Annotated in this window: 54 protein-coding genes and 1 pseudogene (1 of these 55 running past the window's edge); 26 read left to right on the forward strand and 29 right to left on the reverse strand. The window is 73.4% G+C overall.

Annotation, left to right across the window (positions count from 1 at the left end; genetic code table 11):
* Positions 1 to 93 precede the first annotated feature (93 nt).
* Positions 94 to 1,128 (reverse strand): NUDIX hydrolase, encoded by a 1,035-nt coding sequence (locus tag IO30_RS0110665; RefSeq protein ID WP_031141639.1) that lies wholly within the window; start codon positions 1,126 to 1,128, stop codon positions 94 to 96.
* Between the two features lie 189 nt (positions 1,129 to 1,317).
* Here IO30_RS0110665 and IO30_RS0110670 point away from each other — a divergent pair, with 189 nt between their 5' ends.
* Together IO30_RS0110670 and IO30_RS0110675 are read left to right on the forward strand one after the other, a co-directional pair.
* Entirely contained in the window at positions 1,318 to 2,304 is a 987-nt protein-coding gene (locus tag IO30_RS0110670) for a LacI family DNA-binding transcriptional regulator (protein ID WP_051859092.1), read from the forward strand.
* Positions 2,305 to 2,511: 207 nt separating this feature from the next.
* Positions 2,512 to 3,162, forward strand: coding sequence for a DUF4360 domain-containing protein (locus IO30_RS0110675; protein WP_031141643.1), 651 nt, complete (start codon positions 2,512 to 2,514; stop codon positions 3,160 to 3,162).
* 89 nt (positions 3,163 to 3,251) lie between these two features.
* Here IO30_RS0110675 and IO30_RS0110680 read toward each other — a convergent pair whose 3' ends face one another.
* The 5 genes from IO30_RS0110680 to IO30_RS0110700 all read right to left on the reverse strand — a co-directional run bounded on the left by IO30_RS0110680 (position 3,252) and on the right by IO30_RS0110700 (position 7,906).
* Positions 3,252 to 4,550 (reverse strand): DUF6986 family protein, encoded by a 1,299-nt coding sequence (locus IO30_RS0110680; protein ID WP_031141645.1) that lies wholly within the window; start codon positions 4,548 to 4,550, stop codon positions 3,252 to 3,254.
* A gap of 209 nt (positions 4,551 to 4,759) precedes the next feature.
* Positions 4,760 to 5,722, reverse strand: coding sequence for an electron transfer flavoprotein subunit alpha/FixB family protein (locus IO30_RS0110685; protein WP_031141647.1), 963 nt, complete (start codon positions 5,720 to 5,722; stop codon positions 4,760 to 4,762).
* A 59-nt stretch (positions 5,723 to 5,781) separates the two neighbouring features.
* Positions 5,782 to 6,567, reverse strand: coding sequence for an electron transfer flavoprotein subunit beta/FixA family protein (locus tag IO30_RS0110690; protein WP_031141649.1), 786 nt, complete (start codon positions 6,565 to 6,567; stop codon positions 5,782 to 5,784).
* 201 nt (positions 6,568 to 6,768) lie between these two features.
* The gene (locus tag IO30_RS0110695) at positions 6,769 to 7,290 is read right to left on the reverse strand and encodes a flavin reductase family protein (RefSeq protein ID WP_031141651.1); all 522 of its coding nucleotides are present in this window, start codon (positions 7,288 to 7,290) and stop codon (positions 6,769 to 6,771) included.
* Positions 7,291 to 7,552: 262 nt separating this feature from the next.
* Positions 7,553 to 7,906, reverse strand: coding sequence for a TlpA family protein disulfide reductase (locus IO30_RS0110700; RefSeq protein ID WP_051902111.1), 354 nt, complete (start codon positions 7,904 to 7,906; stop codon positions 7,553 to 7,555).
* 235 nt (positions 7,907 to 8,141) lie between these two features.
* Between IO30_RS0110700 and IO30_RS0110705 the strand changes: the two genes are divergently transcribed.
* Positions 8,142 to 8,864 (forward strand): lysophospholipid acyltransferase family protein, encoded by a 723-nt coding sequence (locus IO30_RS0110705; RefSeq protein ID WP_031141656.1) that lies wholly within the window; start codon positions 8,142 to 8,144, stop codon positions 8,862 to 8,864.
* Between the two features lie 90 nt (positions 8,865 to 8,954).
* Here IO30_RS0110705 and IO30_RS0110710 read toward each other — a convergent pair whose 3' ends face one another.
* Together IO30_RS0110710 and IO30_RS0110715 are read right to left on the reverse strand one after the other, a co-directional pair.
* Entirely contained in the window at positions 8,955 to 10,157 is a 1,203-nt protein-coding gene (locus IO30_RS0110710; RefSeq protein ID WP_031141658.1) for an alginate lyase family protein, read from the reverse strand.
* Positions 10,158 to 10,327: 170 nt separating this feature from the next.
* Positions 10,328 to 10,891, reverse strand: a complete 564-nt coding sequence (locus tag IO30_RS0110715; RefSeq protein WP_031141659.1) for a CGNR zinc finger domain-containing protein — start codon at positions 10,889 to 10,891, stop codon at positions 10,328 to 10,330.
* A gap of 80 nt (positions 10,892 to 10,971) precedes the next feature.
* Here IO30_RS0110715 and IO30_RS0110720 point away from each other — a divergent pair, with 80 nt between their 5' ends.
* Positions 10,972 to 12,213: an MFS transporter gene (locus tag IO30_RS0110720; protein WP_037893693.1), complete on the forward strand. Its 1,242-nt coding sequence runs from the start codon at positions 10,972 to 10,974 to the stop codon at positions 12,211 to 12,213.
* On the opposite strand, the gene IO30_RS0110725 is transcribed toward IO30_RS0110720, so the two are convergent.
* From IO30_RS0110725 to IO30_RS0110750, 6 genes and pseudogenes are all read right to left on the reverse strand, one after another.
* Positions 12,149 to 12,751 carry a transglutaminase-like domain-containing protein gene (locus tag IO30_RS0110725; RefSeq protein ID WP_031141663.1) on the reverse strand — a complete coding sequence of 201 codons (603 nt, stop codon included), beginning with the start codon at positions 12,749 to 12,751 and terminating at the stop codon, positions 12,149 to 12,151. The genes IO30_RS0110720 and IO30_RS0110725 overlap by 65 nt on opposite strands.
* A gap of 47 nt (positions 12,752 to 12,798) precedes the next feature.
* Positions 12,799 to 13,860: a threonine aldolase family protein gene (locus tag IO30_RS0110730; protein WP_031141665.1), complete on the reverse strand. Its 1,062-nt coding sequence runs from the start codon at positions 13,858 to 13,860 to the stop codon at positions 12,799 to 12,801.
* Complete coding sequence (locus IO30_RS0110735; protein WP_031141666.1) at positions 13,857 to 14,618, reverse strand: SDR family oxidoreductase; 762 nt, start codon at positions 14,616 to 14,618, stop codon at positions 13,857 to 13,859. The genes IO30_RS0110730 and IO30_RS0110735 overlap by 4 nt, the downstream gene beginning before the upstream one ends.
* A 26-nt stretch (positions 14,619 to 14,644) precedes the next feature.
* Positions 14,645 to 16,051, reverse strand: coding sequence for a DUF6421 family protein (locus IO30_RS0110740; protein WP_051859075.1), 1,407 nt, complete (start codon positions 16,049 to 16,051; stop codon positions 14,645 to 14,647).
* Positions 16,052 to 16,132: 81 nt separating this feature from the next.
* Complete coding sequence (locus IO30_RS0110745; RefSeq protein ID WP_237403300.1) at positions 16,133 to 17,512, reverse strand: alpha/beta hydrolase; 1,380 nt, start codon at positions 17,510 to 17,512, stop codon at positions 16,133 to 16,135.
* 218 nt (positions 17,513 to 17,730) lie between these two features.
* Positions 17,731 to 18,840, reverse strand: a pseudogene (locus tag IO30_RS0110750) (LLM class flavin-dependent oxidoreductase); the annotation flags it as partial.
* Between the two features lie 49 nt (positions 18,841 to 18,889).
* On the opposite strand from IO30_RS0110750, the gene IO30_RS0110755 reads away from it, so the two are divergent.
* On the forward strand, positions 18,890 to 19,525 hold the full coding sequence (locus tag IO30_RS0110755) for a PadR family transcriptional regulator (RefSeq protein ID WP_037893697.1): 636 nt from the start codon (positions 18,890 to 18,892) through the stop codon (positions 19,523 to 19,525).
* A gap of 191 nt (positions 19,526 to 19,716) precedes the next feature.
* The gene (locus IO30_RS0110760) at positions 19,717 to 20,400 is read left to right on the forward strand and encodes a glycerophosphodiester phosphodiesterase (protein ID WP_031141675.1); all 684 of its coding nucleotides are present in this window, start codon (positions 19,717 to 19,719) and stop codon (positions 20,398 to 20,400) included.
* Positions 20,401 to 20,409: 9 nt separating this feature from the next.
* On the opposite strand, the gene IO30_RS0110765 is transcribed toward IO30_RS0110760, so the two are convergent.
* Positions 20,410 to 20,949, reverse strand: a complete 540-nt coding sequence (locus IO30_RS0110765; protein WP_031141677.1) for a GNAT family N-acetyltransferase — start codon at positions 20,947 to 20,949, stop codon at positions 20,410 to 20,412.
* Positions 20,950 to 21,094: 145 nt separating this feature from the next.
* Between IO30_RS0110765 and IO30_RS0110770 the strand changes: the two genes are divergently transcribed.
* The 4 genes from IO30_RS0110770 to IO30_RS0110785 all read left to right on the forward strand — a co-directional run bounded on the left by IO30_RS0110770 (position 21,095) and on the right by IO30_RS0110785 (position 24,173).
* Positions 21,095 to 21,658 carry a DUF5134 domain-containing protein gene (locus IO30_RS0110770; protein ID WP_031141679.1) on the forward strand — a complete coding sequence of 188 codons (564 nt, stop codon included), beginning with the start codon at positions 21,095 to 21,097 and terminating at the stop codon, positions 21,656 to 21,658.
* A 100-nt stretch (positions 21,659 to 21,758) separates the two neighbouring features.
* Positions 21,759 to 22,697, forward strand: a complete 939-nt coding sequence (locus tag IO30_RS0110775) for a M56 family metallopeptidase (RefSeq protein ID WP_031141681.1) — start codon at positions 21,759 to 21,761, stop codon at positions 22,695 to 22,697.
* A 58-nt stretch (positions 22,698 to 22,755) separates the two neighbouring features.
* Positions 22,756 to 23,388, forward strand: a complete 633-nt coding sequence (locus tag IO30_RS0110780) for a phosphatase PAP2 family protein (protein ID WP_051859073.1) — start codon at positions 22,756 to 22,758, stop codon at positions 23,386 to 23,388.
* Between the two features lie 149 nt (positions 23,389 to 23,537).
* Positions 23,538 to 24,173: a TetR/AcrR family transcriptional regulator gene (locus IO30_RS0110785; protein WP_031141685.1), complete on the forward strand. Its 636-nt coding sequence runs from the start codon at positions 23,538 to 23,540 to the stop codon at positions 24,171 to 24,173.
* 27 nt (positions 24,174 to 24,200) lie between these two features.
* On the opposite strand, the gene IO30_RS0110790 is transcribed toward IO30_RS0110785, so the two are convergent.
* Positions 24,201 to 25,697 carry an LVIVD repeat-containing protein gene (locus tag IO30_RS0110790; protein ID WP_078903861.1) on the reverse strand — a complete coding sequence of 499 codons (1,497 nt, stop codon included), beginning with the start codon at positions 25,695 to 25,697 and terminating at the stop codon, positions 24,201 to 24,203.
* Positions 25,698 to 25,761: 64 nt separating this feature from the next.
* Here IO30_RS0110790 and IO30_RS0110795 point away from each other — a divergent pair, with 64 nt between their 5' ends.
* Positions 25,762 to 26,442 carry a DUF305 domain-containing protein gene (locus tag IO30_RS0110795; protein ID WP_031141689.1) on the forward strand — a complete coding sequence of 227 codons (681 nt, stop codon included), beginning with the start codon at positions 25,762 to 25,764 and terminating at the stop codon, positions 26,440 to 26,442.
* Positions 26,443 to 26,494: 52 nt separating this feature from the next.
* Complete coding sequence (locus IO30_RS0110800; RefSeq protein ID WP_031141691.1) at positions 26,495 to 27,859, forward strand: FAD-dependent oxidoreductase; 1,365 nt, start codon at positions 26,495 to 26,497, stop codon at positions 27,857 to 27,859.
* Here the strand turns inward: IO30_RS0110800 and IO30_RS0110805 are convergent.
* The 3 genes from IO30_RS0110805 to IO30_RS0110815 form a co-directional block, all read right to left on the reverse strand.
* Entirely contained in the window at positions 27,856 to 28,206 is a 351-nt protein-coding gene (locus tag IO30_RS0110805; protein ID WP_031141692.1) for an ArsR/SmtB family transcription factor, read from the reverse strand. The two genes, IO30_RS0110800 and IO30_RS0110805, sit on opposite strands and share 4 nt — an antisense overlap.
* Before the next feature lie 117 nt (positions 28,207 to 28,323).
* Positions 28,324 to 29,424 carry an NADH:flavin oxidoreductase/NADH oxidase gene (locus IO30_RS0110810; RefSeq protein WP_031141694.1) on the reverse strand — a complete coding sequence of 367 codons (1,101 nt, stop codon included), beginning with the start codon at positions 29,422 to 29,424 and terminating at the stop codon, positions 28,324 to 28,326.
* An 80-nt stretch (positions 29,425 to 29,504) separates the two neighbouring features.
* Positions 29,505 to 30,839: a wax ester/triacylglycerol synthase family O-acyltransferase gene (locus IO30_RS0110815; RefSeq protein WP_031141696.1), complete on the reverse strand. Its 1,335-nt coding sequence runs from the start codon at positions 30,837 to 30,839 to the stop codon at positions 29,505 to 29,507.
* A gap of 228 nt (positions 30,840 to 31,067) precedes the next feature.
* Between IO30_RS0110815 and IO30_RS0110820 the strand changes: the two genes are divergently transcribed.
* The 3 genes from IO30_RS0110820 to IO30_RS0110830 all read left to right on the forward strand — a co-directional run bounded on the left by IO30_RS0110820 (position 31,068) and on the right by IO30_RS0110830 (position 33,908).
* Positions 31,068 to 32,159, forward strand: a complete 1,092-nt coding sequence (locus tag IO30_RS0110820; RefSeq protein WP_031141697.1) for a WD40/YVTN/BNR-like repeat-containing protein — start codon at positions 31,068 to 31,070, stop codon at positions 32,157 to 32,159.
* Between the two features lie 52 nt (positions 32,160 to 32,211).
* On the forward strand, positions 32,212 to 32,898 hold the full coding sequence (locus IO30_RS0110825) for a uracil-DNA glycosylase (protein WP_031141699.1): 687 nt from the start codon (positions 32,212 to 32,214) through the stop codon (positions 32,896 to 32,898).
* 95 nt (positions 32,899 to 32,993) lie between these two features.
* Positions 32,994 to 33,908, forward strand: a complete 915-nt coding sequence (locus IO30_RS0110830) for a sirohydrochlorin chelatase (protein WP_078903860.1) — start codon at positions 32,994 to 32,996, stop codon at positions 33,906 to 33,908.
* 108 nt (positions 33,909 to 34,016) lie between these two features.
* Here the strand turns inward: IO30_RS0110830 and IO30_RS0110835 are convergent, their stop codons facing one another.
* The 3 genes from IO30_RS0110835 to IO30_RS0110845 form a co-directional block, all read right to left on the reverse strand.
* Complete coding sequence (locus tag IO30_RS0110835) at positions 34,017 to 35,084, reverse strand: lactonase family protein (protein ID WP_051902113.1); 1,068 nt, start codon at positions 35,082 to 35,084, stop codon at positions 34,017 to 34,019.
* 55 nt (positions 35,085 to 35,139) lie between these two features.
* On the reverse strand, positions 35,140 to 36,276 hold the full coding sequence (locus IO30_RS0110840; protein ID WP_031141705.1) for a nitric oxide synthase oxygenase: 1,137 nt from the start codon (positions 36,274 to 36,276) through the stop codon (positions 35,140 to 35,142).
* Between the two features lie 208 nt (positions 36,277 to 36,484).
* Positions 36,485 to 37,060 (reverse strand): GNAT family N-acetyltransferase, encoded by a 576-nt coding sequence (locus tag IO30_RS0110845; RefSeq protein ID WP_031141707.1) that lies wholly within the window; start codon positions 37,058 to 37,060, stop codon positions 36,485 to 36,487.
* Positions 37,061 to 37,213: 153 nt separating this feature from the next.
* On the opposite strand from IO30_RS0110845, the gene IO30_RS0110850 reads away from it, so the two are divergent.
* Entirely contained in the window at positions 37,214 to 39,511 is a 2,298-nt protein-coding gene (locus IO30_RS0110850) for a HelD family protein (protein WP_037893700.1), read from the forward strand.
* Between the two features lie 66 nt (positions 39,512 to 39,577).
* On the opposite strand, the gene IO30_RS0110855 is transcribed toward IO30_RS0110850, so the two are convergent.
* The 4 genes from IO30_RS0110855 to IO30_RS0110870 form a co-directional block, all read right to left on the reverse strand.
* Positions 39,578 to 41,080, reverse strand: a complete 1,503-nt coding sequence (locus tag IO30_RS0110855) for an FUSC family protein (protein WP_031141711.1) — start codon at positions 41,078 to 41,080, stop codon at positions 39,578 to 39,580.
* Between the two features lie 266 nt (positions 41,081 to 41,346).
* Positions 41,347 to 41,775, reverse strand: coding sequence for a universal stress protein (locus IO30_RS0110860; RefSeq protein ID WP_031141713.1), 429 nt, complete (start codon positions 41,773 to 41,775; stop codon positions 41,347 to 41,349).
* Positions 41,776 to 41,822: 47 nt separating this feature from the next.
* Positions 41,823 to 43,358: an APC family permease gene (locus IO30_RS0110865; RefSeq protein WP_078903870.1), complete on the reverse strand. Its 1,536-nt coding sequence runs from the start codon at positions 43,356 to 43,358 to the stop codon at positions 41,823 to 41,825.
* A gap of 65 nt (positions 43,359 to 43,423) precedes the next feature.
* Positions 43,424 to 44,017 (reverse strand): histidine phosphatase family protein, encoded by a 594-nt coding sequence (locus IO30_RS0110870; protein ID WP_031141717.1) that lies wholly within the window; start codon positions 44,015 to 44,017, stop codon positions 43,424 to 43,426.
* Positions 44,018 to 44,214: 197 nt separating this feature from the next.
* On the opposite strand from IO30_RS0110870, the gene IO30_RS0110875 reads away from it, so the two are divergent.
* Both IO30_RS0110875 and IO30_RS0110880 read left to right on the forward strand, forming a co-directional pair.
* Complete coding sequence (locus IO30_RS0110875) at positions 44,215 to 44,847, forward strand: hypothetical protein (protein ID WP_031141719.1); 633 nt, start codon at positions 44,215 to 44,217, stop codon at positions 44,845 to 44,847.
* A gap of 119 nt (positions 44,848 to 44,966) precedes the next feature.
* Positions 44,967 to 45,539, forward strand: coding sequence for an RNA polymerase sigma factor (locus tag IO30_RS0110880; RefSeq protein WP_051902115.1), 573 nt, complete (start codon positions 44,967 to 44,969; stop codon positions 45,537 to 45,539).
* Here the strand turns inward: IO30_RS0110880 and IO30_RS0110885 are convergent.
* From IO30_RS0110885 to IO30_RS0110895, 3 genes are read right to left on the reverse strand one after another with little or no spacing between them, the layout of a single operon-like run.
* Positions 45,466 to 46,479, reverse strand: coding sequence for a MerR family transcriptional regulator (locus tag IO30_RS0110885; RefSeq protein ID WP_063768434.1), 1,014 nt, complete (start codon positions 46,477 to 46,479; stop codon positions 45,466 to 45,468). The two genes, IO30_RS0110880 and IO30_RS0110885, sit on opposite strands and share 74 nt — an antisense overlap.
* Before the next feature lie 9 nt (positions 46,480 to 46,488).
* Positions 46,489 to 47,889 (reverse strand): cryptochrome/photolyase family protein, encoded by a 1,401-nt coding sequence (locus tag IO30_RS0110890; RefSeq protein ID WP_031141725.1) that lies wholly within the window; start codon positions 47,887 to 47,889, stop codon positions 46,489 to 46,491.
* The gene (locus IO30_RS0110895) at positions 47,886 to 49,544 is read right to left on the reverse strand and encodes an SDR family oxidoreductase (RefSeq protein ID WP_031141726.1); all 1,659 of its coding nucleotides are present in this window, start codon (positions 49,542 to 49,544) and stop codon (positions 47,886 to 47,888) included. The genes IO30_RS0110890 and IO30_RS0110895 overlap by 4 nt, the downstream gene beginning before the upstream one ends.
* 180 nt (positions 49,545 to 49,724) lie before the next feature.
* On the opposite strand from IO30_RS0110895, the gene IO30_RS0110900 reads away from it, so the two are divergent.
* The 8 genes from IO30_RS0110900 to IO30_RS0110930 all read left to right on the forward strand — a co-directional run.
* Positions 49,725 to 50,204, forward strand: coding sequence for an Lrp/AsnC family transcriptional regulator (locus tag IO30_RS0110900; RefSeq protein ID WP_031141728.1), 480 nt, complete (start codon positions 49,725 to 49,727; stop codon positions 50,202 to 50,204).
* 45 nt (positions 50,205 to 50,249) lie between these two features.
* Positions 50,250 to 50,927 (forward strand): HAD family hydrolase, encoded by a 678-nt coding sequence (locus tag IO30_RS0110905; protein WP_031141730.1) that lies wholly within the window; start codon positions 50,250 to 50,252, stop codon positions 50,925 to 50,927.
* Between the two features lie 109 nt (positions 50,928 to 51,036).
* Positions 51,037 to 51,285 (forward strand): hypothetical protein, encoded by a 249-nt coding sequence (locus tag IO30_RS0110910; protein ID WP_031141731.1) that lies wholly within the window; start codon positions 51,037 to 51,039, stop codon positions 51,283 to 51,285.
* A 16-nt stretch (positions 51,286 to 51,301) separates the two neighbouring features.
* Entirely contained in the window at positions 51,302 to 51,802 is a 501-nt protein-coding gene (locus IO30_RS0110915; RefSeq protein ID WP_237403301.1) for a hypothetical protein, read from the forward strand.
* Positions 51,803 to 51,963: 161 nt separating this feature from the next.
* Positions 51,964 to 52,032 carry a putative leader peptide gene (locus IO30_RS48090; RefSeq protein WP_351286961.1) on the forward strand — a complete coding sequence of 23 codons (69 nt, stop codon included), beginning with the start codon at positions 51,964 to 51,966 and terminating at the stop codon, positions 52,030 to 52,032.
* A 237-nt stretch (positions 52,033 to 52,269) separates the two neighbouring features.
* Positions 52,270 to 53,139: an ABC transporter permease gene (locus tag IO30_RS0110920; RefSeq protein WP_031141735.1), complete on the forward strand. Its 870-nt coding sequence runs from the start codon at positions 52,270 to 52,272 to the stop codon at positions 53,137 to 53,139.
* Positions 53,112 to 53,849, forward strand: coding sequence for an ABC transporter ATP-binding protein (locus tag IO30_RS0110925; protein ID WP_031141737.1), 738 nt, complete (start codon positions 53,112 to 53,114; stop codon positions 53,847 to 53,849). The genes IO30_RS0110920 and IO30_RS0110925 overlap by 28 nt, the downstream gene beginning before the upstream one ends.
* Before the next feature lie 93 nt (positions 53,850 to 53,942).
* Positions 53,943 to 54,815 carry the 5' portion of an ABC transporter substrate-binding protein gene (locus IO30_RS0110930; RefSeq protein ID WP_031141739.1) on the forward strand. It continues 168 nt past the right edge of the window, so the window shows 873 of its 1,041 coding nt (coding positions 1-873); it begins with the start codon at positions 53,943 to 53,945; its stop codon lies off the right edge, out of view.

Here is a 54,815-nt window from a genome sequence, read left to right on the forward strand (position 1 = left end):
CGGTGGAGATGTCGCAATCCACACCGAACCCGGAGGCCCTCACCCATTTCAAGAACCCAGCACGCGTGTCACCAACGTCCCGGGACAACACACCTAGAGCGGGACGCCCGCCTCCAGGTACAGGGGGCAGCCGCGTTCGCGGGCGCGCAGGGCCCAGCGCAGGCGTTCGTAGCGGTGGTGCGGGAGGAGGGTGGCGGCCTCGGCCTCCGTGACGAACCGCCAGGCGCGCAGTTCGGGGCCGGGGAGGCGGAGCCGGGCCGCGGCCGCCTCGGGGAGGAGGCCGCCGTCGAAGAGCAGGCGCAGTCCCCCGTAGCCGGGCGGCTGGGGCGCTTCCCAGTCGACGACCAGCAGTCCGGGCGTCCGGTCCAGTACGAGGCCCAGTTCCTCGGCCACTTCGCGGACGCCCGCACGCGCCGGGGCCTCGCCCGCTTCGACGACCCCGCCCGGGAACTCCCAGTCCGGCTTGTACGTCGGGTCCACCAGCAGGACCCGGTCCTGCTCGTCGAAGAGCAGCACCCCGGCCGCCACGGTCTCGCGCGTCGGTTCGGGCGTCTGCACGATGTCGCAGACCCCGGCGGTCTCGGTGCGGACGGCTTCGGCGATCCGCTCCGCCGTCTCGCGGGGGGTGAGGGTGCTGGTGTCGACGACGTGCGCGTCCGCGGTGAGCCAGCCGAGCGCCTGCTGGTAGGCGGGGATGTGGTCGTAGGCCCATTGCCGGACGCGGAGGTCCACGTCCTGCGGGGCTCCCGGTTCCGTACGGGTCGCGATCCGCTGGCGCAGGATCGTTTCCGCAGGGGCCAGCAGCACGTGCCGCACCGGTATCCGACGGGCCGCCAGAGCGCCGAAGATCTCGTCCCGGTACTCCTGCCTGAGCAAGGTCATCGGTACGACGAGCACCCCGCCCAGTTCGGCGAGCATCGCCGCCGCGGTCTCCACGACCAGGCGCCGCCAGCTCGGCAGGTCCTGGTAGTCGTCCACCTCCGCCAGCCGCTTGCCCGGAAGCAGCACCCGCAGCGCGTCGCCGATGAACTCCGGGTCGAACAGGGTGCTGTCCGGAATGACTCCGACCAGTTCGCGGGCCGTGCTGGTCTTCCCGGCGCTGAATGTGCCGTTGATCCAGACAATCACGTCTACCCCTCTCCCCATGGCTCGTCCGGAGCCCCCAATGGCTTGCCCGCACCACCCTGCCACGGAAACCCAACTATCGGCCGAGTGCTTATCCTCAAGGTCAGAGCCGTGCCCGATACCTCCGGAGGTTTCCCCACCGTGCCCCACAGCCGCCGCCCGTCCGAGCCCCGCTACGGCAACCGGCCGACCATGAAGGACGTGGCGGCCCGGGCCGGCGTGGGCCTGAAGACGGTGTCGCGGGTGGTCAACGGCGAGCCGGGGGTCACCCCCGACACGGAGAAGCGGGTCCAGGAGGCCATCGACGCCCTCGGGTTCCGCCGCAACGACAGTGCGCGCGTGCTGCGCAAGGGCCGTACCGCCACGGTGGGTCTGGTCCTCGAAGACCTCGCCGACCCCTTCTACGGTCCGCTGAACCGGGCGGTCGAGGAGGTCGCGCGGGCGCACGGGGCGCTGCTCATCAACGGTTCCAGCGCCGAGGACCCGGACCGGGAGCGGGAGTTGGCCCTCGCACTGTGCGCCCGCCGGGTGGACGGGCTGATCGTGATCCCGGCGGGGGACGACCACCGGTACCTGGAGCCGGAGATGCGGGCGGGCGTGGCCACGGTGTTCGTGGACCGTCCCGCGGGCCGGATCGATGCGGACGTGGTGCTGTCGGACAGCTTCGGCGGTGCCCGTGACGGGGTCGCCCACCTGATCGCCGGCGGGCACCGCCGGATCGGTTTCATCGGTGACCACCCCCGCATCCACACGGCGACGGAACGGCTGCGCGGCTACCGGGCGGCGATGGCGGACGCGGGCCTGCCGGTGGCCGATTCCTGGGTGTCCCTGGGATCGACGGAGCCCGGGCGGGTCTCGGCGGCGGCCGGGGCGATGCTCTCGGGCCCGGAGGCGGTGACGGCCGTCTTCGCGGGCAACAACCGGGTGACGGTCACGGTGGTGCGGGTGCTGGCCGCCCTGGACCGGCCTGTGGCGCTGGTGGGCTTCGACGACTTCGAGCTGGCGGACCTGCTGCGGCCCGGTGTCACGGTGGTCGCCCAGGACGCGGCGGCGCTGGGCCGGGTGGCGACCGACCGGCTCTTCCAGCGGCTCGCGGGAGCCGATCTGCCGCCGTCGCGCATCGAGCTGCCGACCCGGCTGGTGCCGCGCGGCTCGGGAGAGTTCCCGCCCGCGGCCTGAGCCCGGCCGCCGCCCTCCCCGCTCCGCCCCGCTCCGCCCCGCTCCGCTCCGCTGCGCGTGCTGCGCCAGACGGCCCACCTTCGGGTGCGCGGGCGGCGCCGCGCTCACAGGCTGGATCCCGCCCCTCCGGTGCGCGTCCCACGCACGGCCGGGGACGGCACGGGCCCCCCATCACCCGGGGCCCGCCAGTACGAGAAGGGATCCCCCATGTTCAAGCCGGTGCTCCTCACCGGATCGGCGACGGTCCTGCTGTTCACCGCGTTCGCCCCGCCCGCCGGAGCTGCCGCTCCGGCGCCCGCGCCCTCCGGGCAGATCACGGTGGACGTCGCCACCGTCAACGGATCGGGCTGCCGTCCCGGCAGCGCGGCCGTCGCCGTCGCACCGGACAACACGGCCTTCACGGTGACCTACAGCGAGTACATCGCCCAGGCGGGAGGCGCGGCGCTGCCCGTCGACGCCCGCAAGAACTGCCTGCTCTCCCTGGTCGTCAACGTCCCCCAGGGCTACACGTACGCGGTCAGCAAGGTCGACTACCGGGGCTTCGGCAGCCTCCAGCCGGGAGCCGTCGGTACGCAGAAGGCCAGCTACTACTTCCAGGGCATGAGCCAGACCGCCTACCGGACGCACAAGTTCCAGGGGGCGCTCGACGACAACTGGCAGGCGACCGACGAGACGGGCATCGAGGCCCTGGTCTTCGCGCCCTGCGGGGAGAAGCGGAACTTCAACATCAACACGGAGCTGCGCGCGGAGACGGGCACCTCCGACGCCACGAAGACGAGTTTCATGGCGCTCGACTCCACGGACGGCAGCTTCAACAGCAAGTACCACTTCTCCTGGAAGGAGTGCCCGGCACGCTGACGCGCCTGCCGCAGCTCCTCCGGACGACCGTAGGGCGTACCCCCGCCGCGTGGCGGGGCGTACGCCCTACGGGTGTGGAACGGGGCCGGTTACGACGTGGCCGTCAGCGTGGCCGAGCGGCGCGGGATCGCGAAGGCGTCCAGCTCGGCGCGGGTCAGGCCGGTCAGGGCGGTGACCTCCTCGGTGCCCACCGCGCCGCAGTCCAGGCCGCGGACCAGGTAGCCGGCCAGGGCCTTGGCGGTGGCGGGCTCGTCCATCACGTCGCCCTCGATCTTGGCGACGTAGGCCTTCAGGCGCGCGGCGGCGGCTTCGAGGCCCTCGCGGTAGAAGACGAAGACGGCGGCGTAGCGGGTCGGCAGGTGCGCCGGGTGCATGTCCCAGCCCTGGTAGTAGGCGCGGGCCAGGGCGCGGCGGGTGAGGCCGTAGTGCAGCTTCCAGGCCTCGTGGACCTGCTCGGTGGTGCCGACGGGCTTCACGTTGGTGGAGCCGTCGGAGACGCGTACGCCGGTGCCGGCGGCCGCGACCTGCATGATCGCCTTGGCGTGGTCGGCGGCGGGGTGGTCGCTCGACTGGTAGGCGGCCGAGACGCCGACGCAGGCGCTGTAGTCGAAGGTGCCGTAGTGCAGGCCGGTGGCGCGGCCCTTCGAGGCCTCGATCATGCGGGCGACGGTGGCGGTGCCGTCGGAGGCGACGATGGACTGGCTGGTCTCGATCTGGATCTCGAAGCCGATCCGGCCGGGACGCAGGCCGCGGGCCGACTCGAAGGCCTCCAGCAGCTTGACGAAGGCGCTGACCTGCTCGGCGTAGGTGACCTTGGGCAGGGTGAGGACGAGGCCCTCGGGGAGTCCGCCGTTGGCCAGCAGGCCGGAGAGGAAGATGTCCGTGGTGCGGATGCCGCGGTCGCGGACGTTGGACTCCATGCACTTCATGCGGATGCCCATGTACGGGGCGTTCGTGCCGTTGGAGAAGGCCTCGGAGACGAGACGGGCGGCGCGGGCCGCGGCCTGGTCCTCCTCCTCGTCGGAGCGGACGCCGAAGCCGTCCTCGAAGTCGACGCGGAGGTCCTCGATGGGCTCGTTGAGCAGCTTGGCGCGTACCCGGTCGTAGACCGGTACGGCGAGTTCGTCGGAGATGCCGAGCACCTTGGCGAAGGTGGCGGCGTCCGGGGCGTGCTCGTCGAGGGCCGCGAGGGCCTGGTCGCCCCAGGAGCGGATGGTGTCGGCCGCGAAGACGTCACCGGGCACGTAGACCGTGTGGATGGGCTGGCGGGTGCCGGGGTCGCCCGGGTAGTGGCGCGCGAGTTCCGCGTCCACCGGCGCCAGGGAGGCACTGATGCCCTCGCTGACCGCGCCTGCGAGGCTCGTCGCCACCTTCTCCTGCTGACCCATCGTGCACTCTCCTCTTTTCCGCTTCACGGAAGCTTAGATCCGCATTGCAGAATTTAGTCACGGGGGTTCCGCTCAGTCAATGGTCCCTCCGCCATCGTGGGCAAACGACTCGGGGCCGCGTGGTGAGAATCACCACACGGCCCCGGAGGCACAGATGCGCAGGTCAGACCAATCCGGTGGATCCGCGGGGATCCACCGGACGGCGGAGACTAGCCCTTGCGGGCCTTGATCTCCTCGGTCAGCTGCGGGACGACCGCGAAGAGGTCGCCGACCACGCCGTAGTCGACCAGGTCGAAGATCGGGGCCTCGGCGTCCTTGTTGACGGCCACGATGGTCTTCGAGGTCTGCATGCCGGCCCGGTGCTGGATGGCGCCCGAGATGCCCGAGGCGATGTACAGCTGCGGGGAGACCGACTTGCCGGTCTGGCCGACCTGGTTGGAGTGCGGGTACCAGCCGGCGTCGACGGCGGCGCGCGAGGCACCGACGGCCGCACCGAGGGAGTCCGCGAGGTCCTCGATGATGTGGAAGTTCTCGGCGCCGTTCACGCCGCGGCCGCCGGAGACCACGATCGCGGCCTCGGTCAGCTCGGGACGGCCGGTCGACTCGCGCGGGGTGCGGGAGACGACCTTGGTGCCGGTGGCCAGGGCGCCGAAGGTGACGGCGAGGGCCTCGACCGCACCCGCGGCCGGAGCGGCCTCGACCGGGGCCGAGTTCGGCTTGACGGTGATGACCGGGGTGCCCTTGGAGACACGGGACTTGGTGGTGAACGACGCGGCGAAGGCGGCCTGCGTCGCGACCGGGCCCTCGTCACCGGCCTCCAGGTCGGTGGCGTCGGTGATGATGCCGGAGCCGATGCGCAGCGCCAGGCGGGCGGCGATCTCCTTGCCCTCGGCGGAGGAGGGGACGAGCACGGCGGCCGGCGACACGATGTCGTACGCGGCCTGGAGCGCGTCCACCTTCGGTACGACGAGGTACTCGGTGAACTCGGGGGCGTCGGCGGTCAGGACCTTGACCGCACCGTGCTCGGCGAGCACGGCCGCGGTGTCGGCCGCACCGGCGCCCAGGGCGACGGCGACGGGCTCGCCGATGCGGCGGGCCAGCGTCAGCAGCTCGAGGGTGGGCTTGCGGACGGCGCCGTCCACGTGGTCGACGTAGACGAGAACTTCAGCCATGGGACTGCTCTCCTGCGATTGCGAAGTGTCTGGGGGCTATGGAGGATCGGCGGAAGTTCTTAGATGAACTTCTGGCCGGCCAGGAACTCGGCCAGCTGCTTGCCGCCCTCGCCCTCGTCCTTGACGATCGTGCCGGCGGTGCGGGCCGGGCGCTGCGCCGCGGAGTCGACCGCGGTCCAGGAGCCTTCCAGGCCGACCTCGTCGGACTCGATCTCCAGCTCCTCCAGGTCCCAGGACTGAACCGGCTTCTTCTTGGCGGCCATGATGCCCTTGAAGGACGGGTAGCGGGCCTCGCCCGACTGGTCCGTCACCGAGACGAGCGCGGGGAGGGAGGCCTCGAGCTGCTCGCTCGCGGTGTCGCCGTCGCGGCGGCCGGTGACGGTCCCGTCCTCGACCTTGACCTCGGAGAGCAGGGTGACCTGCGGGACGCCCAGGCGCTCGGCCAGGATCGCCGGGAGCACGCCCATGGTGCCGTCGGTCGACGCCATGCCCGTGATGACCAGGTCGTAGCCGGCCTTCTCGATGGCCTTGGCGAGCACCAGCGAGGTGCCCATGACGTCGGTGCCGTGCAGGTCGTCGTCCTCGACGTGGATGGCCTTGTCGGCGCCCATCGAAAGCGCCTTGCGCAGCGCGTCCTTGGCGTCCTCGGGGCCGACCGTCAGGACGGTGATCTCGGCGTCATCGGCCTCTTCGGCGATCTGCAGCGCCTGCTCGACGGCGTACTCGTCGAGCTCCGACAGCAGACCGTCGACGTCGTCGCGGTTGACGGTCAAGTCCTCGGTGAACTGCCGGTCGCCGGTGGCGTCGGGCACGTACTTCACACAGACAACGATCCTCAGGCTCACGCCGGCTCTCCTACCGCATCGTCATTTCTGGTACCGCCTTGTGAAGGCAGCATAGGCGCCATGTTGGGCGGATCCCGGTCGGGGCGGCCCGCGCTCCGATGGGAATGTTACTCGTCAGTACACATTGGGTCCCACCCAGGTGCAAGGCCGCTCAACTGTGACCTTGCCAACGCCGGACGGACCCGCTCCAGCAGGCACGATTCAGTCGCGCAAGGCGTTGAAGCGGCCTTGGTGGTACAGCAGCGGACGGCCCGCCCCGGAGGGATCCCCCGCGACGACCTCCCCAATGATCACCCGGTGCTCGCCCGCGGGCACCCGCGTCACCACGCGGCACACCAGCCACGCCAGTACGCCGTCCAGGACCGGGACCCCGTACGGGCCTGCCGTCCAGCCCGTCGCCTCGCCGAAGCGGTCCGCTCCGCTACGGGCGAACAGACCCGCCAGCTCCTGCTGGTGCTCACCGAGTATGTGCACGCCTATGTACGCGGAATCCCGGATCGCGGGCCAGCTCGATGCGCCGGTACCGATGGTGAAGGACAGCAGGGGAGGGTCGGCCGAGACCGAATTGAGGGAGGTCGCGGTGAAGCCCACGGGCCGCCCCTGCTCCTGGGCCGTGATCACCGCGACCCCGGCGGCATGCCGGCGGAACACGGAACGCAGGAGTTCGGGCGAGCCGGGCTGACCGGCACTGGGCGGGGAGAACTGGGCGGTCGGGGCCGTCATGAGGGTCTTCCTTCTGCCACGGGGGACACGGGCGCCTGCGGGGGTGGGATCGGAGTCGTTCAGCGACCCGGACAGCGCGCGCTCGCGTGCCGGACGAGGTCCACGTGGACCCGTCCGTAGAGCAGGAGTTCATACCGCATGCCGCCAGCCTGGCGATTTCCCGTGTACACAGTCAAGCGAGAAGCGACAGATGTCGGGTGCGTCACGCTGCGTGCGGGGGTGCGCACGGGCGTGCGCGACCCCGTACGAGTGGTCGCTCCGGTCACACTGCCGCGCCCAGGGCGGCGATCACGTCCGCCTTGCGCGGCATGCCGGCGGCCCGGCGCACGATCCGGCCCTCGGCGTCCAGGACGAGCACCGTCGGGGTCTTCTCGATCCCGAGGGCCCGGACGAGTCCGAGGCTCTCCTCGGCGTCGATCTCGATGTGCGCGACCCCCTCCACCATCGCGGCGACCTCGGCGAGGATCCGCCGCGTGGCCCGGCAGGGCTGGCAGAAGGCGCTGGAGAACTGCACCAGACTGGCCCGCTCGCCCGGCTCCGCGCCCAGCTCGGCGGCGCCCAGCCGGATCCGCCCGTCGCCTCGCCCCGGCACCCGCACTCCCGTCTCAGCCGTCATCCGGTCCCTCTCCCCCGTACTGGTCAGGTGCCCCGCCGTCGCCCGGGGGCACCTCTGTTCGCAGCGCGGCGTGGTTGCCCCGCATTCCCTGCGTGACGAGAATCTCCCTGGGCGCGGGCGTCTGGGCTGGCCAGCAGCCCGCGTATGGGGCACGATCCCCATGGTCGCGTACCTACGCTGCCGTAACTTCCGGCCGGGAGCACCTCCCCAGGCAGAAAGCGGGGTCTCCCCCAGCATGGCTGAGCTCGTCTACCCTCCGGTGATCGGCGCCGCGCACGGTCTTTTCCGCGCGCTCGACATCCGCATCGACATGAAGGGCACCGAGAACATCCCGCTCACCGGCGGTGCTGTCCTGGTGTCGAACCACATCGGTTACCTCGACTTCATCTTCGCCGGACTGACGGCACGGCCGCAGAAGCGGCTGGTGCGGTTCATGGCGAAGGAGTCCGTGTTCCGGCACAAGGTCTCCGGGCCGCTGATGCGCGCGATGAAGCACATCCCGGTGGACCGCAAGCAGGGCGAGACCGCATATCAGCACGCGCTGGACTCGCTGCGCTCCGGTGAGATCATCGGGGTGTTCCCGGAGGCCACGATCTCGCAGTCCTTCACGCTCAAGAGCTTCAAGTCGGGTGCGGCGCGGATGGCCCAGGAGGCCGGCGTCCCGCTGATCCCGGTGGCGCTGTGGGGCACCCAGCGGCTGTGGACCAAGGGCCGTCCGAAGAACCTCAAGCGCAGCCACATCCCCGTGACGATGCGCGTGGGCGAGCCCATGGACGCCCCGTCCGACCAGTACGCGGGCGCCATCACGCGCCGCCTGCGCGAGCGCGTGCAGGAGCTGCTGGACGCGGCGCAGCGGGCCTACCCGGAGAAGCCGCGCGGCGCGGACGACTCGTGGTGGCTGCCGGCCCACCTCGGCGGCACCGCGCCGACGGCGGCGGAGGTGCGTGAGGCGGGCTGACCCGCCCGGTACGACGACGGCCCGTGGCCGCCCTCCCGGGGGCGGCTACGGGCCGTCCTGCCGTCCCGGGGGCCCGGGCCCCGGACGCCGTCAGTGGGGGTTCTGGGCGTGGGTCAGGGTCTCCCAGGCCTCGAAGTGGTTCTCGGTGCCTGCCGGACGCCGTTCCTCGGTGAGCCTGCGGGTGTTCTCCATGGTGACGCCGAGTCGGGTGTTCAGGGCGTTGTAGCCGACCTCGGTGGCCGGGCCGATGCCCCGGGTGAGGTTCCCGCCGCACAGCCAGGACGGCACTGCCTCGCCGAGCTCGTACCGGGCGTGGAAGCCCAGGGCGTGCCGGAAGCGGTCCTTGAACTGCGGGTACAGGTCGCGGCCCTGGATCCGCGAGGTCTCGGCGACGTGCATCGTCGCGGCGATCCCCATGCCGGTGTGCCCGAAGTCCCGGCAGGTCTCCTGGGCGAGTCCGTCCACGAAGGTGCTCTGGCCGTGCCAGTACTCGATCAGCTCGCCGCGGGTGTCGATGCCCGAGCGGGGCGGGTACGCGGGCTGCGGGCCGTCGGAGGCCAGGTAGAAGTAGGCGGGCACCCGGCCTAGGTAGACGGCCATCGCCTTGTCGTAGCTCGCGCGGTCGTCGAGGTGGACGGATATGCCGACCGCGGCGTCCATCATGATCAGTTCCCAGTTGCCGTTGCTGTTCGGCCTCCCGCCGATCACCTCGGGCAGGTACACGTCCCGGAGCATGGTGGCGAACCGCCCCTGGTTCGGCCAGCCTCCGGTGTAGGTGTGCTTGATGATCTCCGCAGCCCGCGGCCAGGTGGAGCCGGCCCAGCCGCTCTGCAGCGGGGCGTTGCTGTTGGTGTGGTCGGTGATCTTCGCCGACCAAGCGTCCATCAGCTCGATGGACTTCCGGGCGTACTTGGCGTCGCGGGTGACCGACCAGGCCAGGGCGTGGGTGTAGGCGGCGATCGCGTCCTCGCGTTCGTCGGTGCAGCCGATGTTCGGGTTGGAGTACGAACCGCACTCGACGACGGCCCGGGGCCCCGGCGTGCGCGTCAGCGAGCCGTACCGGCTGGCGAGCATGGCGTCGAAGGCGCCCTTCCAGGGCTGTTCGCCCGCCTGCACCTTGGTGCGTACGAAGTCCAGCTGGGCGCGGCTGTTCAGGACTCCGGGGTGGGCGAACGCGGCGGGGGCGGCGGCCTGCTGCTGTGGGGGGCGGGCCTGCGCGGAGGGTGCGGGGACGGCCCAGGCGGCGAGGGCCAGGGCGAGGGCGGCAAGCCCGGCGGGGACTCCGTAACGCATGAAGCGCCTTCCGGTCGGAGGTGGGGGACTTCCTGCGGCCGAAGATACTCATGCTCATGACAGATTGACAACGTTATCAGGAAGGAAACTTTCCTGTCCTTCGGGAGCAAGATCGGGACAGAGCGGGTCGTAGCGGTCTCCTCGGCTCCCCCGTTGCCGCTCCCCCGCGGTCACTCCGCGGCGGCCGCCCGCCTACGGCGACGGTGGGCGGCCACCCGGGCCCGCGTGGCGCAGGTGGCGGAGCAGTAACGACGCGCGCTGCCCGGCCCGTTGGCCAGGAAGAGCCGTCCGCACCCCTCGGCGGCGCAGGCTCCCCACGCGATCCGCCCGTGCGCGGTGAGCAACTGGGCCAGCGCGAGGGCTCCGGAGGCCAGGAACCAGTCGCCCCAGCCCGCCCCGTCACCCCGGTCCACGTGCAGGTGCCAGGGGTGGCCGTCGTGCCGCGTCAGCCGGGGGCGGGTGGCGCACTCGGCGAAGAGCGCGTTGAGGGCGTCCGCGGCGCGGTCCTCGTCCGGTTCGGCGAGCAGCTGCGCCATCCGCCGGGCGGCGGCGCGCAGTTGCGCGGCGTCGGCCTCGTCGAAGGCCTCCTCGGCGAGGTCGGCCGGACGCTCCCCGTGCCGGGCCAGCAGGGCCGCGAGCGCGGCGCGCGGCAGGCCGGGGTCCGTGCGCACCGCCTCGGCGAGGTCGATCAGCCGCTGGGGGGCCGAGAAGCCCGGTCCGGGGACCGCCGCCATGCCTGGATCCTTTCGCACTGCATCCACTTCACGTAACGTCTTGTCCGGCTATCACGTTACACAATCGCGGGGGGTCCCGGATGGGCGGGTTCTGGCGGTACCTGGCGGCGGCACTGGCCGCGCGGTTCGCCTCGGAGGGCATGGGCATGGCGGTGGTCCTGCTCGCCCTGGAGCGCACCGGGAGCGCGGCGTACGGCGCGTTCGTGCTGACGGCCTGGCTGGCCCCGCACGTGCTGGCGGCGCCACTGGCGGGGGCGGCCGCGACGCGGGCCCGCCGGCCGCGGCTGTTCTACGCGGGCGCCCTGACCGGGTTCACGGCGGCCGTGGCCGCGCTGTCGCTGCTCCTGGGGCGGGCCCCGGCCTGGGCGGTGATCGCGGTGGCGGTGCTCGGCGGCGCGTGCGGGCCGATCGTCACCGGCGGACTGTCCAGTCTGGTCTCCGGCCTGGTCCCGGCCGGGGCCGCGCGCGACCGCGCGTACGGCTGGGACGCCTCCACCTACAACGCCGCGGCGGTCACGGCGCCGGCGGCGGTCAGCCTGGTCGCGGCGCTGGCCTCGGCCGCACCGGCGATGATGGCGCTGGCGGCCTCCGGCGCTCTCGCGGTGGCCCTGGCCGCCTGCCTGCCGTACGGGGCCCCGGCCGCGGCCCCGCTGCGCGGCTCACCGGAGGCCGGGCTGGGCGCCGGGCTCAAGGCCCTGTGGCGCGTCCGCGAGCTGCGGGCCGTCACCTCGGCCACGACCTTGGCGTTCGTCGGGATCGGCTCGCTGACCACCACCTCGGTGCTGCTGGCCGCCGGGCTCGGCAGTCCGGGCGCCGGGGGCGTCCTGATGACGGCCTTCGCGGTGGGCGCGCTGGCCGGTTCCCTGACACTGGGCCGCATGACGTCCGTGGAGCCGGGCCGTCTCGCGCAGTGGGCCCTGGCCGGGACCGGGGCCGCCCTGGCCGCGGCGGCCCTCGCCCCGCCCTCCGTCGCCGTCGTGGCGGTGCTGTTCGCGGTGGCTGGGGTGTGCGACGGGCCGCTGCTGACGGCCACGCTGCGGATCCGTTCGGAGCACGCCCCGGCCGGTGCGCGCGCCCAGGTGTTCACGCTGGGCGCCGGCCTCAAGCTGACGGCTGCCTCGGCGGGTGCGGCGCTCGTGGGGCTCGCGGCCGATGCGCCCGCACGGGTCCTGCTGGCCGGGATCGCCGTGCTCCAGCTCGCCGCCGCCCTGCTGCACGTCCTGGTGACGGCGCGGGGCGGATCCGTACCCGAGGGGGCTACAGCCCCGTCGGAAGACTGCGCCACAGCTCCTGCCGGTCGGCGGAGCCCTGGAGGGCCTTGAGCGTGGCCGGGTGCGGGGCGGCGTACAGCTCGGGGTAGTCGATCTCGCCGAGCTCCGGGCGCACGGGGAAGGCCAGCCGTTCGCCGTCGAGGCTGAACTGCGCGTCCACTCCGGGCTTGTTGCCCCGCGGGTCCTGACGGGCCCACCGGTCACTGCCGGGCAGCCGGACCGCGACCAGGCCGTGGATGACGGGGTTCGCACCGTCGTCGTCGGCCAGCAGCTGGTAGCACAGGGCCGTCGGTATGCCCTGGGCGCGCAGCAGGGCGGCGAGGGCGTGGGACTTGGCGTAGCAGATGCCGTTGCGGGTGGCGAGCACGTCGGAGGCGCGCCAGGCGACGCGCGGATCCCCGGAATCCGCCGAGTGCGGGACGGTGTCACGGACGAACTCGAAGGCCACCTTCGCGTAGGCGCGGGGCTCGGCGTCGGTGGCCGTCCAGAGGGCGTCGGCGGTTTCGCGGACGAGGGGGTGGCCATGGTCGATCGCCTCGTCGGCCGCCAGGTAGGCGGCGAGGTCGGGCTGCTCCTGGATCAGTTCCATGATCCAGGAGCATACCTATGCACCTTTGCGCATGACTATTGGATTAATCAGCGCGCGAGCTCTTCCTTCAGCGCCTGGAGGAAGCCGTCCACGTCCTCTTCCTGGGTGTCGAAGCCGCACATCCAGCGGACGTCTCCGGCGATCTCGTCCCAGAAGTAGAAGCGGAAACGCTTCTGCAGCCGACGCGACACCTCGTGCGGCAGCCGCGCGAACACCGCGTTGGCCTGCACCGGGTAGAGGATCTCCACCCCGTCCGTCTCGCGCACGCCCGCGGCCAGCCGCTGCGCCATGGCATTGGAGTGCCGGGCGTTGCGCAGCCACAGGTCCTTGGCGAGCAGCGCCTCCAGCTGCACGGAGACGAACCGCATCTTCGAGGCGAGCTGCATCGACATCTTGCGGATGTGCTTCATCTGCCGGACCGCGTCCGGGTTGAGCACCACCACGGCTTCGCCGAACATCATGCCGTTCTTGGTGCCGCCGTACGACAGCACGTCCACACCGGCCGTGTTGGTGAAGGTGCGCATCGGCACGTCCAGCGAGGCCGCGGCATTGGCTATGCGGGCCCCGTCCAGGTGGACCTTCATGCCCAGGGCGTGCGCGTGCTCGCAGATCGCCCGGACCTCGTCCGGGGTGTAGACCGTGCCCAGCTCGGTGTTCTGGGTGATCGAGACGACCTGGGGCATCGCCCGGTGCTCGTCCTCCCAGCCCCAGGCCTGCCGGTCGATGAGCTCGGGGGTGAGCTTGCCGTCCGGGGTCGGGACCGTGAGCAGCTTCAGGCCCGCCATCCGCTCGGGCGCGCCGCCCTCGTCGACGTTGATGTGCGCCGATTCGGCGCAGACCACGGCGCCCCAGCGGTCGGTCATGGCCTGGAGGGCCGTGACGTTGGCGCCGGTGCCGTTGAAGACCGGGAAGGCCTGCGCGTACGGGCCGAAATGGCTGCGGATGACCTTCTGCAGGTGCTCGGTGTACTCGTCGTCACCGTAGGCGACCTGGTGGCCGCCGTTGGCGAGCGCGATGGCCTCCAGGATCTCCGGATGCACCCCCGCGTAGTTGTCGCTCGCGAAACCGCGTACCGCCGGGTCGTGGTGGCGGCGGGCATCGGTCCTCACGGTTGCGGAGTGAGCCACAGACGCTGTCCGTTCACATCGGTGGCGGGCCGCTCCCAGACGCCGGCGATGGCCTCGGCCAGCTCCTTGACGTCGGTGAAGCCCGCGAACTTCGCATTGGGTCGCTCGGCGCGCATCGCGTCGTGCACCAGTGCCTTGATGACCAGGATCGCAGCCGCGGCGCCCGGGCCGTCCTCGCCCCCCACCTTGCGGAAGGAGTCGGCGAGGGAGAGCGTCCAGGCCTCGGCCGCCGCCTTGCCCGCGTTGTACGCGGCGTTGTTGGCGACGGGCTTGTGCGCTCCGGACTGGCTGACCAGGACGTAGCGGCCGCGGCCGCTGCGCAGCAGGCCGTCATGGAAGGCGAGCGAAGTGTGCTGGACGGTGCGGATGAGGAGCTTCTCCAGGAAGTCCCAGTCCGCGAGGTCGGTGTCGGTGAAGCCGGTGCTCCCGCGCCAGCCTCCGACGAGGTGGACGAGCCCGTCCACGTGCCCGAACTCCTTCTCGGTCTGCTCGGCCCAGGCCTTGGTGGCGGCCAGGTCGAGCAGGTCCACGGTGTCACCGGTGATGGTGGCGCCGCCGTGGGCGTAGCGGGCCGCGTCCACGGCTTCCGCGAGCCGCGCGGGATCGGCGTCGGAGGCCACGACGACCGCACCCGCCTCCGCGAGGCGGAGCAGGGTGGCGCGGCCCGCGGGCCCGCCGGCCCCGGCCACCGCGACCACCGCTCCCTGGAGCTTCCCGTTGCCGTTCCCGGAGCCGTTCATCTGTGCAGCCTCCTGAGGGCGAGTGCTCACGCGGCGACCCGCTCGGCACGCTCCGCGTTCAGGGCGGTGATGCCCTTGGTCGAGGCGATCACGCCCTTGAGCTTCTTGGCGAGGGCCTCATAGAACATGCTGAGCGGAAACTCGTCCGGAAGCACGTCGTCCACGAGCTTGCGCGGAGGCTGCGTCATGTCGAGGGCGTCGGGGCCCTTCGCCCACTTGGAGCCCGGGTGCGGGGCCAGGTAGGTGGAGACGAGCTCGTACGCCTTGAACCAGTGGACGAGCTTCGGGCGGTCGATGCCGGCCCGGTAGAGGTCCTCGATGTCGGCGCAGAGCTGGTTGGTGACCTGCGGGGCGCGCATCCAGTCGATCTTCAGCTTGTTGTCCGTCCAGCGCACCACGTCGTGCTTGTGGAGGTACGCGAAGAGGAGCTGGCCGCCGAGACCGTCGTAGTTGCGGTTGCGGTCGCCGGAGACCGGGAAGCGGAACATCCGGTCGAAGAGGACGGCGTACTGCACGTCGCGGCCGTGCTCGTTGCCCTCGGACTCCAGCTTCACGGCCTCCTTGAAGGCGGTGAGGTCGCAGCGCAGCTCCTCCAGGCCGTACATCCAGAACGGCTGGCGCTGCTTGATCATGAAGGGGTCGAACGGCAGGTCACCGTGGCTGTGGGTGCGGTCGTGGACCATGTCCCACAGGACGAAGGCCTTCTCGCAGCGCTCCTGGTCCTCGACCATGGCGGCGATGTCCTCGGGCAGCTCGATGCCGAGGATGTCCACGGCGGCGGCGGTCACCTTGCGGTAGCGCGCGGCCTCGCGGTCGCAGAAGATGCCGCCCCAGGTGAAGCGCTCGGGGGCCTCGCGCACGGCGATGGTCTCCGGGAAGAGGACGGCGGAGTTGGTGTCGTAGCCCGGGGTGAAGTCCTCGAAGGTGATGCCGAGGAAGAGCGGGTTGTCGTACCGGGTGCGCTCCAGCTCGGCGAGCCACTCGGGCCACACCATCTTGAGCGCGACGGCCTCCAGATTGCGGTCCGGGTTGCCGTTCTGCGTGTACATGGGGAAGACGACGAGGTGCTGGAGGCCGTCGGCGCGCTCGGCGGCCGGGTGGAAGGCCATCAGCGAGTCGAGGAAGTCCGGCACGCCGAAGCCCTCGGCGGCCCACTTGCGCAGGTCCGCGACGAGCGCCTGGTGGTAGGCCGTGGCGTGCGGCAGCAGCGGAGACAGGGTCTCGACGGCGCTGATCACGCGCTCGACGGCGGCCAGGACGGTGGCCCGCCCGTGGGCACCCTCGGCCTCGAAGTCGATCGATCCGTCCTTGCTCTGCCAGGGGCGGATCTCCTCCACGGCGGCCTTGAGCTCGGGCCACGCCGGGTGGTCGACCACCCGCGCCCCAGCGGTTATCACGGCACCGCCGGCACCCGGCACAAGAGTTTCCGTCATGTCACTTCCTCCACAGGAGAACCTCACGTTCGCACAGGGTAGGCATGGGAGGCTCTCCTGCTCAAGAGGTAACTCGGGAAATTATCCTGCGTCACCCCCTGGTTCGCCGAAATTCTTCCCGTCCTTCAGCGTGGAAGCGATTACTCCGCTCAGTCGCTCCATGGCCTCCCGGGCCTCCGGCAGGACTTCGGACAGTGCGAGGAAGCCGTGGAACATCCCCGGACGGCTGTCCAGTGCCGCGGGGATGCCGCTCCCGGCCAGCAGGCGGTGGTACGCCACCCCGTCGTCGTGCAGCGGATCGCACCCGGCGACCACCACGTGGGCGGGCGGCAGCCCCGCCGGGTCCGCGCGCAGCGGCGAGGCCAGCGGGTCGGCGGGGTCCGCCGGGCCCAGGTACTGCTCCCAGAACCAGCGCAGGTGGGCGGCGGTCAGGAAGTAGCCGTGCGCGTTGCTCCGGTAGGACGGGCTGTCCTGCGCTGCGTCCAGAGCGGGGTAGACCAGCACCTGGAGGGCGACGGCCGGCCCCCCGCGCTCCCGGGCCAGCAGCAGGGAGGCGACGCAGAGGTTGGCTCCGGCGCTGTCCCCGGCGACGACGAGGGCCCCCGGGGCGCCGCCGAGCTCGTCCAGGTGGGCGCCGGCCCAGCGCAGGGCGGCGTACGCGTCGAGGGCGGCGGCGGGGAAGCGGGCCTCCGGCGCGCGCCGGTAGTCCACGGAGACGCACACGGCGCCGGAGGCCCGGCAGATCGCCCGGACGGTGGCGTCGTGGCTGTCGAGACCGCACAGGACCCAGCCGCCGCCGTGACAGAACACCACGGTCGGACGGGGTCCGGGCCACTGCCCGGGGTCGGGGTGATAGACGCGGACGGCCAGCGGCGGCGCCCCGTCCGGGCCCGGGATCTCCCGGTCCTCGACCGAACCGACGACGGGGGGCGGGGCCGGGGGCGCCTGCGCGGAGGCGGCGGCGAGGATCCGGCGGGCCTCGGCGGCGTCGGTGACGGCGCCGCCCAGGTCGGGAAATGCGGCGGCGAGCGCGTCCGCGAACGGCCGCGCCGCGGGGTCGAGCCGGTCGGCGGGGCCGAGCCGGGCCGCGGGACCGGGCTGGTCGGCGGGACCGGGCCGGCCGGTGGGGCCGGGCCGGCCGGTGGGGCCGGGCCCGTCGGCCGGGCCGGGCAGACCGGTGGGGCCGGGCGGGTCGGCCGGGCCGGGCAGACCGGTGGGGCCGGGCGGGTCGGTGGGGCCGGGCGGGTCGGCCGGGCCAGGCAGACCGGTGGGGCCGGGCGGGTCAGCAGGACCGAGCCGGTCCGCGGGGCCGAGCGGGTCGGTGGGGCCGGGCCGTCCGGTGGGGCCGGGCCCGTCGGCCGGGCCGGGCAGACCGGTGGAGCCGGGCGGGTCAGCAGGACCGCGCCGGTCCGCGGGGCCGAGCGGGTCGGCAGGACCGCGCCGGCCGGTGGGGCCGGTCACAGCCGCGGGCCTCGGCCGCTGCGGCCGGACGGGGCGCTGCGGGACCCGTCGGCACCGGACGCCGCGCTGCGGGGCTCATCGGCACCGGACGCGGCCCTGCCGGGGCCGTCGGCGCCCAACGCGGCCCTGGGCGGCGCATCGCTGTCCGCCGCGGCGGCGCCGGACCTCTCGGCGCCGGGCCCCGCCGTCCCCGACCCCGCCGCCCCGGGCCCCTCGGTGAAGTGCGGGATGACCTTTTCGCCCCACTGCCGCAGGGTCTCCAGGCAGGCCTCCTGCTCCACCGTGCCCATCTGGATCAGGCACATGATCTCGTCGGCCCCCGCCTCCTTGAGCCGCTGCACGTAGGCGATGGCGTCGTCGGCGCTGCCGTAGGCGTGGTCGGCGTTGAAGGTGGCCGTGGAGGTCGGCCGGACCGGGATGTCCTGCTCGTGCAGCCGCGCCACCACCTGCTCGGCGGCCCGGCGCATCTCCGCAGCCTCGTCGTTGCCCGCCACCACCGCCTCGTCCGGGACGCCGGCCCCGCCGTACCAGTGGCCGATCGACTGGGCGAAGAACCGCTGGCCCCGGATGCCGATCCGGCGGGCCTCCTGCGGGTCGTCGAGCACGATCGTCGGGCACAGCACCGAGAAGTGGTCGTTGACGACGGAGGAGACGAACCGGCCGCCGTCCCGCTCCGCCCGCGCGGCGTCGTACACCGACCGCATCCGCGCGATCGATACCGGACCGGCGAAGCCCATCACCAGGGCCCCGATCCCCAGCTCGGCGGCCTGCACCAGGGTCTCCTCCCGGCTGCAGGCCAGGAACAGCGGCGGGTGCGGGGTCTGCGCGGGGCGCGGCAGGATCGGGTGCGGGGAGATGTCGAGCAGCTCCCCGTGGTACTCCAGCTCCTCCTCCTGCCAGGCCCTGCCGATGATCCGCAGCGCCTCCTCCACCTCCGCGGTGGTGCGCTCCTTGTCCACCCCGCACAGCGAGGTCTCCTGCTCGGTGCCGCCCCGTCCGGCGCCCAGGTCGAGCCGCCCGCCCGAGAGCAGGTCGAGCATGGCCGCGCGCTCGGCGACCCGCACCGGGTGGTTGAAGTTGAAGGGCATGCACACGACGCCGTGCCCGATGCGTATGGTGTTCGTCCTGGCCGCGACCCAGGTCAGGAATATCTCGGGGGCGGACATGTGTGCGTACCACTTCAGCGAGTGGTGCTCCACCGCCCAGATCCGGTCGAATCCCATGCGTTCGGCCAGTACCGCCTGTTCGACACAGTCACGGATGACCTGATGCTCCCGCTCCACGGTCGGGTCGGCCAGTTGAGCCTCGAAGATGACGGAGAATTTCACGGTGCCTCCAGGGTTGCGTCCTGTGCCCGGCCTTACTTCAATTCGGAATATGACTAGTAGTCATACGTCGAAGAAGCAAGAGCTTGCGCCGACCGGATGGGCCGTTCTCGGCCTGCTCTCCTTCCCCGGCGAGCGGACCGGGTACGAGCTGAAGAAGTGGGCGGACTCCTCCCTGCGCTTCTTCTACTGGTCGCCCGCGATCAGCCAGATCTACGCCGAACTGCGCCGCCTGGAGGAACTGGGCTACGCGGCCTCCGTGCGCTCGGGCCCCGAGGAGGCGCGGGCCAAGCGCCGCTACGCCATCACCGACGCCGGCCGCGCGGCCCTGTCCGGCTGGGCCGCGGACACCGCGGAGGCCGGACCGCCCGTACTCAAGCACGGGCTGCTCCTGCGGATCTGGCTCGGGCACCTGGCCGACCCGGAGCGGCTAAGCGCGATGGTCGGCGAGCACCTGGAGCGGACCCGGGGCGAGCTGGCCGCCGTACGCGAAGCGGCGGAGCAGGCGGCCGACGTGGCGGAATGGGCCTTCCCGGTCCTCGCCCTGCGCTGGAGCGAGCGGCAGCACCTGGCCGAACTGGAGCTCGGCCAGGCCCTGTTGGCGGACCTGGCCCAGCTCCAGGCGACTCCGGCCGGGGCCCCGGCAGCGGACCGTCAAGCCGACGGGGACGCGCCCACCCGCGGGTGACGCGGCAAGACCGGCGGCGGGGCCCGCGGCAGTTACCGGCCCTGACGGGATGCGGCCGTACGGCCCTGGGAGGGCGCTGCACGGGCGGTCCCATCGCAACCGCGGCGCACTAGCATGCGACCTCATCGCGCGCGGCCGGTCGGGACACCGCGACCGCGCGGAGAGCCGCCGTCGACGGAAGCGAGAGAACCTTGACTTTCCTCACCATCGGTCACCGCGGGGTCATGGGTGTCGAACCGGAGAACACCCTGCGGTCGTTCGTCCGCGCGGAACGCTCCGGCATGGACGTCATCGCACTGGATCTCCAGTTGAGCAAGGACGGCTCCCTCGTCGTCCTGCACGACCCCGAGGTCGACCGGACCACCGACGGCTCGGGGGCCGTCGCCGATCTGACCCTGGCCGCCCTGCGCGAACTCGACGCCGGTCAGGGCGAGCACGTACCGCTCTTCGAGGAGGTGCTGGAAGCCGTCCGGACCCCCTTGCAGGCGTCGGTTGCGGATCCGGCCGCCGCCGGGGTGCTGGCGGAACTCGTACGGCGCCGCGACCTGACCGGGCGGGTGGAGGTGGCCTCCTTCCACGACGCGGTGCTCACCGAGACGGCCCGGCTCGCACCGGGCGTCCGGACCACCCTGTACGCGGACCCGCACGGACCCGACATCGTCGACCGCGCCCTGGCCGCCGGCGCCTCCACGGTCGCGCTGGACATCCGGCGGCTCACGCTGGAGACCGTCGAGGCGGCCCACGAGGCCGGGATCCGGGTGACCGGCTGGACGGTCAACACCCTGGACCAGCTGCGGCTCGCCCGCGCCCTCGGGCTCGACGGTGCGGCCACCGACTTCCCCGAGATCCGCAGCACGGGCCGCTTCACCGCGTGACGGCAGCCCTCAGAGCGGCTTGACCAGCAGTTCGAAGGCGAGGTCGGTGCGGAGCGGGATGCCGAAACGCTCGTCGCCGTAGGGGAAGGGGCTCAGCTCGCCGGTGCGCCGGTAACCGCGGCGCTCGTAGTAGGCGATGAGCTCCTCCCGTACGTTCACCACCGTCATCCGCATCTCCTTGGCGCCCCACACCTCGCCCGCGCGGCGCTCGGCCTCGGCCAGGATCTGCTTGCCGAGGCCGCCGCCCTGAAGGCCGGGGCGGACGGCGAACATCCCGAAGTACACGTGGTCGCCCCGGTGTTCGAGCTGGCAGCAGGCGACGATCCCGCCGTCGCGCTCGACGACGAGCAGGGTGCTGTCCGGGGTGCTGATGACCTGGCGGACCCCGTCCGCGTCGGTGCGCTGGCCCTCCAGGTAGTCCGCCTCCGTGGTCCAGCCGTCGCGGCTGGCGTCTCCCCGGTACGCCGACTCGACGAGTGCCACCAACTCCGGCACGTCCGCTTCCTCGGCGCTGCGGAAGTTCAGGGGGGCGGGGCCGGGCGTCGGCATGAGGACTCCATTCTGCGCAATGGCATATGACATGCCTGGTACGGCAAGGAGAGCCTAACGCGGAGCGGCGTGCGGACCCCCGCGGGCGGGCATCCCTTCCCGTGACGCCGACGAACCGGGAGGTTCCGCCGTGCACGGTCCCGCCATGTCCCTTCCCGCCTCCGTCTCCGCCTGGCTGCTGGTCCTGCTGTGCGCGGCGAGCGGAGGCTACTGCCTGGTGCGGGCGGGCAGAGCCGGCCGGGGCAGCGGCCGGGGCGCTGCGGCGGGCGAGGCGCTGATGGGCTTCGGCATGGCCGCGATGGCCGCGCCCGTGGGGCTCGGCGCTTGGGGGCCGCCCGTCCTGCTGGCCGTCTTCTGCGGGGCGGCCCTGCACGCCCTGTGGCTGCTGCGCGAGGGGGTGCACCACGCACACCACCTGGTGGGCTCGCTGGCCATGGCGTACATGGCGCTCACGATGACCACGGCCGCCGGGTACGGGGGCACGGGCGGGCACGGCGCCGCCGCCGGGCTGCCCCTCCTCACGGGGGCGCTGCTGCTCTACTTCGCTGGATACGTGCTGCTGGGCGGGGCCCGGCTGGTGGCTGCGGGCGGCCCCCCGGCGCTCGCCGGGCCGGCCGGCGGGGAGGCGCCGCTGAAGTCGGCCGAACTGACCCGGGCCTGCCGACTGGCCATGGGAATCGGCATGTTGGCGATGCTGCTCACGATGTGAGGGCCGCGCGCGGGGGTGGAGGGCCGCGCGGACGTGTCCTGCGTCACCAAACGCCCGAGGCCGTACCCGCAGGTAGGTCCGCGCTCATAGGCTGGCGGACATGATGGTCCCCGCCGCTCTCCTGCTGCTCGGCGCCCTGACCGCGGTGCTCGCCCCCCGTCTGCTGGCCCGGGCCGACTGGCCCGAGCGTGAACCCGTCGTGGCCCTGTGGGCGTGGCAGTGCGTGGTCGGCGCCGTGCTCCTGTGTTTCGCGCTGTCGATGCTGCTCAGCGCGGCGGCCGCCTGGCTGGCGGTCCGGGGCGGGCTCTTCGCCGCCGCCCCGCACGGGGTGGTCGACGCCTACGGGCTCGGCGCGTCGGGCGGCCCGTGGGCCACCGGCACTGCTCTGGCGCTGGCGGGCGGCGCCCTGTGGACCGGGGCGAAGCTGACGGGCGAGGTGCTGCGGGCCCGAGCCCGACGGCGTGCGCAGGGCAGCGAACTGCTGGTGCGGGCCCCGCTGATGCCCGGGGAGGACCCGGCCGCCGCACGGCTCGTGGTCCTGGAGGGGGCGCGGCCCGACGCCTGGTGGCTGCCGGGGGCGGCCCCGCAGCTGGTGGTCACGACGGCGGCCCTGGGACGCCTCAAGGGGAGCCAGCTGGACGCCGTGCTGGCGCACGAGCAGGGGCACGCGGCGGCCCGTCACGACTGGCTGCTGAACTGCGCACGGGCGCTGGCCGGGGGTTTCCCGCGGGTGCCGGTCTTCGCGGCGTTCGAGGCGGAGATGCACCGGCTGGTGGAGCTGGCCGCCGATGACGTGGCCTCGCGCCGCTTCGGCCGGCTGACGACCGCACTGGCCCTGGTCGGGCTGAACGAGGACCGCGGGGTGTTCGGCCCCGGCCCGGCCCCGCACGCGCACGTCCCGCACCGGGTGCGGCGGCTGCTGTCGGCTTCGCCCCGGCTGTCGGCGGGCCGCCGGCTGCGGCTGACCGCGCTGGCCACCCTGGTGCCGGTGGTGCCGCTGCTGGTGGCCTTCGTACCGGGGCTGAGCGCGCTGACGTAGGGACGGCCAGGGGGTGTCCTGACCGGCCCCGCGCCCCGCTGCTGCGAGGATCAGCTGCATGCGGAGCGAACGACTGCGATGGACGGGCGTCGGCTGCGCGCTGCTGGCTGCCCTGCTGACCGCGCTGGTGGTGGCGGGGTGGCAGCCGCTGCTCTCGTACGACGCCCGGGTCGCCGGGGACCTGCACGGCTACGCCGTGGTGCACCCGGGGGTCACCCAGGCCATGCGGGTGCTGAGCGACTGGGTGTGGGACCCGTGGACCATGCGCGCGCTGGCCGCGCTCGCCTGCGTCTGGCTGTGGCGGGGCGGGGACCGGGAGCGGGCGCTGCGGGTGGCGCTGGCCACCCTGATCGCCTCGGTGGTGCAGCAGGGGCTGAAGGCGCTTGTGGGGCGGGAGCGCCCGGTGTGGACCGATCCCGTGGACTCGGCGCAGTACGCGGCCTACCCGTCCGGGCACGCGATGACGGCGACGGTGGTGTGCGGAATGCTGCTCTGGCTGCTCCCCCGCAAGACCCCGGGCCGACGGGTGGCGGCGGCGTGGGCGCTGGCCTGCGTCTCGGTGCTCGGCGTCGGCTTCACCCGGGTCTACCTCGGGGTGCACTGGCCTTCCGACGTCCTGGCGGGCTGGCTGCTGGGGGTGGCCCTGGTGGTGCTCGTGACGGGTGTCGCGCGCGGCAGGCTCCGGCGGTGAACCTGCCCGGCGGCCGTCCACGCCCCTGCCCGTGAACTCGTGCGACGCGGTGTGGTGTGCCTGCTCTGGGCGATCCCCCGTGTCACCCAGAGCAGGCGACCCCGCGCGCTGAGTATATTGGCTCCGAGCCAGTCAACGCAGGAGTAAGCATGTCCCCGCGCAGCGCATCGGTCAATGAAGAATTGCGCAGACGTTCCCGGGAGCGGCTGCTCCACGCCACGGTCGAACTCGTCTCCGAACGCGGGTACGAGGCCACGACCCTCGGCGACATCGCCGACCGGGCGGGCGCGGCGCGCGGCCTGGTCTCGTACTACTTCCCGGGCAAGCGGCAGCTGCTCCAGTCGGCGGTGCACCGGCTGATGCACCTGACCCTGCAGCAGGCGCTGGAGCGCGAGCCGCGGCCCGCCGGCGCGTCCGAGGGCCCCGAGCTCCTGGCCCGGGCCATCGACGCGGTCCTCGGGCTGGCGCAGGACCATCCGCTGCTGATGCGGACCCACATGGCGGGCATCCTGACGGCGGACGGGTTCGTGCAGTGCCCCGAGCAGCAGCGGCTGGCGGAGCTGCTGCGCCACGCCGTCACCCGGTACGGCTCGCAGGACGTGGACACCGACTACCCGCTGCTGCGGGCGCTGCTGATGGGCGCGGTGGTGGCGGTCCTGCTGCCGGGGGCGCCGATGCCGCTCGCCCGGCTGCGGGCGGAGCTCTTCCAGCGCTACGGGCTGGACTGGGAGCTCGGCGTTCCGCCGGACGACGGCGAGCCGTCCGGCGAAACGGTTCCGCGCTAGGACCGCCCGGCGCGGGCCGGGCGGCGACTAGTGGTACTCGGGCTGCGTCTGCACGTTGAGCCGGTCGATGCGCACCCACTTGGCACTGTCGGTGCGCCAGTCGTCCAGCCTCAGCACGTCGAGGCCCTTGGCGATGTCGTTCGAATAGATGTGCCCGTTGTAGTAGTACGCCGACCAGGAGCCGCCCGTCGCGAGCTGGTCGGTGCTGAGCGGGCCGCGCTCGAAGTAGCCGATCTCCCGGGGGCGGGTGGAATCGGTGAAGTCCCACACCGAGATGCCGCCCTGGTACCAGGCCTGGACCATGATGTCGCGGCCGCCGCCGACCGGGATCAGCGAGCCGTTGTGGGCCACGCAGTTCTCGGTGTCGGCCTGGTGGCGCGGGATCTTGAAGTAGCTGCGGAAGCCGAGCTTGCGCTGGTCGCCGCGGCCGGTGAGGTCGTAGATCCCGTTGGCGCCCCGGTTCGGGCCGGTGGCCTCGTTGCAGGTCGCGCCGACGCCGCCGCCGAGCTCGTCGGTGAACACCACCTTGTCCGCGCGCTCGTTGAAGGTCGCCGAGTGCCAGAACGCGAAATTCACGTTGTCCTGCACCCGGTCGATGACCCTCGGCTGTTCGGGCTTGCTGATGTCGAAGAGGATGCCGTCACCCATGCAGGCGCCGGCGGCCAGGTTCTTCGAGGGCAGCACGGTGATGTCGTGGCAGCCGGTGGTCTTGGAGACGCCCGGGTTCTGCGGTCCGCCCGGGTTGCCGCCGTCGGGGAAGAGCACGGGGAAGGCGACGACCGCGGCCTTCGTCGGCGCCTTCTTCGGGACCTTCACCACGGATATGCCGTCGTGCGGCGGCCGGCAGTCCGGGAACGCCTCGCTCGGCGAGTAGGAGGCGACGTAGAGGTAGATGTCCTTGGACCCGGCCAGGAGGGTGTGGGTGTGGGAACCGCAGGCCGTCTCCACGGACTTGATGTACTTGGGGTTCTTCTTGTCCTTGATGTCGAAGATCTTGATGCCCTCCCACGAGGACTTCTCCGTCGCGGGCTGCGAGACGCTGTTGCAGGAGTCGTCGCTGCGCGAGGAGTCGGTGGAGAGGAAGAGCAGGTCGCCGTGGACGGAGATGTCGTTCTGGCCGCCGGGGCAGAGCACCTGGCTGACGGTCTTGGGCGCCTTCGGGTTTCCGATGTCGTAGACGGTGAAGCCGTTGTAGTTGCCCGCGTAGGCGTACTTGCCCTGGAAGGCCAGGTCGGAGTTGGTGACGCCAGGGAAGGTGCTGGGTATGTTCGCCAGGTGTTTGATGTTACGGCTGTGGACGATCTCGTCCTTGCCGGGGATCTCGCCCGGGGCGATCTCCCTGCCCTCGGCGGGAACCGCGCTCTGACTGCTGCCGGTTCCGGGCGTTAAGTCGCCCGGGTCGGGCGAAGCGGCCGCGGGTCCGGCCGCGAGGAGCGAGACGAGCAGCCCGGCCGCGGCGGCCGCCGCTCCCAGACTCCTGTTCCGCACTCTTGTGGTGTGCAACGAGGTCACTTGCCCTCCCATGGGAGTCCGATCGGTTGCGTTCGTCGTGGGAACGGAACCTGGACCCCGGCAGTATCGTCTTTCCATGGACATGGCAAAAGCCCTCCGGGGTCCCCGGGCCTTATCAGCGCGGCTCGGCCGCTCCGCCGCGGTGGCCGTGGCCGCCGTCCTCCTGCTCCCCCTCACCGGCTGCCAGGACGAGGGCGCCGACGCCGGGGCGAAGGACGGGCAGGCCTCGGTCATCGCCCCCGGCCGGCCCGGCGAGAAGGCCCGTACCCTCTCCCCCGAGCAGGCCGCCCGGGAACAGCCCGACGACAGCCCCAACGCCGCCGACCACTCCTACGTCCAGCACATGACCGAGCACCACCGGCAGGCCCTCACCATGAGCGCACTGGCCCCGGACCGGGCGGCCGCCGAGGGGGTCAAACGGCTCGCGGAACGGATCGCGGCGGCGCAGAAGCCCGAGATCGCGGCGATGGAGGGCTGGGCGGCCCGCTATCCGGCCCCCGGCACAGGCTCCGCCGGACACGACCACGGCGCGATGCCGGGCATGGCCACGGCACAGCAGCTGGCGGAACTGGAGCAGGCTCGCGGCGCCGACTTCGACCGGCTCTTCCTGCGGCTGATGACCGCCCACCACGAGGGCGCGCTGAAGATGGCGGGCGAGGTGCTGGCCGACGGGAACAACGTGCTCGTCGAGGAGATGGCCAACGAGGTCGTGGCCACCCAGAGCGCCGAGATCCACCGGATGCGCGCGATGGGCTGACGGCCGGGGGCACCGGTGTCATGCTGGGACCACCTGCGGGAGGAGCTCCGCCGTGCTTCGTGTCGCCGTCGTCGGATCGGGCCCCAGCGGGGTGTACGCGGCTCAGACGCTGGCCCAGCAGCGTGAGGTGCCGGGCGTACGGGTGGACGTGCTGGACCGGCTGCCGGCCCCCTACGGGCTGGTGCGGTACGGCGTCGCCCCCGACCACGAGAAGATCAAGTCGCTCCAGGGCAGCCTGCGCACCGTGCTGGAGGACGAGCGGATCCGCTTCCTCGGCCGGGTCGAGGTGGGCGGGGAGCAGCTGTCCACCGGACGGCTGCTGGAGCTGTACCACGCGGTGGTGTACTGCGTGGGTGCGGCGCGGGACCGGCTGCTGGACATCCCGGGCGAGGAACTGGCCGGGGTGCACTCCGCCACGGCCTTCGTGTCCTGGTACAGCGGCCATCCGGACGCCTGCGCAGAGGAGTTCGGCCTGCCCGGGGTGAGTTCCGCGGTGGTGATCGGGGCGGGCAACGTCGCCGTGGACGTGACCCGGATCCTGGCCAGGGGCGTGCCGGAGCTGTCGCCGACCGACATGCCGCAGCCCGCGCTCGGGGCACTGGCCGCGAGCGGGCTGCGCACGGTGGCGATGGTGGCCCGGCGCGGGCCGTCCCAGGGCAAGTTCACCACCAAGGAGCTGCGCGAGCTGGGCACGCTGCCCTCGGTGGACGTCCTGGTGGACCCCGCCGAGCTGGCCCTGGACCCCGCGTACGCCGATCCGGCAGCGGCGGCGGCGCTCCCCGCGGCCGCACGCCGGAACCTGGAGGTGCTGCGCGGCTGGGCGGAGCGCGGCCCGGCGGACGGGCGGCGCCGCATCGCACTGCGCTTCCACCTGCGCCCGGTGGAGGTGCTGGGCGGGCCGGACGGTCGCGTCCGGGCCGTGCGCTTCGAGCGGACGCTGCCGGACGGCCTCGGCGGGGTGACCGGCACGGGCACCTACGAGGACCTCCCGGCGGAGCTGGTGCTGCGTTCGGTGGGCTACCGCGGCGTCCCGCCGGCCGGCCTCCCCTTCGACTCCGCGAAGGGCACCGTCCCGCACGCGGCGGGCCGGGTGCTGCGCGCGGGACGGGCCTCGGTCGGCGAGTACGTGGCCGGATGGATCAAACGGGGCCCGACCGGGGTGATCGGCACCAACCGGCCCTGCGCCAAGGAGACCGTGTCCTCGCTGCTGCAGGACGCGGGGGCGCTGGCCCGGCGCGACCTTCCCGGTGACCCGCTGGACGCACTGCGTGCGGCGGGCCTGCGTCCGGTCCTGTGGCCGGGGTGGCTGGCCATCGAAGCGGCCGAGTCCGAGCTGGGCCGCTCCCTGGGCCGCGGCTCGGTCAAGATCCCGGACTGGCCGGGCCTCCTGGAGGCGGCCGGAGCCGAGACGGTCTAGCCGGCGCCCAGGCGGGCCGCTTCGGAATCGGCTGCCGTGAGGACGGCGTCCAGCAGGCCCGGGAAGAGGGTCTCCAGGTCCGCGCGGCGCAGGGCGTTGAGCTTGGTCGTGCCGCGGTAGGTCTGCCGGACGAGGCCGCTCTCGCGCAGGACGCGGAAGTGGTGGGTGGTCGTGGACTTGGTGACCGGCAGGTCGAAGGAGGAGCAGGCCAGTTCCGTGTCGGTGGCGGCCAGGTCGCGGACGATGGAGATCCGGACCGGGTCGGAGAGTGCGTGCAGGACGCCCTCCAGGCGGATCTCGGCCGTCCCGGGGTGGGCGAGGGTGCGGGCCGCTTCCCGTTCCGTCATGTCCCTGCTCCGCTCGCTCGACTGCCTCTTCGGCCCCCATCGTACGAGAACCGTCGTAGGACCCGTGCGGTGCTTCCCGGGTGCGGGGCACCCGGACCGCACGGGTCCGGCGGAGGTTCACCAGGAGCGGTGGTACTGCTCCGGGATGCGGAGCTCCGCGCCCAGTTCGAGGGCGGCGCGGCGGGCCCAGTACGGGTCCCGCAGCAGCTCCCGCCCCAGCAGGACCGCGTCGGCCTCCCCGTTGGCCAGGATCTTCTCCGCCTGCGCCGGCTCGGTGATCAGGCCGACGGCGGCCACCGGGAGCGCGGTCTCGGCCTTGACCCGGGCGGCGAAGGGGACCTGGTAGCCGGGGCCGAGCGGGATCGTGACCCCGGGGGCGAGGCCGCCGGTGGAGACGTCGAGCAGGTCGACCCCGTGCTCCAGCAGGAGGTCGGCCAGCCGGACGGTCTCGTCGGCGGTCCAGCCGTCCTCCTGCAGCCAGTCGGTGGCGGAGATCCGGAAGAAGAGCGGGAGCTCCTGCGGCCACACCTCCCGTACGGCGTCGACGACTTCGAGGGCGAAGCGGGTGCGGTTCTCGAAGGAGCCGCCGTAGGCGTCGGTGCGCCGGTTGCTGGACGGGGAGAGGAACTCTCCGATGAGGTAGCCGTGGGCGCCGTGGATCTCGATGACCTCGTAGCCCGCGGCCAGGGCCCGCCCGGCGGCGGCCGCGAACTGGCCGGTGATCTCGTGGATCTCATCGACCGTCAGCTCGTGCGGCACCGGATGGCCTTCGGCGAAGGGCACCTCGCTCGGGGCGACCGGACGCCAGCCGTGCGCCTCGGGCCCGACCGGGCGGCCGCCCTTCCAGGTGCGGTCGGTCGAGGCCTTGCGGCCCGCGTGGCCGATCTGGATGCCGGGGACCGTGCCCTGGGACTTGAGGAAGGCGGTGATCCGGCGCAGCGCCTCGACCTGGGTGTCGTTCCAGATGCCGAGGTCGTAGGGGGAGATCCGGCCCTCCGGCGAGACGGCGGTGGCCTCCTGGAGGATCAGTCCGGTGCCGCCGGTGGCGCGGGCCGCGTAGTGGGCGAAGTGCCAGTCGCCCGCGACGCCGGCGTCGGGGCCGGAGGGCTCGGCGCTGTACTGGCACATGGGGGCCATCCACACGCGGTTCGGGACCGTGACCGTACGCAGGGTCCACGGCGCGAACAGGGCGGAGAAGGCGGCGGGGGCAGTACTCATCAGGGCTCTCCAGAGGTCACCGGGCGCGCCGGGGATCGACGGCTAAGTACGAGGTTCACCGTACTACGAAATTCCTCGTACTACGAGACCTCTCGTACAAGTGCGTCCAGTTCCGCGCGCAGCGCCCCCGCCAGGTCCCCCAGGTCCGGCACCGCGGCGGCGTCGGCGACCAGGCCGTAGTGGACCGTCCCCTTGTACGTGGAGACCGCGACGGCCAGGGCCTGCCCGCGGGCCAGCGGGGCGAGCGGGTAGACCTCCCGGACCCGGCTGCCGCCGAGGGTGAAGGTGAGGCCGGGGAGCGGGACGCTGGTGACGAGGATGTCGAAGAGCAGCCGGGCGGCCTGGGCCACGAGCGGGCCGCCGAGCCGGTGGCCGAGCGGATGGACGTGGTCGGCGAGCAGGGCCACGGCCCCGGCACCGCGGGCGGGCCCCGCGTCCTTGTTGCGGTCCATGCCGCTGCGTACGGACCCCAGGCGGCGCAGGGCGTCGGGCTCGGCGAGCGGGAGCCGGAGCAGGTAGCCGGAGAGCCGGTTGGCGGCCCCGCCGGAGGCCCCCGGTCCACGGCGGCGGGACACGGGGATCAGCGCGCGCGGACCGGGGCCCCGGGGCTCGGGGTCGCCGCGGCCCTCCAGCCAGCGCCGCAGCGCGCCCGCGACCAGGGCGATCAGCACGTCGTTGACCGTGCCCCCGGCGGCCTTGCGGATCAGGTTGACCTCGTCCAGGTCCAGGGCGAGCCCCGCCACCGCGCGGACCCCCGGCCGGGCCGGGGCCGCCATGAGGTCCGTGGTCAGGGCCGCGGGGACGCCGAGCGGCAGTCCGGACCGCGCCATCGCGGCGCCGATCTCCAGGGCCTGGCCTACGTCCTGGACCCGGGCCGCCAGAGCCCCGGGCAGACGGCGCAGGGCGGAGCCCGGGCGCGGTGCGGGCACCGGCCGCGCGGGGCTCCGTAGCGCCGGGCCCTCGTCGAAGAGGGCGGCCGCCAGGGCGAGCGCGCCCAGGCCGTCGGCGAGGGCGTGGTGGAACTTGAAGAGCACCGCGAAGGAGTCCGGGTCCGGTCCGGCCAGTACGTGCGCCTCCCACGGCGGCAGTTCCCGGTCCAGCGGGCGCGCCATCAGCGGCCCGGCGGCGGTGTGCGGGTCGGGCGTGTCCGTCGGTACGAGGAACACGTGCCGGGCCGCGTCGAAGTCCGGGTCGCAGGCCCAGGCGGCCGCGCCGAAGGGCAGCAGCACGTCGTGGATGCGGCGGCGCAGGCCCGGCACGGCGGCGCAGCGGTCGGTCAGCAGTGCGGCGGCGCGTTCGGCGGCGCCCGGTCCGGCGGCGGTGAACACGGCGAGGGCGCCGAGGTGCATGGGGTGGGCGGCGGATTCGATCCGCCAGAAGGCGAGGTCGAGCGGGGACAGGTGCTCAGTGGCCACTGAGGTCCTCTCGCGTGCGGCGGTGGTGGCCTGAAGTCAACCCATTGCGAACACCTCCATGCAAGCAGCAGCCATTTCCGATCTGTGAACGGTCGGTATCGATCAGCCCCTCTGCGCCCCGCGCTGCCCGCCGGGCCACTGTCAGTGGGCGGGTGCAGACTGGCCGAAAGACACGCACGACGACACCCGAACGCCCGCTGAGGACGACGAAGTCCGGAGGTGCCGGCCATGGCCGACGTACTGCTGCTCGTAGGAACCCGCAAGGGACTGTTCACCGGCCGACGCCGGGGGGACGGCCCCTGGGAGTTCGACGGGCCCCATTTCAACGCCCAGGCCGTCTACGCGGTGGCGGTCGACCGGCGCGGCCCCGCACCCCGGCTGCTGGTGGGGGCGGACAGCCTGCACTGGGGGCCGTCCGTCTTCAGCTCCGACGACCTGGGCGCGACCTGGCGGGAGCCCGCGGCCGCGGCGGTGAAGTTCCCCAAGGACACCGGCGCCTCTCTGGAGCGGGTCTGGCAGCTGCATCCGGCCGGGCCCGAGGCCCCGGACGTGGTGTACGCGGGCACCGAACCGGCCGCCCTGTTCCGCTCGGCCGACCGCGGCGAGTCCTTCGAGCTGGTCCGGCCGCTGTGGGAGCACCCGAGCCGCAAGAGCTGGGAGCCGGGCGGCGGCGGTGAGGGCCTGCACACGGTGATCACCGATCCGCGCGACCCGGACGCGGTCACGGTGGCGGTCTCCACCGCCGGGGTGTTCCGGACCAAGGACGGCGGGGCGAGCTGGTCCCCGTCCAACGACGGGGTCTCGGCGGTGTTCCTGCCGGATCCGAATCCGGAATTCGGCCAGTGCGTGCACAAGATCGCCCAGGACGCCGGGGACACGGACAGGCTGTACCTGCAGAACCACTGGGGCGTCTACCGCAGCGACGACGCGGGGGCCCGCTGGACCGACATCGGGGGCGGCCTGCCCTCCGACTTCGGCTTCGCGGTGGCCGCCCATCCGCACCGGCCCGACACCGCCTACGTCTTCCCCCTCAACGCCGACTCCGACCGGGTCCCGGCAGAGCACCGCTGCCGGGTCTTCCGGACCCAGGACGCGGGCGCCACCTGGGAGCCCCTGTCGCGCGGACTGCCCGCCGGGGACCACTACGGCACGGTCCTGCGCGACGCCCTGTGCACGGACGACGCGGACCCGGCCGGGGTCTACTTCGGCAACCGCAACGGCGAGGTGTACGCCAGCCACGACGACGGGGACACCTGGCAGCTGCTGGCCGAACACCTGCCGGACGTGCTGTGCGTAAGGGCGGCGCAGCTCGGCGGGTAGCGGCCCGGAACGGGTGGAGGGCGCGGCCGTTGGGCCAGTAGAGTGATCCACTGTGGCACCACGACCCTTGAACGAGATCGTCGAGCCGGGCTGGGCCCGGGCTCTTGAGCCGGTGGCGGGGCAGATCGCCGCCATGGGCGACTTCCTGCGCACCGAGATCGCCGCGGGGAGGACCTACGTCCCCGCCGGGGCCCATGTGCTGCGCGCCTTCCAGCAGCCCTTCGACGAGGTCAAGGTCCTCATCGTCGGGCAGGACCCCTACCCCACCCCGGGGCACGCCGTGGGGCTGTCCTTCTCGGTGGCTCCCGAGGTGCAGCCGGTGCCGCCCAGCCTGGACAACATCTTCCTGGAACTCCACCGGGACCTGGGGACCGGGCGGCCCGCGAACGGCGACCTCACCCCGTGGACGCGCCAGGGCGTACTGCTGCTGAACCGCTCCCTGACCACGGCACCCCGCCGGTCCAACGCCCACCAGGGCAAGGGCTGGGAGGCCGTCACCGACCAGGCCATCCGGGCCCTGGCCGCCCGCGGCAAGCCGCTCGTCTCCGTCCTCTGGGGCCGGGCGGCGCGCAACCTGCGCCCGCTGCTCGGCGACCTGCCCGTGGTGGAGTCCTCCCACCCCTCCCCCAAGTCGGCCGACTACGGGTTCTTCGGCTCCCGGCCGTTCAGCCGGACCAACGCGCTGCTCGAGGGCCAGGGTGCACAGCCTGTCGACTGGCGCTTGCCGTCCGTTAGTTGACCTTTCTCATATTCACCGGATAAATACGGACAGATGCCATCGGAGCCAGCCCTGCCCGAACACCCGGTTCCGATAAGCCAGTAGCATGCGGCGCCATGAGCTCCCCCACTGGGCCCGCAAATGGCCTGCCCGTACGAATGCCGCGACCCCGCCAGACCGGACGGCACCGCCGGCCCGAGCCCGCGGTGGCGCCCGAGGGCGCGCCCGCGCTGGTGCTCGCCGTGCCCGGTGCCCCCTCGGCCGCCTCGCGGGGGCTCGCGGAAGAGATCATCAGCATCGGCCGTTCCGAGCTGCCGGGTCTGGACGCCCGCATCGGTTTCCTGGAGGGTGACGACGCCTCCGAGTTCCCGTCCCTGTCCGGCGTGCTGACCGCCGTCGCGGGCGAGCGTGCCGCGCGCGCGGAGTTCGCCCGCGCCGCCGGTCACGAGGTGCCCGCGCCGACCGGCCCCGATGCCGTGGTCGTGCCGCTGCTGGCCGGTCCGGACAGCGATCTGCTGCGCCGGGTCCGCCAGGCCCTGATGGACTCGTCGGCCGCCGCCGAACTGGCCGACGTGCTCGGCCCGCACCCGCTGCTGGCCGAGGGCCTGCACGTGCGGCTGTCGGAAGCGGGCCTGGCCCGCGCCGACCGCGCCCGCCTCTTCACCGTGACCACTGCCGCCGACGGCATCGTGCTGGCCACCACCGGTGGCGAGGAGGCCGTCCAGGCCGCCGGGATCACGGGCATGCTGCTCGCCGCCCGGCTCGCCGTGCCCGTCCAGGCGGCCGCGCTCGACCAGGAGGGCTCGGTGGCCGCGGTCGCCGAGCAGCTGCGCCGCGAGGGTTCCACGCAACTGGCGCTCGCCCCGTACCTGATCGGCCCGGAGGCCGCCGAGGGGCTCCTGGACACGGCCTGCAAGGAAGCCGACTGCGCCACCGCCGAGGTGCTCGGGGCCTACCCGGCGCTCGGCAAGCTGGCTGTCGCGCAGTACGCGGCGGCCCTGGGGATCCCCCAGGGAGCCCCGGCCAACTGACCGCCCACGCATGACGAGTGCCCCGCCACCGGATTCCGGTGGCGGGGCACTCGTCGTGCGGGCCGGGGCGGGGAGCGGTCCCGGCCGCGGCCCGGTCAGCCGCCCCGGTCAGCCGAAGACCACGCAGGCCGCCGCGGGCACGGCCACCGAGCCCGTCCGGTGCGGCCGGCCCGTCAGGGCGTCGACCTCGAACCAGGTGACGTCCCCGGAGCGCTCGTTCGCGGCGTAGAGGCGACGCCCCGAGGGATCCACGGCGAGATCGCGCGGCCAGCTGCCGCCGCAGTCCACGGCGCCGCTGAGCTGCGGCTTGTCGGGGCCGTCGGCGAGGGAGAGGGTGACGACCGTGTCGGCGCCGCGGACGGCCGCCCAGAGGAAACGCCCGTCGGGCGAGGCGACCACGGCCGAGGGATAGGCCCGTGCGGCGCCTGGAGCGGCCTCAGGAGCCACCGGAACCTCGCCGACCGGTTCCAGTTGCCCGGAGACCGGATCCCACCCGCAGACGGTCACCTGCGGCTCCAGCTCGTGCAGCACGTAGACCACCGCACCGCCCGGGTGGAAGGCGAGGTGGCGCGGCCCCGTACCGGCGCGCAGCGCGGTCTCGGTGTGCACCCGCAGCTCCCCGGTGGCCGGGTCGTGCGCGCAGACCCGTACCGAATCGGTGCCGAGGTCCACGCTGAGCACCCAGCGGCCGCTCGGATCGGGCAGCACCTGGTGGGCGTGCGGGCGCTCCTGGCGGTCCGGGTCGGGGCCCGACCCCCGGTGTCCCAGGACGGATGCCGGCCCGGCCGGGCGGCCGTCGGCGGCGAGGGGGATGCTGCTGACGCTGCCGGAGGTGTAGTTGGCGGTGAGCAACCGGCCCCCGCTCACGCTGAGATGGGTGGGCCCCGCGCCCGCTACGGGCACGGCCGGGCCGAGGGCTCGCAGACCCTCGGCCGTGGGCTCGAAGGCCCGCACCGCGCCCGGGTCGCCCTCGCTCACCGCGTAGAGCACCCCGGTGCCCTGCGCGACGGCGAGGTACGAGGGGTCCTCGACGGCGTCGCAGACCGCCAGCAGGGTCAGCGCCCCGGTCGCCGGATCCACGGCCGCGGTGGTGATGCCGCGGCCGCCCCCCGAGGTGAACGAGCCGATGTGGCACCGCCGTCCGTCGCCTCGGTCCGTTCTGTCCGCGCCGTCCACTGGGTGCTCCTCTCCGCCGTCCCGGATCCGTACGGAGCCGACCGTAACAGAAGGTCTAGACCAAATCCCGCCCTTCGGCGCGTTCCTGTGCGCCTGCGTGGTGGACGTACGCCGTGCTGCTCGGCCGGTCCTCGTACGTGCGGTGGAAGACCGGCGTCGCGGAACCGGAGATGGGGGGCACGATCCAGGACCAGTCGGCGCCCACCTCGCGCCCCTTGCGCTCCTCCCGTTCCAGGTGGGTCAGGAAGCGGCGGGACTCGGTGTGATGGTCGGCAATGGTGACCCCGGCCCGGTCGAAGGAGTGCAGCACGGCCCGGTTGAGCTCCACCAGCGCGCGGTCCTTCCACAGCGAGCGTTGCGTGGTGACGTCCAGGCCGAGGCGGCGGGCGACCGCGGGGAGCAGGTTGTAGCGGTCCTCGTCCGCCAGGTTGCGGGCGCCGATCTCGGTGCCCATGTACCAGCCGTTGAACGGTGCGGCCGGATAGTGGATCCCGCCGATCTCCAGGCACATGTTGGAGATCGCGGGTACGGCGTGCCAGCGCAGCCGCCAGTCGGCCCAGCCGTCGCCCTCGGGGTACCTGATCGGCACCTCCAGCACGGCGTCCGCGGGGGTGTCGAACCAGCGGGGCTTGTCGTCGACGCCCTGGACCACCAGCGGGAGGAGGTCGAAGGGGGTGCCGGGGCCCCCGGCCCAGCCGAGGCGGAGCAGGGCCTGGGTGAGCGGGGCGTTGCGGGCGTCGCCCACGGTCACGGAGTGGTGGTCCCCGTAGCCCGCGTACCGGACGAGCTGCTCGCTCCAGATCAGCGGCCCGGGACGGTCGGGCGCGTCCGGGGCAAAGACGGTGATCGTGGGCCGGATCCGGCCGCCATTGGTGGCTTCGCGCAGGTGCTCGAAGCACTCGGCGGCGATGCCGTCCGCATCGGTGAGCTCCCGGCGGTCGCGCACCCGCAGGGAGTTCCAGTACAGCCTGCCTATGCAGCGATTGCTGTTGCGCCAGGCCACGCGGGCTCCGTGGACCAGCTCCTCGGGAGTGTGGCGATAGGTTCCGGTGTCCGCCAGCTCGGCCCGCACCGCGGCGAGCCGGATGCGCGGATCACCGGCACCGGCGTTCTCCCTGTGGAAGAGTCGGATGAACTCCTCGGCCGCTTCCCACACCTGAGCGGTGGTGGAGCGCTGTTGAAGTATTTCCATCCCGGGCGGTTACCCCCTGTCCGACCAGATCCACCCTGTACATGCCGGATGAATGTGCAATGAACAATCACCCGTTGTACATGCCGCAGGTCAGCCCCGTACGGCTCGGAGGTCCGGAACACTCCTCCGAGTGATCTTCCCGAATTGACCTGCGGACAGGATCGACGGGGGCGTAAGATCCGGCGGAATTCCGGTAGTTGACATCTCGTCAACGACAGGGACGGCTCATGAAGAGCGCCTGCTCGCCGGCTGCGGGCGTGCCCGCATACAGGGCGGTGTCGAGGCCGCAGAGGGTGAAGCCCATGCGCCGGTAGGCGTGGACCGCCGGGGCGTTGGCGCTGCTGACCTCCAGCCAGAGGTGTTCGGCCCCGCGTTCGCGGGCGAACCCGTCCGCGCACTCCATCAGCGCGCGGCCGATGCCGCGGCCGCGGTGGGCGGGCGCGACCTCGATGTCCTCGACCGTCAGGCGCCGGTTCCACGGGGCGTAGCCCACCGCGGCGAATCCGCAGACCAGCCCGTCGTCGAGGGCCACGTAGGTCCGCGCGTCCCCGGCCCGGTCCACGCCCCCGCCGAGGGCCTGCTCGTCGTGCTCCTCGGGCGGGAAGGCCTTGTGCACCGGCGGGTCCACGGGGACCTCACGGAGGACGAAACCGGAGTCGGCGGCGGCCACCTCGAAGACCGTGGCGGTGGTGAAGGAACTGTCCAGGGCCTCGATGGCGCCCGCATCACCGGGGCGGGCGAGGCGGTAGACGATGCCGTCGGCGGAGCCGTGTGCGGTGGTCATGGGATCCACCGTACGCAAAAAATCCCCCGGTCGAATTGGCTGGGCCAATTGACGGAAGGGGGATCGGGGAGCGTATATTCAATGTTTCATGTCTTCGCGGAAACGTGGACATGAAGAAGCTTACGAGGTCACTGTATCGCGGCAGGAGTTCAATTGTCAACCGAGGAATTCCGGAAAGAGCAGCAATTCGTCACCGATCTCTATCGGCGCCTCGACGATCTGCGTGACCAGGCCGAACGTGCGGTCCGGGGGGCTTTGCGCGATGTCGGCAGCGGTTTCCAGGCGCGCCTGGAACGGGACGTCGTGGTCGCGGAGCAGTCCGGTCTGCTGTCCGCCCTGAACGGCGGCGAGAACGGCCTCTGCTTCGGCCGGCTGGAGTTCTCCGACGGCCGCGACCACCACATCGGCCGTATCGGAATCCGGGCGGACGACACGGAACGCACACCGCTGGTCCTGGACTGGCGGGCCGACGTGGCCCGGCCCTTCTACCTGGCCACCGGGCACACGCCCATGGGGCTGCGCCGACGCCGGCACATCACCAGCCGCGGCCGGGAGGTCACCGCCCTCCACGACGAGATCCTCGACCTGTCCGACGCCGAGCGCACCGGACACGAGGGCGCCGACGCGGACGCCGTGCTGCTCGCCGCCCTCGACGCGGCCCGGACCGGGCGGATGCACGACATCGTGCGCACCATCCAGGCCGAGCAGGACCGGGTCATCCGCTCCCCCCACCGCGGGGTGCTGGTCGTCGAGGGCGGCCCCGGGACCGGCAAGACCGCGGTCGCGCTGCACCGCGCCGCGTACCTGCTGTACGCGCACCGCGAGCTGCTCGCCAAGCGCGGGGTGCTGATCGTCGGCCCGGGCCCCGCCTTCCTCGGGTACATCGGCGGGGTGCTCCCGGCCCTGGGCGAGACCGGCGTCCTCCTCGCCACCCCGGGCGAGCTCTTCCCCGGGGTGCACGCCACCGGCACCGACCGGCCGGGCGCCGCCGCGGTCAAGGGCCGGGCCGCGATGGCCCGGGTCCTCGCCGAGGTCGTCGCCGACCGCCAGCAGTTGCCCGAGACGGTCCCCGCGGGCAGCGGCGAGGAGTCCGACACGGTTCCCGAACCCGCGCTGGAGATCGACCACGACGACTACGGCACCCTGCTGCTGGACCGCACGATGGCGTACGAGGCCCGTGACCGGGCCAGGGCCACCGGCCTGCCGCACAACCAGGCGCGCCCCGCCTTCGCCTTCCGCGTCATCGACGCGCTCACCGCCCAGCTCGCGGACCGGCTGGGCGCCGATCCGTACGGCGGCCCGAACCTGCTCGGCCCGGACGACGTGGCCCAGCTCGGCAAGGAGATCGCGATGAGCCCCGCGGTGCACGCCGCGATCGACGTGCTGTGGCCCTCGCTCACCCCGCAGCGGCTCGTCGCCGACTTCCTCGCGGAGCCCGCGCACCTGCCCGCCCACGAGGCGGAGCTGATCCGGCGCGCGCCCTCGGCCCGGCCGGACTGGACCCCCGCCGACGTGCCGCTGCTCGACGAGGCGGCCGAGCTCCTGGGGGAGGACGACAGCGCCCGCCGGGCGGCCGAGGAGCGCGAGCGCGCACGGCGCGTCGCCTACGCCCAGGGGGTGCTGGACCTGTCGGAGGGCTCGCAGTCCTACGAGTTCGAGGACGAGGAGAACGAGTTCCTCGCGGCCCACGACATCATCGACGCCGAGCGGATGGCGGAGCGGCACGAGGAGGCCGACCACCGCAGCACCGCCGAACGGGCCGCGGCCGACCGGACCTGGGCCTTCGGGCACGTCATCGTGGACGAGGCGCAGGAGCTGTCGGAGATGGCGTGGCGGCTGCTGATGCGGCGCTGCCCGACCCGGTCGATGACCCTGGTCGGCGATCCGGCGCAGACGGCCGACGAGGCGGGCTGCGGCTCGTGGCAGCGGATCCTCGCACCGTACGCGGGCGACCGGTGGGAGCTGGTCCGGCTGGGGGTCAACTACCGGACGCCCGCGGAGGTCATGGAGGTGGCGGCGGCCGTCCTGCGGGCCCGCGACCCCGGCTTCGAGCCGCCGCGTTCGGTCCGCTCGACCGGGGTGCTGCCTTGGATCCGCGCGGCCGGGGACCTGGCGGGGGCGGTCGCGGAGGCCGTGGAGCAGGGGCTCCCGGCCGAGGGGCGGCTGGCGGTGATCGCCCCGCGCGCCCTGCACGGGGCACTGGCCGCGGCCTTGCCGGGGGTGCGGGCGGACGGGGAGCCGGACCTGACCCGGCAGGTCGTCCTCCTCGACCCGCGGCAGGCCAAGGGGCTGGAGTTCGACACGGTGGTCGTGGTGGAGCCGGCCGACCTCCAGCCGAGCGACCTGTACGTGGCGCTGACCCGGCCCACCCAGGCGCTCGGCGTGGTGCACACCCCCGGCCGGCTGCCGGCCGGGCTGGCATCGGCGCCGGAGGGGCTGCTGCGGCGGTGACGGGCGCGCCGGGGGCCGCTTGAGGCTGCGGGCGGCCCCGCAGCGGGTGCGGGGCCGCCCGCACCCTCAGGCGCGGACCAGCGGGCTCCGGGGGTCGCTGTGCAGCGGCGTCGCGAGTTCGGCCAGCGCCCGCTCCAGGCCGTGCAGGTGGACGAGGGCGGGTTCGGTGGCGGTGACCGTCCGGGTGTGGGCCCGGGAGGCGGCGCCGGCCGCTTCCAGCTCCCGCTCACCGGCGGTGAGGGCCTCCACGGCCGCCTCCACCCGCCAGCAGGCGGCGGCGAGCCGGGCGTCGTGCGAGGCCGTCGGGTCGGCGGCGACCGCGACCAGCCCGCGTACCTCCCGCGCGCAGTCGTCCAGCAGGGCGATCACCTGGCGGGCGCGGGCCTTGCGGGCGCGCAGCGGGCTGAGCGGGTGCACCAGCGGCGCCAGCGCCATGCGGACCCGGGCGAGGAGCAGCTCCAGCTCGGCGGCGTGCGGGCCGGGGTCGGCGGATTCCGAGCCGGCCAGCCGTGCGGCCGCCTCCCCCGTGGCGGCGTGGACGCAGCGCAGGGCCCGCTGGATCCAGGCCTCGTTGGTGGCGTGGGTGGTGACGGGCAGGATCAGCACCACGGCGAGGGCGGCTCCGAGGGCGCCGACCGCGGTCTCCTCGAAGCGCAGGAGCAGCAGCCCGGGATGCAGCACGCCGAGGAGCCCGTAGAGCAGACCGGCCATGACGGTGACGGCCAGCATCATCCAGCTGTACGAGACGGGGGCCGCGTAGAAGATCCCGAAGACGCAGACGGCGACCAGTACGGCGGTGGGCGCGGCCGCCCCGTGCAGGGGTACGGCGATCAGCAGGCCGGCGGCGATGCCGATGACGGTGCCCAGGACGCGGCGGAAGCCCCGCACGAGGGTCTCTCCGCGGGAGGTCGTGTTCACGAAGATCCACCAGGCGGTCCCGACGGCCCAGTACCAGCGGTCCTCGGAGAGGAACTGGCCGAGGCCGAGCGCGAAGGCGCAGGCGGCGGTGGTCTGGAAGGCCTGCCGGGTGGTGGGCCGGGCCAGTCCCGTACCGGGCAGCGCGGGCGGGGCGGCGGGGGGCGGGGTGCGCCGTTCGATGGGCCAGAGCACGAACCGCACGGCCCCGGCCGACAGGAGCGCGAGACCGACGGCGGCGTACAGCTCGGGCAGCTGCCCGGGTACGGCGTGCAGGAACTGGGTGACGAAGAAGTGCATGAAGGCGAAGATCCCGAGGGCGTGCCCCCGCGGCCCCCAGCGCCGGGCGTACACCCCGGCGAAGACCACGGCGAGGAAGGCCCCGTCGCGGGCCAGCGGCACCCCGTGGAGGGTGGTGGCCAGGGCGAGGACGGGGAATCCGGCGAGGGGCAGCAGGGCCGTGGTCACCCGCTGGGCGCGCACGCTCGCGTCGGTCACGGTGAAGAGGGCCAGCAGGGCCGCCAGTCCCCCGGTGATGGAGGCGGTCAGGGACAGACCGCAGAGCTCTGCGGTGACCACGGCGAGAGCGACGCCGAGCACCGCGCGCAGTGAGTTCCTGAGCCTCAGACGCCCCGGATCCGGAGCCACGAACATCCTCTTCACGGCGGTGTGCCGCCCCCCTTGCAGTGGTGCGCGCCGGCCCGCGGCCGCCCGGGGGTGGTGGGCGGCTGACGGGCACGGCGAAGGCGCCGCGGTCCGGACCGGCCTCGTTGCCGTCCGGCGCTGCGCGGCGCCGAAAGTACATGGATACGACACAGATAAGCATCCGGAGGCCCACTGGCTCAACACGGCACGCGTCGGCTGTGCCATTGGTCCAGGAAAATCACGTGATCTTCGGCCGCTGACGGACCAACGGACCACTATCCCGTGGCGGTGTTCTCCGTCGGTACGCACAGGACGGGAACGGGCGAGAGGTGCAGCAGCTTGTGCGGGGTGGAACCGAGCAGGGCTCCGCGGATCGGGCTGTCCCCCCAGCTGCCGACGATGATGACCCGCGCGTGATGGCGTTCCGCGGCATCGAGCAGGGCCTGGGCCGGTTTCTCGTCGCGCACCTCGACCGTGGAGGGCACCCCCGCCTCGTCGGCGGCCCGGACGGCTCGCGACAGGGCGCTGAGCCCGGCCTGGCGGACGGCTTCGCGGTGGGCCCGGTACTCCTCGCCCGTGACGCCGGGGGCGGCCGCTCCGTAGACGAGGACGAGCGGCTCGCCGAAGGCGGTGGCGACCTCCAGGGCCACGTGCAGGGCCCGTTCGGCTCCGGGTGATTCGTCGTACCCCAGGACGACGGACATCGGGGTCTCCTCAGGACGCAGGACGCAGGGTGCAGGACGCGTACGGCTCAGGGACTCTTCTTCGTGCCGTGGACGAGATCGGGATCGGCCACGCTGCGCTTCTCCTGCCAGTACGTGCCGTCCATGAGCCGCCAGACGCACATGACGATCAGGCCGACGACGCCGATGGCGATCCCGATGACGAGGGGCGGGCCGAGGCCGAACCAGGAGACCCCGCCCGCCGAGTTCTCCGGGTTGGCCATGTCCCCGACGGACTCCACCAGCAGCCAGGTCAGCAGGCCCGCGCCGACCAGCGGGCCCACCCCGATGAGCAGGAAGTTGTGCACGTTCTCCAGCAGGTGGCGGCGGTAGTAGATGGCGCAGGCCAGGCCGGTGAGCGCGTAGTAGAAGGCGATCAGCAGGGAGAGCGCGGTCAGCGAGTCGAGGAGCGCGTTCTCGCTGATCTGGTTGACGACGAGGTACCAGGCGATGGCGATGCCGGCGACCCACCACGTGCTCACGTCGGGGGTCCGGAACCGCGGGTGGATGTGCGCGAGGCGGGGCGGGAGCGCGTGGCGGCGGGCCATCGACAGGGCGGTGCGGGAGGCGGGGATGATCGTGGTCTGGGTGGAGGCGAGCGCGGAGGTGCAGACGGCGAGCAGCACGACCCAGTCCCAGCCGCCCATCACCTCGTGGGCGAGCACCGCGAAGACGGCCTCCTCGTCGTCCGCGTTCTCGGCGAGGAAGGTGGTGCCCGCGTAGCCGACGACGGCGAAGCCCACGGACAGGTACGTCACCAGCAGCACCACGGTCGACCAGACGCCGGCCTTGCCGGGGGCGGTGGCGGAGTTCTCGACCTCCTCGGTGAGGTTGACCGCGGACTCCCAGCCCCAGTAGATGAACACGCCGAGCAGCAGTCCGCCGGTGAGCGCGGCGCCGCCCGCCCCGAAGGGGTTGAGCCAGGTGAGGGACGGCTCGATGGAGTCGAGGGTGCTGGTGCCGGCGTAGACGCGGTAGATGGCGACCACGGCGAAGGTCAGCAGGAAGAAGACCTGGGCCAGGATGAGGACGTCCTGGAGGTGGGCGGAGAGCTCGGTGCCGATGACGCAGATGGCGGTCATGACCAGGATGACGACGACGGTCAGCGTCTGGCGGATCACGGGATCGACGGCCCAGCTGTCGAGGCCCGCGGCGAGCAGCCCGAAGTGGACGGCTACGTCGGCCAGCGACCCGATGACCAGGACGCCGGTGAGGGCGATCGCCCAGCCGCCGAGCCAGCCCGCCCAGGGGCCCATGGCCCGGGTGACCCAGGAGAAGGTCGTCCCGCAGTCCTGGTCGACCTTGTTCAGGTAGTAGAACGCGGCGGCGATCAGCAGCATCGGTACGAAGGAGGCCAGCATCACGCCCGGGGCGTAGATCCCGGCGAGGGCGACGATCGGGCCGAGGACGGCCGCCAGGGAGTAGGCGGGCGAGGTGGAGTTCAGGCCGATGACGAGCGCGTCGAGGAAGCCGATCGCGTTCGCCTTGAGTCCCGTGCCGTCCGCGCCGTTCGTTCCCTGCGGGACTTCGGGCGCGGGTCCGCCGGCCTTGCCGTCGTGGGCCATGTACGCATCGTCACGCACCGGCCGCCGCCGCGCGAGGCGGAGCGGCCGCGGGGGGCCCACCGGTGTCAGGGGCGGGTGTTCCAGCCCGCGATCACCGGGAGGCCGTGCTCGGTGGAGAGCTCGCTGACCGTGCCGGTGCGCAGGAGGAACAGCCGGCCCTCCTCGGGCGGCAGTCCCAGGTAGCGGGCCGTGAGGACGCGCAGGAAGTGTCCGTGGGCCACCAGCACCGCATCGCCCCCGCCCGCGGCGAGCACCGGTGCGACGCGGGCCAGGGCGCGGTCGGCGCGTGCGCCCACCTGGGCGGCGCTCTCGCCGGGGTGCGCCGCGTTCCCGGGCGGGACGCCGTCGCTCCACAGGGACCAGTGGGGCCGGGTGCGCTGGATCTCCACGGTGGTGACGCCCTCGTAGCCGCCGTAGTCCCATTCGAGGAGGTCCGGGTCCGGGCGGCCTTCGGTCAGCCCTGCGAGCTCGGCGGTGGCGACGGCCCGGCTGAGCGGGCTCGTCAGCACCAGGGCGGGGTGCCGGTCCCGGAAGTACGGGGCCAGCGAGAGGGCCTCTTCCACACCACGGGCCGTCAGCGGCACGTCGGTGCGTCCGGTGTGACGGCCGTCCGCGCTCCATGCCGTCTCGCCGTGCCTCACCAGCAGCAGGTCGCTCACCCTCGGAGCGTACGGCCTGCGGCATGCCGGCGCCGGGGCGCCGGGCGGGCGTGTCACTGCCGGGCGGGACCCGGCGGTCCGGGCTGGACCCGGCGGTCCGGGCGGCAGGGCCGGCGGCTACCTTCCCTGACGGGGTCCCATGCGCTCCGCGCTCCGCGCTCCCCCGCGCCATGACCACCTGAAGCTGGAGAATCCACGTGACACCGGCCCGCGCCCGACAGCACCCCGCCCGTTCCGCTTCCGTCCGGCTGCGCGCCGTCGTCACCGCCACGGTCCTCGCAGCCCTCGCCTCCGGCTGCTCCGGATCGGGCGGGGAGGGCCGCTCCGGCGGGGACGGCAGCGCCGCGCCCACGGCCCCCGGTGCTTCCGCCGTCGCGTCGGGACCGGCGGCCGGCGGCGCCGAGGACGCCGACCGGGCCGAGGTCCAAGCCGTCTACGACCGGTACTGGGGCGAGCTCTCCGCCGCCTACGGGAAGGGCGATCTGAAGGAAACGGCCCTCAAGGACCTCGCCTCGGACTCCGTGTACGCACAGAAGGACCTGGAGATCGGCCGGCTGCGCGGAGGCGGGCACGTCGTCACCGGGGCGACTCTGCACTCGGACACCTCCGTGACCTTCTCCGTCGCCCTCCGTGACGGGCAGGAGATCCGCACCGCGGACATGAGGGACTGCGTCGACGTCAGCCGGCGCAGGGCCGTCGACATCAGGACGGGCGAGGAGGCCCCGCAGCCCGCCCGGCCGCTCCTGCGGTACACGGCCGGAGTCACGTTCGAGAAGGGGCCGCGCGGCTGGGTGGTCGTCGGAGACAGGATGCTGACGCAGGACTGCTGAACCCTGCCCGGTTCTGCGGGGAAGGGGCGCTCACCCTGACCCAGGCCGGGTCGCGACGGAATTCGATGCGGAAACGGTGCGAGTTGGGCCGGGGGGTGCCCGGTGGCGAGGCTCGGTCCATGAACGACGATGACCGTGTCGCGGCCGGATTCGCGGCGGGCGACGAACACAGCGTGGAGGCCGTCTACCGGCGCTGGCGGCCGCTGGTGCACTCCCTCGCCCGGCGTTCACTGGGCGACGAGCGCGAGGCCGAGGACGTGACCCAGCAGGTCTTCCTCGCCGCGTGGCGCGGCCGGGCCGGATACCGGCCGGGGCCGGGCGGCCTCGGGGCCTGGCTCACGGGCATCACCCGGCACAAGGTCGCCGACGCCCTGGAGGCGCGGACCCGCCGCACCCGGGCCGCCGAGGCCGCCGCGCGCGCCTTCCAGGACCTGGCCCGCTGCCCCGCGCCGCAGGCCCGCCCGGAGCTGGAGCCGGAACGCGCCGTGGACCGGGTCCTGGTCCTCGGGGAGCTGGCCCGGCTACCGTCGGCGCAGCAGCGGGTGATGTGCCTGGCCTTCTACGGGGACCTGACCCAGACGCAGATCGCGGCCCGCACCGGGATGCCGCTGGGCACCGTCAAGAGCCATATGCGCCGGGCCCTGCAGCTCCTGCGCCTGTCACTGGAAGCCCGCCCGCTGCCAGCTCCGTGATCACGCCGAGCCCCGAGCGCAGCCCGAACAGCCGCCCGGTGCGCGGATCCGGCGTGCCGGGGCCCCAGCCGGGCCCGGCGAGCAGCAGCGCCGAGTGCCCGCGGGCGCCGCGCAGGCCCCATTCGATGCCGGCCACCGCCCGGGCCAGCGCGTGGTCGGCGGTGGCCCGGGACTGCGCCCACAGCACGACCGCCCGCGGCCCGGTCCGCCGTACGGCGTCGCACAGGGCCTCGGCGGGCAGGGCCGCCCCGAACATGCGCACTGGCAGGCCGCGTTCCCCGAGGGCTGCGGCCAGTGCCTCGATGGGCAGGCTGTGCTGCTCGCCCGGCGCGCAGGCGAGGAGTACGGGCGGGCTCAGCGGCGGGCCGGGGGTGGGCCTGATCCGGTGCAGGGCCCCGGACACCTGCCAGGACAGCAGGTGTTCCACCTCGACGTAGCGTTCCCCCGCCGAGGCCCATTTGCGGCCGACCGCGTGCAGGGTCGGTGCGATGACCTCCTCCCAGGCCGTGACCAGGCCGTGTTCCGCGAGGGCTGCCTCCAGCAGTTCCTGTACGGCCGCCGCGTCCAGTCGTACGGCCGCCCGCGCGAGCCCGCGGCACTCCGGGCGGACCTCCCCCAGGGGCAGCGCGCCCTGGCCGCCGGGCCCGCCCTGTGAGGGCCGGGCCGGTTCTGCGGCGGGGACGCCGCGGGCGGTGCGGGCCGCTTCGCCGGGGGGTACGCCGCGGGCGGTGAGCCGGCACATCAGCTCGAGCCGGGCGATGTCCTCGGGGGTCCAGCGGCGGTGCCGGCCGTCCTCGCGGCTGGCCGGGCCGATCTCGTACCGGCGCTCCCAGGAGCGCAGCGTGGTCGGGGAGACGCCGAGGTGCCGGGCCACGGCGCCGGTGCTCAGCGCGGCGGCGGGCAGCTCCTGCGGGGGGTCGGGCGGTGGCGCGGCGGACACGCGGTCACCCTACGACGGTGCGCCGGGGTCCGGCGCTCGTCCGCCGGACCTGCCCTCGCGGAACCGGTCCTGCCCGTCGGAGAGCCCGACCAGCGGGCCGGGGTAGTCGTACCGCGCGCGCTCCGGGGCGGGCAGCCGCCAGGGCTCGTGCACGCGGGGTGCGGGCAGCCCTTCGAGCTCGGGCACCCAACGGTGCACGTAGCGGCCGTCGGGGTCGTACCGCAGGCCCTGGCGGACGGGGTTGAGCACGCGGTTGGGGCGGGTGTCGGTGCCGGTGCCCGCCACCCACTGCCAGTTGAGCTGGTTGTTGGCGAGGTCGCCGTCCACCAGGAGGTCGAGGAAGTGGCGGGCCCCGGTGCGCCAGTCGATGTAGAGGGTCTTGGTCAGGAAGCTGGCGGCCAGCAGCCGGCCCCGGTTGTGCATCCAGCCCTCGTGGCGGAGCTGGCGCATGGCCGCGTCGACCACGGGGTATCCGGTGCGGCCCTCCTTCCAGGCCTCGGTCTCCTCCTCGGCGGCGGCGCCGGTGCGCCAGTGGTCCCCGCGGGGGCGGTAGTCCTCGGCCGCGGCGCGGGGGCGGGCGGCGAGCACCTGGTGGTGGAAGTCGCGCCAGCACAGCTGGCGGACGAAGGCCTCCGCTCCGGGGCCGCCGGCCGCCCGGGCCCGGTGGACGGCCTCGGTGGGCGAGAGGGTGCCGAAGTGCAGGTGCGGGGAGAGCCGGGAGGTGGCGTCGCCCGCCAGGTCGTCGTGGGTGTCCTCGTAGCGGGTGATCCCGGAGCGCAGCCAGTTGGTCAGGAGCCGCCTGGCCTCGCTCTCGCCGCCGCGGGCGAGCCCCGGGGAGACCCCGGTGACGTCGGTGCGGGAGGGCACCGGTTCGGAGCCGAGGCCCTCGGGGACGCGGACGGCGCGGGGCGCCGCCGAGGGCTGGCGCGGGGGCAGTTCGGCCCAGCGCCGGAAGTAGGGCGTGAAGACGGCGAAGTGGTCACCGCCGGCCGGCAGGACCGCTCCGGGAGCCTGGGCGGTGACCACCGATTCGTGGACGTAGAGCCTGCGGCCCTCGGCTTCGAGGGCCTCGCGGAGCCGTTCCTCGCGGGCCTGGGCGTAGGCGCTGACCCCGGCGGCCGTGTGGACCTCGTCGGCGTCGGCCTCCCGGACGAGGGTGCACACCTCGGCGACGAGGTCCCCGGAGCGGATCACGAGCCGGCCGCCCCGGGCTCGGAGCCCGGCGTCCAGGTCGGTGAGGCAGTCGGCGAGGAAGGCCTGCCGGTTGGGCGGGGCGAACCCGGCTGCGGCCACGGCCCGGTCGCGGACGAACAGGGGGACGACCTGGTCGCTGGAGGAGAGGGCCGCACGCAGCGGTGGATGGTCGTGCAGGCGCAGGTCGGAGGTGTACAGGACCACCGCGACGTTCATGGCTTCTCGCTCCGCGTCCGGGGCCGGGGGGTGGGCCGGCCGTCGTCGGGTACTTCGCCGGCCGGGCCCCCGGCGGATGCGGCTGCGGGGGACGGCGCGTCGAGGCGTTCGGCGGCGCGGGCGATGTTGCGGGCCATGCCGCCGAACACGAGGGCGTGGAAGGGGGACACGCTCCACCAGTAGAGGTGGCCGAGCAGCCCGTGCGGGTGGAAGAGCGCCCGCTGGCGGTAGCGCGCACCGCCGGCGGGCCGACCCGTGCCGGTGTCCCCTGCGGGCGCCGCGGCGGCCGGTCCCGGCGACGCGGGGCGGGGCGCCGGAGCCGGGGCCGCGCCCGGGTCCACGTACATCTCCAGCCAGGCCAGGCCGGGCAGTCTCATCTCCGCGCGCAGACGCAGCAGGCTGCCCGGTTCGATCTCCTCCACCCGCCAGAAGTCCAGGGAGTCGCCCACTCGCAGCCGGGCCGCGTCGCGGCGGCCGCGCCGGATGCCGACCCCGCCGACCAGCCGGTCGAGCCAGCCCCGTACGGACCAGGCGAGCGGGAAGGAGTACCAGCCGTTCTCCCCGCCGATGCCCTCCACCACCCGCCACAGGGCCGCGGGCGAGGCGTCGACGGAGCGTTCCCGGTCGTCGGTGTAGAGGCTGCCGCCCGCCCAGTCGGGGTCCGTGGGCAGCGGGTCGCTGGGGGCGCCGGGCAGCGAGGCCGAGGACCAGCGGGTGGTCACGTCGGCCTCCCGGACCCTCCGCAGGGCCAGGTCGAGGGCCTGGTCGAAGCCGATGGGGGCGCCGGGCGGATCGGGGACGTACCGCGCGATGTCGTGCTCCGCGCACACCACCTCGTGGCGCAGGGATTCGGCGAGCGGCCGCGCCAGGGCCCGCGGTACGGGGGTGACCAGGCCGATCCAGTGGCTGGACAGCCTGGGCGTCAGCATCGGGACGCGCAGGATGAGCCGGTGGGGCAGCTCGGCCACGGCGGCGTAGCGGCGCATCATCTCCTCGTAGGTCAGCACGTCCGGGCCGCCGATGTCGAAGGTCCGGTCGACCTCGGGCGGCAGGGTGGCGCAGCCGACGAGGTAGCGCAGGACGTCGCGGACGGCGATCGGCTGGCAGCGGGTGGCGACCCAGCTGGGGGTGACCATGACGGGCAGCCGCTCGGTGAGGTAGCGCAGCATCTCGAAGGAGGCGGAACCGGAGCCGATGATGACGGCGGCGCGCAGGACCGCCGCCGGTACGGCTCCGGCGAGGAGGATCTCGCCGACCTCGGCGCGGGAACGCAGGTGCGGGGAGAGCTCGCGGGCGGGGATGCCCGCCGGGGTGAGTCCGCCGAGGTAGACGATGCGGCCGACCCCGGCGGCGTGGGCCTGCTCGGCGAAGACCCGGGCGGCGGCACGGTCGCGTTCCTCGAAGCCGGATCCGGCGTTGAGGGCGTGGACCAGGTAGTACGCGACGTCGATGCCGCGCAGGGCATCGGCCACGGAGCGCGTGTCGGTCATGTCCCCGCGGACGACCTCGGCGCGTCCGGCCCAGGTGTGGTCGCGCAGTTTCTCCGGGGACCGGGCCAGGCAGCGGACGCGGTGCCCCGCGTCGAGGAGTTCGGGCACCAGTCGGCCGCCGATGTAGCCGGTGGCTCCGGTGACCAGGCAGTTCAGGCCCGTCATGGTGGTCTCCGCTCCTCGTCGCGCCGCTCGGCGCCCCGTACGGGTTTCGGCTGGGCCGGTGGATACGGATGCGGTCACGGCCGCACCGGACCCGCTCGGCCCGCCGCACCGCTGCGGACCCCGTACCCGTACCCACCACACCACGATCCGGAGGAACCGGGCCATTGGTACAGTCGCCGCATGGCGGTGGACGAGCTCGACACGAGGATCCTGCGCCTGCTGATCGAGCAGCCGCGCACCAGCGTCCGCGAGTACGCCCGGCTCCTCGGTGTCGCGCGCGGCACCCTCCAGGCCCGGCTGGACCGGCTGGAGCGCACCGGGGTGATCACCGGGACCGGGCCCGTGCTGTCCCCCGCCGCCCTGGGGCATCCGGTGCTGGCCTTCGTGCACATCGAGGTCACGCAGGGGCACCTGGACGAGGTGGGTGACGCGCTCGCGGCCGTGCCCGAGATCATCGAGGCCTTTTCGATCACCGGTGGCGGGGACCTGCTGACCCGGGTCGCGGCCCGGGACAACGCACATCTGGAGGACGTGATCCAACGGCTGATCCAGCTCCCGGGCGTGGTGCGCACCCGGACCGAGGTCGCCCTGCGCGAACGGGTCGCCCACCGGCTGCTGCCGCTGGTCGAGTCCGTGGGACGGGCCGCCCGTAAAACCTGACAAGATGCTCAGGTAAGGACAGAACCGGCAGGACGGGCGTAGCGGATGATCTCCGTCATATTCGATCTCGACGGCACCCTCGTGGACAGCGAGCCGAACTACTACGAGTCCGGGCGTCGCACCCTGGAACGGCACGGCGTCCCGGACTTCACCTGGGAGCAGCACTCCCGTTTCATCGGCATCGGAACCCTCGAAACCCTGGAGATCCTCCGCGAGCGGTACGGGATCGGGGCCCCCGTGGACCAGCTGCTCGCCGAGCAGAACGCCGCCTACCTGGAGCTGGCCCGCACCTCGACCGAGGCCTTCCCGGAAATGCGCAAGTTCGTGGAGCGGCTCTACGCCGAAGGGGTGCCGATGGCCGTGGCCTCCGGCTCCTCGCGCGAGGCGATCGACGCCGTCCTGGCCGGCACCGGCCTCGACGGCCTGCTGACCACGGCGGTCTCGGCCGAGGAGGTCGCTCACGGCAAGCCCGCCCCGGACGTGTTCCTGGAAGCCGCGCGGCGCCTGGGCGCCCGCCCCGCCGACTGCGTGGTCGTCGAGGACGCGGCGCCCGGGGCGCTGGCCGCGCGGGCCGCCGGGATGGACTGCGTGGCGGTCCCGTACGTGGCGCGGACCGCGCAGGACGCCGCCTTCGCACACGCCGGGCTGCTCTTTCCGCAGGGGCAGCGGGAGTTCAGCGCGGATGCGGCGTACGACTGGCTGGCCGCTCGCCGCACGGGCTGACCGCCACGCCAACTGCCCCTGCCAACTGCCTCTCGGCGGCCGCGGCCGCTCCTACGCTCGGTCCCGGAACAGCGGCGGGCACCGCCGCTCCGGACGAGGAGAGGCTTCGATGACTCCCAAGAAGAACAAGCTGGCGGCGGGCGGCGCCGCGGTCGTGATGGCCGCGGGGCTCGCGATCGGCGCGGTCGGGGTGGCCAACGCGGCTCCCGCGGCCCCCGAGCGCATCACCTCCGTGGAGCAGCTGCACGAGAGCCTCGCGCAGGCGGTGGAACAGGAGCAGGCGCTCGGACTGCAGGGCACGATCGGCGGCCCCGTGGGCCGTGAGGTGCTCGAGTCGCACGACGCGATCGACGGCTGACGGGCGGGTGAGCACCGTGGGAACCGAGCAGTCAGCAGGAGCCCTGGCAGGCGGGCCGGCGGGCCCGCCGCCCGTGACGTGGTGCCCGAGCGGCGAGGCCGGGGCACCCGAGTCGGTCGTCCTCGGCGTCCGTTCGGGCGAGGGGGGCCGGGTGACCTACCTCGCCGACCCGGTACCGGCGTCCGAGGTGCTCGGTTCCCTCCCCGCGGGGATCGCGCCGACGCGGGTCCTGCGCTTCGCCTCGCACTGCGTCTCCGCCTGCGTCAACCGCAGGGGCGACGACTGCGCCCTGGTCGAGCGGGTCCTGACCCTGCCGCCCCCGGCGGACGCCCGTGCGGTCCCACGGTGCCACCTGCGTGCCAAGTGCCAGTGGTGGCAGCAGACGGGCGTGGACGCCTGCCACCGCTGCCCGGCCGTCACCACGGCCACCTTCCAGGAGGACGAACTGGCCACCCTGGTGGCCGATCCGTCCACCACCCCCGAGCAACTGGCGGCCTGGATCGCCGCGTCGGACTGACCCGGCGCCATCTTCCCTTCCGCGACGAGCCGTCGGCCCGATTCCTCGGGCGGGCGGCTCCTTCGCGCGTCCAGCAACGGAGACGGCGTGTCCAGCGGGCGAGACGCCATTGACCGGGCCACTTCCGGATGGCTAGGTTTCGCCGCATGTTGCAGTCAGCCATGCTCACCACGCGCGGTCACATCGACCTGCTGCGGGTGGCCTCCGCCGCGTGTCGCCGCGGCTGCTGACGCCCTTTTCCCCTTCGTGCCCCGAGCGCCGAGCGCTCGGCCCCTGCGCGCCCTGAGCTGACCGAGCACCCGTACCGTGCGGGACCCCGCGAGTGCGGGACCCCGTACGCGCCCGGCGCCCGGACCTCCTCGTCCCCCTGCCCGCCCCCGGGCACGTGACCCGGCCCCGCTCCGCCGTACCCGGAGCCGGGCCGGCCGGAGCGCGCACTCCCCCTCCCCGCCTTCCGTGGAGCCCCCATGAGCATCAGCCACGCACCACCGCCGGACATATCGCTTAAAACACGACCCGAGCAGCGGTCCTCCCCCGCTCTGGTGACCGTGGTCCCGACCTCCGCACGGCGGCGGTCCGTGCCCCGCTGGCTGCGCAGGACCTCCGGCCCCCTGCTGCTGCTCGCGCTGTGGCAGCTGGCCAGCACGGCGGGCTGGCTGCCCACCGACACCCTCGCGCCGCCGTCCACCATCGCGGCCGCCGCGGCCGACCTGATCGGTGACGGGACGCTGCCCGCGGCGATGGCCGTGTCGCTGCAACGCGTCGCGATCGGGCTGGTGATCGGCGGCACGGCGGGCACCGTGCTCGCCCTGCTGTCTGGCCTGTCGCGGCTCGGCGAGGACCTGATCGACGCGAGCGTGCAGATGCTGCGCACGGTGCCCTGGGTCGGTCTCATCCCGCTGTTCATCATCTGGATGGGCATCGGAGAGGCCCCGAAGGTCGCGCTGATCGCCCTCGGGACCGCCTTCCACCTGTACTTGAACGTGTACGCGGGCATCCGCGGGGTGGACGAGCAGCTGATCGAGGCGGGCGGGGCCCTGGGCCTCGGCCGCTGGGGCCTGGTGCGGCACGTGGTGCTGCCGGGGGCGCTCCCCGGATTCATGACCGGACTGCGCTACTCCCTCGCGACCGCCTGGCTGGCCCTGGTCTTCGGCGAGTCCATCAACGCGGACGCCGGGATCGGCTTCCTGATGAACCAGGCGCGCGAGTTCTTCCGCACCGACGTGATCGTCGTCTGCCTCGTCGTCTACGCCTTCCTCGGCCTGACCGCCGATCTCCTCGTCCGCCTCCTCGAAAGGCTGTTGCTGCAATGGCGACCGACGTTCACGGGGCAGTGACCACCACCGCCACCGCTCCCGACACCGCCGTCCGCGTCGCCGGGCTCACCCGGTCCTTCGGCGGACGAGCCGTCATCGACGGGCTCGACCTGACGCTGCGCGCCGGGGAGTTCACCGTGCTGCTGGGGCGCAGCGGCTGCGGGAAGTCCACGCTGCTGCGCGTACTGGCGGGCCTGGACCGGGAGATCGAGGGCGAGGTACAGGTGCCCGAGCGCCGGGCCGTGGCCTTCCAGGCACCCCGGCTGATGCCCTGGAAGCGCGTCTGGCGCAACGTCCTGCTCGGCCTGCCCGGGCGGCCCGAACGCGAACGCGCCGAGCGGGCCCTGGCCGAGGTCGGACTGGAGCACCGTACGGACGCCTGGCCCAAGACCCTGTCGGGCGGCGAGGCCCAGCGGGCCTCGCTGGCCCGCGCCCTGGTCCGCGAACCCGATCTGCTGCTGCTGGACGAGCCGTTCGGCGCCCTCGACGCGCTGACCCGGATCAAGGCCCAGCACCTGGTGGCCGAACTGTGGCAGCGGCGCGGCTGCGCGGTGCTGCTGGTCACCCACGACGTCGACGAGGCGGTGCTGCTCGCCGACCGCGTCCTGGTGATGGACGAGGGACGCATCGCCTACGACACCCAGGTCGGGCTGGAGCGGCCCCGCGAGGTCGGGGACGCGGGGTTCGCGGCGCTGCGCTCGCGGCTCCTCGCCGAACTCGGCGTCGTCTGACCTCCTCCGTCCGACCTCCTCCGTCCGACCTGCCGCCTGCCCCTGCGCCCCGCCAAGTCCTGCCCCGCGTACGAGAGATCGAAGAGAACCGACATGAGACGTCATTCCCTGCCCCTGTCCCTGCTGGCCGCTCTGGTACCGCTGTCCCTGGCCCTGACCGCCTGCGGCGGCAGCTCGGCCGCCGACAGCGGCGCGACCGCCGCCGACGGGGGCGGCTCCAAGGTCACGCTCAGCGTCGGCGACCAGAAGGGCGGTTTCGAGTCGCTGCTGCGGGCTGCCGGCGAGCTGGACGAGCTCGACTACTCCATCAAGTGGTCCACCTTCACCTCCGGTCCGCCGCTGCTGGAGGCCGTCAACGCCAAGGCCGTGGACATCGGCGGCGTCGGCAACACGCCTCCGGTGTTCGCGGCGGGCGCCAAGTCGAAGGTCACCGTGGTGGCCGCCTCGCACGGCTCCTCGGCGGGCGAGGCGATCCTCGTCCCCAAGGGCTCCGCCCTCCAGTCCCCCGCCGAACTGCGCGGCAAGAAGATCGCGGTGGCCCAGGGCAGTTCGGCGCACTTCCAGCTGATCGCGTCACTGGAACAGGCGGGCCTCAAGCTCACCGACGTGACGGTCAACTACCTCCAGCCGGCCGACGCGCTGGCAGCCTTCAACAGCGGCGCGGTCGACGCCTGGGCGGTGTGGGACCCGTACACCTCCCAGGTGCTGCGCACCGGGGCACGCGTCCTCACCTCCGGCGAGGGGCTCGTCAACGGCCTCGGCTTCCAGGTCGCGGCCCCCGCCGCACTGGAGGACCCGGCGAAGAGCCAGGCCATCGCGGACTACCTCAAGCGGATCCAGCGCGCCCAGGACTGGGTGTACGCGCACCCGGAGGAGTGGGCGAAGGTCTGGGCGAAGGAGACCGGCCTGCCGTACGAGGTCGCCTTCGACGCGGTCAAGCGAAGCAACGGCACCCGGGTCACGGTC

The organism is Streptomyces xanthophaeus (assembly GCF_000725805.1).
Classification (GTDB): Bacteria; Actinomycetota; Actinomycetes; order Streptomycetales; family Streptomycetaceae; genus Streptomyces; species Streptomyces xanthophaeus.

Excerpts from the sequence above, each read along its gene's own strand:
- IO30_RS0110670 (WP_051859092.1), top strand. The coding sequence starts at position 1,318 with ATGAAGGACGTGGCGGCCCGGGCCGGCGTGGGCCTGAAGACGGTGTCG.
- IO30_RS0110675 (WP_031141643.1), top strand. The coding sequence starts at position 2,512 with ATGTTCAAGCCGGTGCTCCTCACCGGATCGGCGACGGTCCTGCTGTTC.
- IO30_RS0110680 (WP_031141645.1), bottom strand. The coding sequence starts at position 4,550 with ATGGGTCAGCAGGAGAAGGTGGCGACGAGCCTCGCAGGCGCGGTCAGC.
- IO30_RS0110685 (WP_031141647.1), bottom strand. The coding sequence starts at position 5,722 with ATGGCTGAAGTTCTCGTCTACGTCGACCACGTGGACGGCGCCGTCCGC.
- IO30_RS0110695 (WP_031141651.1), bottom strand. The coding sequence starts at position 7,290 with ATGACGGCCCCGACCGCCCAGTTCTCCCCGCCCAGTGCCGGTCAGCCC.
- IO30_RS0110700 (WP_051902111.1), bottom strand. The coding sequence starts at position 7,906 with ATGACGGCTGAGACGGGAGTGCGGGTGCCGGGGCGAGGCGACGGGCGG.
- IO30_RS0110705 (WP_031141656.1), top strand. The coding sequence starts at position 8,142 with ATGGCTGAGCTCGTCTACCCTCCGGTGATCGGCGCCGCGCACGGTCTT.
- IO30_RS0110710 (WP_031141658.1), bottom strand. The coding sequence starts at position 10,157 with ATGCGTTACGGAGTCCCCGCCGGGCTTGCCGCCCTCGCCCTGGCCCTC.
- IO30_RS0110715 (WP_031141659.1), bottom strand. The coding sequence starts at position 10,891 with ATGGCGGCGGTCCCCGGACCGGGCTTCTCGGCCCCCCAGCGGCTGATC.
- IO30_RS0110720 (WP_037893693.1), top strand. The coding sequence starts at position 10,972 with ATGGGCGGGTTCTGGCGGTACCTGGCGGCGGCACTGGCCGCGCGGTTC.
- IO30_RS0110725 (WP_031141663.1), bottom strand. The coding sequence starts at position 12,751 with ATGGAACTGATCCAGGAGCAGCCCGACCTCGCCGCCTACCTGGCGGCC.
- IO30_RS0110735 (WP_031141666.1), bottom strand. The coding sequence starts at position 14,618 with ATGAACGGCTCCGGGAACGGCAACGGGAAGCTCCAGGGAGCGGTGGTC.
- IO30_RS0110740 (WP_051859075.1), bottom strand. The coding sequence starts at position 16,051 with ATGACGGAAACTCTTGTGCCGGGTGCCGGCGGTGCCGTGATAACCGCT.
- IO30_RS0110755 (WP_037893697.1), top strand. The coding sequence starts at position 18,890 with ATGACTAGTAGTCATACGTCGAAGAAGCAAGAGCTTGCGCCGACCGGA.
- IO30_RS0110765 (WP_031141677.1), bottom strand. The coding sequence starts at position 20,949 with ATGCCGACGCCCGGCCCCGCCCCCCTGAACTTCCGCAGCGCCGAGGAA.
- IO30_RS0110770 (WP_031141679.1), top strand. The coding sequence starts at position 21,095 with ATGTCCCTTCCCGCCTCCGTCTCCGCCTGGCTGCTGGTCCTGCTGTGC.
- IO30_RS0110775 (WP_031141681.1), top strand. The coding sequence starts at position 21,759 with ATGATGGTCCCCGCCGCTCTCCTGCTGCTCGGCGCCCTGACCGCGGTG.
- IO30_RS0110780 (WP_051859073.1), top strand. The coding sequence starts at position 22,756 with ATGCGGAGCGAACGACTGCGATGGACGGGCGTCGGCTGCGCGCTGCTG.
- IO30_RS0110785 (WP_031141685.1), top strand. The coding sequence starts at position 23,538 with ATGTCCCCGCGCAGCGCATCGGTCAATGAAGAATTGCGCAGACGTTCC.
- IO30_RS0110790 (WP_078903861.1), bottom strand. The coding sequence starts at position 25,697 with ATGGGAGGGCAAGTGACCTCGTTGCACACCACAAGAGTGCGGAACAGG.
- IO30_RS0110795 (WP_031141689.1), top strand. The coding sequence starts at position 25,762 with ATGGACATGGCAAAAGCCCTCCGGGGTCCCCGGGCCTTATCAGCGCGG.
- IO30_RS0110805 (WP_031141692.1), bottom strand. The coding sequence starts at position 28,206 with ATGACGGAACGGGAAGCGGCCCGCACCCTCGCCCACCCCGGGACGGCC.
- IO30_RS0110810 (WP_031141694.1), bottom strand. The coding sequence starts at position 29,424 with ATGAGTACTGCCCCCGCCGCCTTCTCCGCCCTGTTCGCGCCGTGGACC.
- IO30_RS0110820 (WP_031141697.1), top strand. The coding sequence starts at position 31,068 with ATGGCCGACGTACTGCTGCTCGTAGGAACCCGCAAGGGACTGTTCACC.
- IO30_RS0110830 (WP_078903860.1), top strand. The coding sequence starts at position 32,994 with ATGAGCTCCCCCACTGGGCCCGCAAATGGCCTGCCCGTACGAATGCCG.
- IO30_RS0110840 (WP_031141705.1), bottom strand. The coding sequence starts at position 36,276 with ATGGAAATACTTCAACAGCGCTCCACCACCGCTCAGGTGTGGGAAGCG.
- IO30_RS0110845 (WP_031141707.1), bottom strand. The coding sequence starts at position 37,060 with ATGACCACCGCACACGGCTCCGCCGACGGCATCGTCTACCGCCTCGCC.
- IO30_RS0110855 (WP_031141711.1), bottom strand. The coding sequence starts at position 41,080 with ATGTTCGTGGCTCCGGATCCGGGGCGTCTGAGGCTCAGGAACTCACTG.
- IO30_RS0110860 (WP_031141713.1), bottom strand. The coding sequence starts at position 41,775 with ATGTCCGTCGTCCTGGGGTACGACGAATCACCCGGAGCCGAACGGGCC.
- IO30_RS0110865 (WP_078903870.1), bottom strand. The coding sequence starts at position 43,358 with ATGGCCCACGACGGCAAGGCCGGCGGACCCGCGCCCGAAGTCCCGCAG.
- IO30_RS0110880 (WP_051902115.1), top strand. The coding sequence starts at position 44,967 with ATGAACGACGATGACCGTGTCGCGGCCGGATTCGCGGCGGGCGACGAA.
- IO30_RS0110890 (WP_031141725.1), bottom strand. The coding sequence starts at position 47,889 with ATGAACGTCGCGGTGGTCCTGTACACCTCCGACCTGCGCCTGCACGAC.
- IO30_RS0110895 (WP_031141726.1), bottom strand. The coding sequence starts at position 49,544 with ATGACGGGCCTGAACTGCCTGGTCACCGGAGCCACCGGCTACATCGGC.
- IO30_RS0110900 (WP_031141728.1), top strand. The coding sequence starts at position 49,725 with ATGGCGGTGGACGAGCTCGACACGAGGATCCTGCGCCTGCTGATCGAG.
- IO30_RS0110905 (WP_031141730.1), top strand. The coding sequence starts at position 50,250 with ATGATCTCCGTCATATTCGATCTCGACGGCACCCTCGTGGACAGCGAG.
- IO30_RS0110910 (WP_031141731.1), top strand. The coding sequence starts at position 51,037 with ATGACTCCCAAGAAGAACAAGCTGGCGGCGGGCGGCGCCGCGGTCGTG.
- IO30_RS0110920 (WP_031141735.1), top strand. The coding sequence starts at position 52,270 with ATGAGCATCAGCCACGCACCACCGCCGGACATATCGCTTAAAACACGA.
- IO30_RS0110925 (WP_031141737.1), top strand. The coding sequence starts at position 53,112 with ATGGCGACCGACGTTCACGGGGCAGTGACCACCACCGCCACCGCTCCC.